Below are 48,983 nucleotides of genomic sequence, written 5' to 3' on the forward strand. Positions count from 1 at the left end.
CCGACCCCGCGAAACACTCGACTGGAACACACCAGCCCAACGCCTCGCACAACTCATCGTCCCCTAACGATTGCACTCACCCCTTGACCCCGCCAGATCCAACTGACGTATTCCTCTTGATCAGCGCGGGAAGCGGAACCCGGAGGGCTGATCCGGGTGAGGGGCGGGGCTGGGTGGGGGCGGGGCTGGGTGGGGGTGAAGTCGGGCAAGGGGTTCCGCAGCCGAACGGCAGGACCGCCCGGAACGGCAGGACCGTCCGGAACGGCAAGACCGCGCCGGGAAAGGCAGGACCGTCCGGAACGGCAAAACCGCCGGGAACGGCAGGACGCCCGCCTGCTCTGGTGAGTAGGCGGGCGTCCTGGCGGTTCGGATCAGGCGCCGCCGTTGGGCGCACCGTGGCAGCGCTTGTACTTGCGACCGGAGCCGCACGGGCAGGGCGCGTTGCGGGACGGCCCACCCTCGGCCGACCGGTCGACCGGACCGGTGTTACGCCGGGCGGTGCTGGCTGCGGCAGCCTGACCGGTCGCCCCGGCGGCGGCCGGGCGACGCGGCGTACCGGCGGCGGGTCGGGCCTGCGACGGAGCCTGCGGCTGCCCACCGCCGATGCCGAGTGCCGGTGCGGACGGCTCGGGCTCGGGCCGTTCCACGGCCACCGCGCCCGCGCCGGCCTCACCGTCGATGGTGGGGGCGGAGTATTGCAGGCCCTGCTGCTGGGGCGCGCGGTTGAGGCCCTTGGCCCGGATCTCGACCGGCTTGTCCAGCAGCTGCACCTCCTCGGCCTCCGGCTCCGGCTCCTGGACCTGCACCTCCAGGTTGTAGAGGAAGCCGACCGTCTCCTCCTTGATGCCTTCCATCATGGTGGCGAACATGTCGAAGCCCTCGCGCTGGTACTCGATGACCGGATCGCGCTGGGCGTACGCCCGGAGGCTGATGCCCTCCTGGAGGTAGTCCATCTCGTAGAGGTGCTCGCGCCACTTGCGGTCGATGACCTGGAGCAGCACCATCCGCTCGAGCTGGCGGGTGGCTTCCTCGCCGAGGCTCTCCTCACGCCGGTCGTACGCGGCGTTCGCGTCCTCCTTGAGCCGGGCCAGCAGGAAGTCCTGGTCCAGGCCGGAGCGGGAACCGACCTCCTCCTCCAGCTCGTCGACGGTGACGCCCACCGGGTAGAGCTGCTTGAGGCTCGCCCAGAGCTGGTCGAGGTCCCAGTCCTCGGCGTAGCCGTCGCTGGTGGCCCCCACCACGTACGCGCCGATGGTGTCGTCGATCATGTTGCGGACCTGGTCGGAGAGGTCCTCACCGTTGAGCACGCGCAGCCGCTCGGCGTAGATCACCTGGCGCTGCTTGTTGAGCACCTCGTCGTACTTCAGGACGTTCTTGCGGATCTCGGCGTTCTGACCCTCGATCTGGGCCTGGGCGTTCTTGATCTGCCGGGTGACCATCTTCGACTCGATGGGCACGTCCTCCGGGATGTTGAACCGCTCCATCACCGCCTCGACGGCACCGGCCCGGAACCGCTTCATCAGCTCGTCCTGGAGCGACAGGTAGAACCGGGACTCGCCCGGGTCACCCTGCCGGCCGGCCCGACCGCGCAGCTGGTTGTCGATCCGGCGGGACTCGTGCCGCTCGGTGCCGAGCACGTAGAGGCCACCGGCGGCGGCCACCTCCTCGGCCTCGGTCTCGCACGCCTGCTTCCAGGTGGGGAGGGCCTCCTCCATCGCCTTGGCGTACTCGTCCTCCTGCTCGACCGGGTCGAGGCCGCGCTGGCGCAGCTCGCTGGCGGCGAGGAACTCGGCGTTACCGCCGAGCAGGATGTCGGTGCCCCGGCCGGCCATGTTGGTCGCGACGGTGACCGCGCCCTTGCGGCCGGCCTGCGCGACGATCTCGGCCTCGCGGGCGTGGAACTTCGCGTTCAGCACCGAGTGCGGGATGCCCCGGCGGCGCAGCAGCGTGGAGAGGATCTCGGAGTTTTCCACCGAGACGGTGCCGACCAGCACCGGCTGACCGGCCTGGTGCCGCTCGGCGATGTCCTCGATGACCGCGTTGAACTTGGCCTTCTCGGTCTTGTAGATGACGTCGGCCTTGTCCATCCGGACCATCGGCCGGTGGGTGGGGATGGTCACCACGCCGACCTTGTAGACCTTGTTGAACTCGCCCGCCTCGGTCTGGGCGGTACCGGTCATGCCGGAGAGCTTCTCGTAGAGGCGGAAGTAGTTCTGGAGGGTGATGGTGGCCAGGGTCTGGTTCTCCTGCTTGATCTCCACCCCCTCCTTGGCCTCGATCGCCTGGTGCATGCCCTCGTTGTAGCGGCGGCCGTGCAGGATGCGCCCGGTGAACTCGTCGACGATCAGGACCTCGCCGTCGCTGACGATGTAGTCCTTGTCGCGCTTGTAGAGCTCCTTGGCCTTGATCGCGTTGTTGAGGTAGCCGACCAGCGGGGTGTTGACCGACTCGTAGAGGTTGTCGATGCCGAGCCGGTCCTCGACCTTGGCCACGCCGCGCTCGGTGACCGCGATGGTGCGCTTGGCGTAGTCGACCTCGTAGTCGCCCTCGCCGTCCTTGCCGGACTGGAGGCGGGCCACCACGCCGGCGAACTCGCCGTACCAGCGGGCGGAGTGCTCGGCCGGGCCGGAGATGATCAGCGGGGTCCGGGCCTCGTCGATCAGGATCGAGTCGACCTCGTCGACCACGGCGAAGTTGTGCCCGCGCTGGACCAGCTCATCGTGCGACCAGGCCATGTTGTCGCGCAGGTAGTCGAAGCCGAACTCGTTGTTGGTGCCGTAGGTGATGTCGCACTCGTAGGCGGCCTTGTGCTCGGCGGCCGGCCGGTTGGGCAGCACCACGCCGACGGTCAGGCCGAGGAACTCGTGCACCTGACCCATCCAGGCGGCGTCGCGCTGGGCCAGGTAGTCGTTGACGGTGACCACGTGCACGCCCTTGCCGGAGAGCGCGTTGAGGTAGACCGCCATGACCGAGGTCAGCGTCTTGCCCTCACCGGTCTTCATCTCGGCGATGTTGCCGAAGTGCAGTGCCGCGCCACCCATCACCTGGACGTCGTACGGCCGCTGGCCGAGCACCCGGGCAGCCGCCTCGCGCACCGTGGCGAACGCCTCGGGCAACAGGTCGTCGAGGGTCTCACCATCGGCGAGCCGCTCCCGGTACTGGTCGGTCAGTGACCTCAGCTCGTCGTCGGTGAGGTTGACGTAGTCGTCCTCGATCGAGTTGACGGCGGCGGCGATGGCCTTCAGCCGGCGCACCATACGGCCCTCGCCCGCGCGGAGGACCCTTTCCAGAATCGACACGGATCAACGCTCCCCTAGACAGTCTCGAACCATCGTAGGCGCTCCGTCGGCGCGATGGTCACTGGTGGCGGCGGTCCGACCCGACCAAACCGACATAATGCTCGGCTCGACCCGCCGCCCGGCGGTTATCCGGTTACGCCCACCGCGAACGATCCGGCACGATGACCCGCATGGAGCCTGTGGAGATCATCGAGGACGGCCTGCTGCTGCGTCCGTGGCTCGCCTCGGACGCGGAAGACGTGCACCGGGCTTGCCAGGACCCGGACATCCAGCGCTGGACCACCGTACCGCGTCCGTACCGGCCTGAACACGCCCATGGCTTCGTCACCGAGCTGAGCCCCCGCGCCTGGGCCGAGGGCAGCGGGGCACCGTTCGCGGTCTGCGACGCCGCCACCGGCGAGCTGCTCGGCTCCTGCGGCCTGGTCGCGATCGACCGGGAGGTCGAGACCGGTGAGATCGGCTACTGGACCGCCCCCTGGGCCCGGGGCCGGGGGGTCACCGTGCGGGCCACCCGGGCGGTCGCCCGCTGGGCCTTCGACGCTCTGGCGCTGCGTCGGCTGATCTGGCAGGCCGAGGTCGGCAACCACTTCTCCCGGCTGGTCGCGTTGCGGGCCGGCTTCCAGATCTCCGGTGAGCTGCGGCTCGCCCGACCCGCCGGGGACGGCCGGGGCGAGGGTTGGATCGGCTCGATGCTGCCCGGGGAGGTGCCCGCCGTCGGTGCGACCGGACCGGCCGGGCCGGGCACCCTGGAAGCCCGGCGGGCCGCCGTGTTCGGTCGGCCGCAGCCCGTCCTGTTCGCCACCGCCGGGGACACCGAGCTGCGGTTGCGACCGATGGAGGAACGCGACCTGGAGGGGGTCGTCGCCACCTGCCGGGACCCGGACACCGTCCGGTGGACCAGCGTGCCGCACCCCTACCAGCACACCGACGCCGAGGGCTACCTGACCTACGGCGGGCTGGCCTGGGCGCGGGGCAGCAGCGCGTGTTTCGTCCTGGCCGACCCGGACGACGCCTTCGCCGGCACCGCCGACCTGCGGTTGAACCCCGTCGACCCGCTCCGGGCCGAGGTCGGCTTCATGACCGCGCCGCAGGCCCGGGGCCGGGGCTGGATGCCGGCCGCGCTGGGCGCGCTCGCCGCCTGGGGCATCACCGGCCTCGACCTGGTCCGGATCGAGTGGAAGGCCCACGTCGGCAACAACGCCTCCCGGCGGGCCGCCGAGAAGGCCGGCTTCACCGTCGAGGGCACCCTGCGGGGCGGGGTGCCGCAGCGGGGGGACCGGGTCGACGCCTGGATCGGCGCGCTGCTCGCCGGGGACCTGACGTGAACCCACAGTCCAGCGACGCCGGGGACCTGACTCGACCCCGCAGACCAACGACGCCGGGGACCTGACGTGACCCCCACAGACCAACGACGCCGGGGACCTGACGTGGCCTGCAGTCCGACGACGCCGGCGGCGACCTGACGTGAACCCACGGACCATCGAGCCTGGCGAGGCCCTGACGTGACCCCGGAGGTCGTCGAGGCCGGACCGGTGCGGCTGCGACCGTTCCGGCCGGACGACGCCGAGGACCTCGCCGCCGGCCGCGACGATCCGGTGAACCTGCGGTTCAAGCCGGTGGGGATGCCGCATCCCTATACGGTCGCCGACGCGCACTGGTGGATCGCCGAGGGTGCCCCGGCGGCGTGGCGCAGCGGCGGCGCAGCGTACGTGATAGTCGATGCCGGGACCGACCGGCTGGTCGGCGGGGCCGGGCTCAGCCAGGTGGCGCCGGGCCGGGGGCAGGCGGAGCTGGGCTACTGGGTGGCACCGCGGGCCCGGCGGCGCGGGATCGCCACCGCCACCACCCGGGCCCTGGCGGCGGCCGCGTTCCAGGCCGGCCTGGCCCGGCTGGAGCTGCTGATCAGGGCCGAGAACCCGGCCAGCCAGCGGGTCGCGCTGGCCGCCGGCTTCCACCTGGAGGGGGTACGCCGGGCAGCCGGCCTGGACCGCGACGGCGACCGGTACGACCTGCTCGCCTGGGTACGCCTCGCCGACGACCCGCCCGGCCCGGTCCCGCGCCTGCTGCCGGACCTGCCCGACGGCCGGCTCACCGACGCGGTGGTGAGCCTGCGCCGGCTCGCCCCGGCCGACGCCGAGGTGCTGCACCGGCTGCACACCCGCCCCGAGGTGGTGGCGACCCGGGTCCGTCCGGTCCCACCGACCCGGGCGGACATCGACCGGCGCTGTGCCGTCGCCGAGAGCGACTGGCTGGCCGGCCGGGCGGCCGACTTCGCGCTGTGCGACGCGGTGACCGGCACGATGGTCGGCGGTTGCGCACTGATCCACGACGAGCCGGCCACCGGCCAGGCGATGATCGGCTACAGCCTGCTGCCCGAGGCGCGCGGCCGGGGACTGGCCACCCGTGCGGTCCGGCTGGTGGCCGGCTGGGCGTTCGGCACGGTGGGTCTGGCCCGCCTCTGGGCCGGCACCGCCCCGTGGAACACCGCCTCCCAGCGCGTCCTGACCCGGGCCGGCTTCCACCGGGAGGGCCTCATGCGTGCCCGCCTCCCCGCCCCGACCCCCGAAACCCCCCGCCCCGACACCCTCCTCTGGTCCCACCTCCCCACCGACCCCCCTCCCCCGTCCTCTTCCCCGCCCCCACCCCCACCCCCACCTCCCGGGTGATCAAGAGATTTACGTCAATTCGATCTTCGTAGCTGACGCAAACTTCTTGATCACCGCGAGCGGGCGGGGGGCGGAGTGGGGTGGGGTGGGGTGGGGGCGGGGGGATGGGTTTAGGTGTCTAGGGAGATGATGCCGTAGTCGTAGGCGTGGCGGCGGTAGACGACGCTGGGGCGGCCGGACTCCTTGTCGTGGAACAGGTAGAAGTCGTGACCGACGAGTTCCATCTGGAACAGGGCGTCGTCGACCGTCATCGGGTCGGCGGGGTGCACCTTGGCCCGGGCGATGTGCCAGGGCTGGTCGTCGTGCTCCTCCGGGCGCTCCTCGACGGCGGTCGCGGTGGCGGTGCCGCCGGCGGGGGCGGCGACGTCGTCCAGGCCGGCCACCGGCAGACCGGCGGTGGCGGCGGCGACGGAGATCGGCGCATGCCGGCCCCGGTGTACGCGGCGGCGGTCGGCCGCCCGACGCAGTCGGGTGTCCAGCTTGGCGATGGCCGCGTCCAGCGCGCTGTAGAAGTCGTTCGTGCAGGCCTCTGCCCTGATCACCGGCCCACGGGAGACACAGGTGATCTCCACTCGCTGGCAGGTGTCGGACTGCCGGGGATTGCGCTCGTGGAACAGCTCCACATCGACCCGGATGAGCTTGTGATCGTAGCGTTCGATTTTCGCGAGTTTCTCGGCTACGTGTACCCGGTAATGGTCCGGCACTTCGACGTTTCGACCCTTGACCACGATGTCCACGTGACCTCCCTTTTCCGGATGGTCGGCTGATCTTCGAATCCGGTCGAGCAACCTCGGGAGGGCCCCTGGGAGCGTCGACCGGTCAGGTACGGCTACGCCTCCTTCCACCGTCGGGGACGGGTGGGGAACCCTTCCTACCCCGACACGAAAACGCTAACTCCTGTTCGGCCGACAGTCACCCCCGGTTGTGGGAAACCCTCAGAGAATTAACAGCAACCAACACCATGGGGTGAAACGGAAACACGTTGCGTCACCAATGCCGCCGCTTTTGCGTTGCACCCAACACGGCCGCGCCATATGGCGTCATTCCCGCCGCACGCAAGGTCCGACTCAGCGCCGCCAGGGTGGCCCCGGTGGTGAGGATGTCGTCCAGCACCACCACCGTCCGGCCACCCGCACCACGCCCGGCCCACCCCGCCCGCAGCCGGAACGCCGACGCCGCCGCCTCGGCCCGCCCTGCCTGGTCCAGCTCCACCGAATCCGGCCGGGGCAGGGCCCGCACCGGCACCGCCGTCCGCACGTCCCAGCCGGCCCCCCGCAACCGGACCGCCGCGTGCCGGGCCAACCGGGTCAGGTGGTCGCCGTAGCGGGCCCGGGCCGCCGCCGCCCGGTCCGGCACCGGCACCAGCAGCACCGGCCGGGCCGGACCCACCGCCGCCGCCACCACCTCCGCCAGCAACCCGCCCAGCGGCCGGGCCAACCCGTGCCGACCCCGCTCCTTGTACGACAGCAGCACCTCCCGCAGCGGGCCCGCGTACGGGCCGAGGGCGTGGCAGGGCGGCAGGTCCGGCGGGGGCGGGGTGGGACGGGCCGGCACCGGCCGCAGCGCGGCGAGCTGGCGTACGCAGCGCGGGCAGCAGCCCCGCCGCAGGGTGTCGTCCCGCCGACCGCAGCCGGCACAACCGGTCGGGAAGACCAGATCGGTCAGGTCCGCCCAGAGTCCGCCGATGTCCCGCACGAGCGGCTCAGAACAGGAAGAACGGCGCGGTCGGACTGCCCGCCCGGCCACCGGCGGGCGGGGACGGCACGTCCAGCACCTGCTCGCCCCGGATCGTCTCCGCCGACGGCGATCGGTAGCGGTAGGCGACCCCGTTGGCCTCGTACATCATCATGAGGGTGGGCAGCACGTAGGTCGGGTTGCCCGGGTACACCGCGAGGTGGGTCACCCGGGCACCGACGTCGGTGACCAGCCCGGCCTGCAACACCCCGTCCACGCCCACCTCGTAGACCGCCGAACGGTTGGTGGACCCGGCCACGGCCAGGGTGTTCTCCTGCGCCCAGTCCACCGCCGACAGGTCGGTGAGTGTGGTGGCGACCTGTCGTACCGGGCCGAGGGAGACCACTCCGCCGTCGAGACTCGCCGTGCTGAGGTAGAGCCGCCCACCGACGATCAGTGCGATCCGGTGCCCGTCCAGGGCGGCGGCCACCGCGCTGACCTGACCCGTCGCGCCCACCGGCACCTGGACCATCCGGGCCCGGTCGTCGAACCGGTAGAGCCGCCCGTCGGCCACCACCAGCCCGTACGGCTGGGCCCCGCCGAGCGGGCGCAACCAGACCGGCCGGCCGAGCGCGGCGAAGGTCTGCGTCCCCGGGGTCATCACCTGCACCGGCGCGGCACCGGAACCGGCGACCAGCCGGTGCCGGCCGCCCGGGGCGGTGGTCACCAGGGCGGCGAGGGTCTTGTCCTCGACGGTCCGCCGCAGGGCCGCCGAGACGATGGTGTGGTTGTCCTCCACGCGGATCGGCACGGGGCCGATGGGCTCGGCCTCGAAGACGAGCGGATGGATCGCCCCGTCATAGACAGTGAACCGTTGCGGCGCCTCGGTGAGCGGATAGACCGGGTTGGCGAGCCGGTGGGCGGCCAGGTCGTCGATGGTCACCCGGGACTGGTTGCGGGTGGTGAGCTGGAGCGGGCCGTCCAGGTCGGACAGCGACCAGGCCAGCTGGATGCCGAGTTTCTCCAGTTTGCGACGGTCGTCCCCGGGCAGGTCGAGGTTGACTTCCCACCGGCCGTCGGTCTTGACCGCGTTGTTGATCAGGGCGGTCCGGTCCGGCAGGCCGCTCACCCCCTGGCGGAGCCAGTCCGACGGGCCCGCGATCAGCCACTTGACCGCCTCGCTGACCAGCCGCTCGTTGGGCACGGCGAGGGGCAGGTAACGCTGGTCGGCGACCAGCCGGGTGGCGTCGGAGTTCCAGAAGTAGACCGTACGGATCTGGTAGTACAGCCGCAGGCTCAACGTGTCCAGCAGCAGCACGCTCGGCGGATCGGTGACGTAGTAGCCGCCGTCCTGCGTGCTCTCCTGGCCCGGCTCGGCGGAGCCGCGCAGCGAGAACTGGTATTCGGTGTCCGTCACCACCGGCGGGCCGAGCACCCCGTTGGCCCGCAGCAGCCCCACCTGCTGCACCGGCACCCGGACGGTGAGCAGACCGTTGACGTTCTCGGTGATCACCGGCTTCTCGGTCAGCCGGACCACGTTGATCGCGACCTCACTGCCCTGTTTCTCCGCGAGCCGGTTGCGATCCTCGCGGGCGATGAACTGCTTGACCCGGGCGTACGCCCGCTCGGGCTCACCGGCCGCGGCGGCCAGGAAGTTGCGGACGAAGGTCTCCCGGTCGGCGCCGCTGGACGTGCGGGTGGGGGGTTCGCCCCGGCCGGAGCTGGACGCGCCCGCCGAGACGGCCGGCCCGGAGCCGTCCACCTGCACGTCGGTGCGGTCGGGGATGCCGCAGCCGGTGGCGAGCGCCAGCAGTACGACGCAGAGCAGCCCGGCCAGCGCCCGACGCCCCACGGCCGGGCCCGGGCCCGTGCGACGATTCACGGCCGGGCCCGGGCCCGTGCGACGACTCACGACCGGACCTCCGCCCGCTCGTCGGGCACGGCGGCCGGACCGGGGCCGATGGCCAGGACACCACCGTCAGCGGGCCCGATCGCCAACAGGTCGCCGTCTCGCGGGCCACCGAAGGGCAGGGTGGCGTCCGCCGGCACCAGCCGCAGCGGTGAGGTGGTGAGCCGGTCGCCGGAGCGGACCGGCAGGGTGAGTCGGAACTGGGCGCCCTGCCCCGGTGCCCCCCACGCCTCCAGCCAGCCGCCGTGCAGCCGGGCGTCCTCCAGGCTGATCGACAACCCCAGCCCGGTCCCGCCGGTCTGCCGGGCCCGGGACGGGTCGGCCCGCCAGAACCGGTTGAAGACCAGCTTCTCCTCGCCCGGCTTGAGCCCGACGCCGTGGTCGCGGACGGTGACCGCGACGGCGGTCTGGTCGACGCCCAGGGTGATCACCACCGGTTTGGCCTCGCCGTGCTCCACGGCGTTGCCGACCAGGTTGCGCAGCACCCGCTCGACGCGACGCGGGTCCACCTCGGCGATCACCGGGCTGGCCGGCACCGCCAGCTCGATGGTGACGCCGACCCGTTCGGCCAGCCCGGCGAGGCGGTCGGCGACCCGGTGCACCACCGGCACCAGGTCGGTCGGCTCGGAGTCGAGCATGGCGAAGCCGGCGTCGAAGCGGCTGATCTCCAGCAGGTCGGTGAGCAACTCCTCGAACCGGTCCAGCTCCGCCTGGAGCAGCTCGGCGCTGCGGGCCACCGCCGGGTCGAACTCGTCGCGCTCGGCGAAGATCAGGTCGGCGGCCATCCGGACGGTGGTCAGCGGGGTCCGCAGCTCGTGCGAGACGTCGGAGGTGAACCGGCGCTGGAGGCGGGACATCTCCTCCAGGCGGAGGATCTGCCGTTGCAGGTTGGTGGCCATCTGGTTGAACGAGGCGGCGAGCAGGGCGAGGTCGTCCTCGCCGTTGACCACCATCCGCTGGTCGAGCAGGCCCGCGGAGAGCCGCTGGGCGGTGCGCGCGGCGACCCGGACCGGGGTCACCACCAACCGGGTGACCAGGGCGGCGAGCAGGCCCAGCAGCAGCACCAGGGCCACCCCGGTGGCCAGGACGGTGGCCCGGGCGTCGGCGGCGGTGGCGTCCTGCCGGTTGAGCGGGACGAGGTAGTAGAGCTCCAGCTGGCCGAAGCGGGTGGGCACCGGTGAGCCGTAGACCAGGTATTTCGTCCGCTCCCCGGTGAGCTGGCCGGTGCGGATCTGGTGGGCCACCTTGCCGTCGGCGACGGCGGCCCGTAGCTCCCGGCTGACCAGCGGCCGGACGTCCATCGCCGGGGAGGTGCGGGTCTCGATGATGCCGGCGTAGTTGTCCGCGGTGATCGCCACCACCACCCCGCTGGTCTGCTGCGGGTCGCCCCCGGCCAGATAGTTGACCGTGCCCTCGACGGTGTCCTGGAGCTGCGCCTCCTGGGGCTGGCTGTAGAGGTTGAACTGCTTGGCCGAGTAGTCGCTGCCGTTGCGCAGCCGCAGCAGCACGTCGGTCTCGGCGTTCTCGAGCAGGATGTTGGTGATCTTGTCGGCGATCAGGTAGGCGAAGCCGCCGACCAGCAGGCTGGACACCACCAGCGTGATGGTCACCACCCGGACCTGCAACGACCGCCGCCAGGTCTGCCGCAGGCCGGCGGTCACCCGCAGGCAACGGCCCAGGAGGGCCCGCCACACCGCCCGCGCGGCGGGACGCCAGCCGGCGGTGTGCTCGGGGGTGGGGTCGGGGGCACTGGTCACGGTGCAGACCAGGCTATCCGGTACCCGCCTTGTATCCCACGCCCCGCACGGTCAGGATGATTTCCGGCCGCTCCGGGTCCGGCTCGATCTTGGCGCGCAACCGCTGCACGTGCACGTTGACCAGCCGGGTGTCCGCCGCGTGCCGGTAACCCCAGACCTGCTCCAGCAGGACCTCCCGGGTGAAGACCTGACGCGGCTTGCGGGCCAGCGCGACCAGCAGGTCGAACTCCAGCGGCGTCAGCTTCACCTCGTCGCCGTCCCGGCTGACGGTGTGCGCCGGCACGTCGATGGTGATCTGGTTGCCGGGCGGGCCGATGGTCAGCATCTCCGGGGCGACGTCCTCGCCCCGCCGCAGCCGGGCCCGCATCCGGGCCACCAGCTCCTTCGGCTTGAACGGCTTGACCACGTAGTCGTCGGCACCCGACTCCAGGCCGAGCACCACATCGACGGTGTCGCTCTTGGCGGTCAGCATGACGATCGGTACACCCGACTCGCCACGGATCGCCCGCGCCACGTCGATACCACTCATCCCGGGCAACATCAGGTCGAGCAGCACGATGTCGGGTCGACTGTCCCGGAACGCAGCCAACGCCCGTTCCCCGTCGGCGACGAAGGAAGGCAGGAAGCCCTCACTGCGCAGGACGATGCCGAGCATCTCGGCGAGCGCGGGGTCGTCGTCGACCACCAGCACCCGGGCTCTCATGGGGTTTATGTTTCCATCCCCGTTCAGTCGGTGGGATCGCGTCTGGATGGCACGGTACTGCCGGGAGAGGTGCCACCGCACGCCCCACGCGCGATATCTCCCCCGATGGCCGTATCGGTGGCCCGCACGGCGGATCCACCCGACCGGTCGGACCGTGTCACCATGATCCCCGGGCAGGTCGCCCCCCGCCAGCCACCATCCGCAGGAGTACGCGTGCCCGATGTCGGCCCGACCGCCGTGCTCCCCCGCCGTCCGCTCACCGTCGGTGAACTGCTCGACTCCGCCGTGCTGCTGCTGCGGGCCCAGGGGCGGGTGCTGGTCCCCCTGGGCGTCCTGCTCGCCGCCGGTGAACAGGTGCTGTTGTACCCGCTGCGCCGGCTTGCCGACGCCGTACCCCCGGTGTGGTGGAGCGAGAGCGGGTCGTTTCCGCTCTGGTGGCAACTGCTCGCGGTGGGCGCCGCCGGTGAGGCGGTGATCGTCCTGCTGCTCGGCAACCCGGCCGCGCGGGCCGCCGGCGCGGCCCTGCTCGGCCGCCGCACCGGCATGGGGGACCTGCTCCGCCCGGCCGGAGCCCACTGGGGGGTCACCCTGCTGCTCGCCCCGGCGGTCGGCCTGCTGATGCTGGTCGCGGCGCTGCTCGGCCCGGCCTGGCTCGTCGGCTGGGGACTGCTCGGCTCGGTCGCCGCAGCCGTGGTGGTGGACCGGGTGCCCGGACCGTCGGCGGTGCCCCGGTCGGTCCGCGTCGCGCTGCGCGGTCGGGCCGCCGCCGTCCGGCTGCTCGGCTACCTCGGCTGGTGGGTGCTGCGGGTCGGTCTCGCCCTCGGTCTCTTCTTCGGCGTCGAGTCGCTGCACCTGGTCGACCTGGCCGACCCCGACGTGCGGGTCGTCGCCGCGATGCTCGCCTGGGCGGCGGTGAACAGCGTCGCCTACCCCGCGCTGGCCTGTCTGGACGCGGTGAACCACCTGGACACCCGGATGCGCGCCGAAGGGCTGGACATCCGGCTCGCCCGTACCCCCGCGGGGTCCGTCGCGGCCGGCCTGCCGGCGGTCGATCGGTGAGCCGGTGGTGGACCGAGGCCGTCGCCGCGCTCGGCGACGTGCTGCCGCTGCCGCTGGCCGCACTGCTGCTGGTGCTGGTCGCCGGGCTGACCGCGCTCGCCTGGTACCACTTCCCGGCCTGGGTGCCCCGCCGACTGCCCCGCTGGCGGCTGCCCCGGCTCAGGCTACCCCGCCTCAGGCTGCCCCGCTGGCGGCGACGACAGCGGTCGGCCGACGACCCGCCCGGCGTCACCCTGCCCCGCCCCCGCACCGGAGACGACACCCCCGCCGCCGGCCCCGGGCGCTCCCTGGCCGACCGGCTGGCCGCCGAGGGCCGGTACGCCGAAGCCGTCCGGGAACGGCTGCGCGACATGATCCGCCGGCTGGTCGCCGTCGGTGCGGTCGCACCCCGACCCGGGATGACCGTCACCGAACTGACCGACGCGGCGGCCCACGCCCGTCCCCCGGTCGACCCGCCGTTACGCGCCGCCGGAGCAATCTTCGCCGAGCTGTGGTACGCCCAACGCCCCGCCGCCGCCGGACACGACCAGCGGATGCGGGAACTCGCCGACGAGCTGGACCGGGCCCTCACCCACCCACAGCCGGACGGGGGGCCCCGGTGACCCGCCCCGCCACACCGACGGTCGACAGCCCGCCACCGGCCCCCGTCCGCCCGCCACCGGCCGGGCCGGGCCGGCGGCGCCGCCGACACCGGGTGATCGTGCCGCTGGCGTTGGCCGCCGTGCTGCTCGCCGGCACCGTCGGTGCCCACGCGCTGGACCAGCCCGACCCGACCGACCCCGGTTTCCTCTCCCCGGTCGCCACCGACGACGACGGTGGCCGCCGCCTCGCCGACGCGCTGCGCGCCCGGGGCGTCACCGTGGACCGGGAGACCGACCTGCTGCCCGCCCTGCTCGGCCTCGACCGTGGCCCGGCCACCCTCTTCGTGCCGGCGGCGGAACTGCTGCACCCCGACACCCTCGACACGCTGGGTGAGCTGCCGGCCGGCCGGCGACTGGTCCTCGTCGACCCGTCCCGCCGGGTGCTCGAATCCGCCGGCCTGCCGGTGGTGCCGACCGACCGCCGGTGGGCCGCCCGGGCCGTCGGACCCGACACCGACGGTCGGCCCTGTCCACTACCCGAGGCGAGCCGGGCCGGGGTGGCCGCCGCCCTACTCCAGCGGTACGCCGCCGCGCCCGGCACCGCAGCCACCCTCGACCGCTGCTACGGCGACGGCCTGGTCCGGCTGCCCGGCCGGGCCGAGGTGGTGGTGATCGGTGCCAGCGACCCGTTCCGCAACGACCGGATCGCCGAACACGGCAACGAGACGCTCGGCACCGGCCTGCTCGGGGTCCACGGTCGGGTGGTCTGGTTGGACCTGGACGGGCCGGCACCGGCCCCCACGGTCGGCCGTCCCGACGGCACCGGCGAGCCCGCCTGGTCACCTGCCCCCGGCGGGTCCACCGGTTACGGCGACGGCACCGGCGAGCAGGGCCCGGGTGGCCCCGGACCCGCCACCGGCGGAGGCGACGGACGGGGTGACGCCCCCGACTCGGCCGGTCCGCCACCACCTGACGACCACCCGCTGCTGGACGCCTTCCCGCCCTGGTTCTGGGCGCTACTGCTCCAACTCGCCCTGGCCGCCCTGCTGACCGTGCTGTGGCGGGCCCGCCGGCTCGGCCCGCCGGTCACCGAGCCGCTGCCGGTCGAGGTCCGCGCCGCCGAGACCGCCCTCGGCCGGGCCCGGCTCTACCAACGGGCCCGCGCCCGGGGCCCGGCCGCCGAAACCCTACGAGCCGCCACCCGGGAACGGTTGCGCGGCCGGCTCCACCTACCCGCGAGCACCACCCACGCGGAGTTGGCCGCCCGGGTGGCCGGGCAGACCGGCGACACCCCCGAGCAGCTCCGCGAACTGCTGAGCGGCGCGGCACCGGAGACCGACGCCGAACTGCTGGAGCTGGCCCGGTCGCTGGACCGGCTGACCCGTACCGTGGCGGCAGCGCCCGGCCGTCCGACCGAAGGAGACCCCCGGTGACCCGACCCGCCACCACCGCCGAGCCCACGGCCGGCCCGGACGACGCCCGGGCCGCCCTGCACCGGCTGCGCACCGAGGTGGCCAAGGCGGTCGTCGGCCAGGACGCCGTGGTCACCGGCCTGGTCATCGCCCTGCTCTGCCGGGGGCACGTCCTGCTCGAAGGCGTGCCCGGGGTGGCCAAGACGCTGCTGATCCGCACCGTCGCCACCGCCCTCGACCTGGACTCCAAGCGGGTCCAGTTCACCCCCGACCTGATGCCCGGTGACGTCACCGGTTCGCTGATCTTCGACCCGCGTACCGCCGCGTTCACCTTCCGGGAGGGGCCGGTCTTCACCAACCTGCTGCTCGCCGACGAGATCAACCGGACGCCGCCGAAGACCCAGTCGGCGCTGCTGGAGGTGATGGAGGAGCGCCAGGTGTCCGTCGAGGGCGCCCGCCGGCCGCTGCCCGAACCGTTCATCGTGGCCGCCACCCAGAACCCCGTCGAGTACGAGGGCACCTACCCGTTGCCCGAGGCGCAGCTCGACCGGTTCCTGCTCAAGCTGACCGTGCCGCTGCCCAACCGGGACGAGGAGCTGGGGGTGCTGCGCGCCCACCACGCCGGCTTCGACCCCCGTGACCTCGGCGCGGCCGGCGTACGCCCGGTGGCCGGCGTCGCCGACCTGGCCGCCGCCCGGGAGGCCGTGGGCCGGGTGCACGTGGCCGAGCCGGTGCTCGGTTACATCGTGGACCTGTGCCGGGCCACCCGGACCGCCCCGGCGTTGGAGCTGGGCGCGTCGCCCCGGGGCGCCACCGGCCTGCTCAGCACCGCGAAGGCGTGGGCGTGGCTGGCCGGCCGGGACCACGTCACCCCCGACGACGTGAAGGCCACCGCCCGCCCCACGTTGCGGCACCGGCTGCGGTTGCGCCCCGAGGTGGAGTTGGAGGGGGTCGGGGTCGACATGGTGCTGGACACGGTGCTGGCCACCGTGCCGACCCCGCGATGACCTGGCGGGCGGCCGTGCTGCTGCTGGTGGGGGTGCCCACCCTGGCGTTCTGGCCGGACCCGGTGCGCGGGGTGGCCGTGATGACCGGCGCGGTGCTGCTGCTGACCGCCGTGGACTGGGCGCTCGCCGCGCCGCTGCACACGATCACCGTCGACCGTGAGGGTGACCGGGCCGTCCGGCTGGGCCGGTCCGCGACGGTCACCCTGCGCCTGACCAACACCTCCGGCCGTACGCTGCGTGCCCAGGTGCGCGACGGGTGGGTGCCGTCGGCGGGGGCCCGTCCGGACGTACCGCCGGGCCGGGTGTCCCGGGTCGGACCGGGCGGGGTACTGGTGCTGCCCAACCGGCTCACCCCCACCCGGCGCGGCGACCGGCCGGCGGTGACGGTGACGGTGCGCTCGCTCGGGCCGCTCGGGTTGGCGTTGCGGCAGCGGGCGGGCCGACCGGCCACCCCCGGCTGGACGCTGCGGGTGCTGCCCCGGTTCGACTCCCGTCGGCACCTGCCGGAGAAGCTGTCCCGGCTGCGGGTCATCGACGGCACCCAGGTCGCCCGGGGGCGGGGCCAGGGCACCGAGTTCGACACCCTGCGCGAGTACGTGGTCGGCGACGACGTCCGGTCGATCGACTGGCGGGCCAGCGCCCGCCGCGCGGACGTACTGGTCCGCACCTGGCGTCCGGAGCGCGACCGCCGACTGGTGTGTGTGCTGGACACCGGCCGCACCTCGGCGGTACGCGTCAGGGACGAGCCCCGGCTGGACACCGCCATCGACGCCGCGCTGCTGCTGACCGCGTTGGCCTCCCGGGCCGGCGACCGGGTCGACCTGCTCGCCGCCGACGCGCAGATCCGGACCACGGTCACCGGTGGCAGCCAGCCGGCCCTGCTCCACCGGTTGGTGAACGCGCTCGCACCGTTGCACCCGGCGCTGGTGGAAACCGACTTCGACCTGATCGTCGCGGAGATCCTGCGCCGGCACCGGCGGCGCAGCCTGGTGGTGCTCCTCACCGCCCTGGAGGCGGGCGCGCTCGCCGAGGGGCTGCTGCCGGTGCTGCCCCGGCTGGCCGCCCGGCACCGGGTGATCGTGGCGGCCGCGCACGACCCGGTGCTCACCGCGTTGACCACCCTCCCGCCGGTCCGCACCGGGGACGCCTACGCCGCCGCGGCCGGCTGGCGGGCGCTCGCCGAGCGGGACCGGGTCCGCGCCGCCCTCGGCCGGTACGGGGTGACCGTGGTGGACGCCCCGGCGGACCGCCTCGCCCCCGCCCTGGCCGACACCTACCTGCGCCTCAAGGCCCTCGGCCAGCTCTGACCTGGGTCCGGTCCGTTCACGGCACGGGTCGGTGCGGGCGGTGGGTGGGGTGCCAGGCGCGGGCCGGGTCCGTGGAGGGCCACAGTTCGGCCAGCCACGGGTCGGCACGCTCGGCCGGTACGCGCTCGACGGCGACCGCCCGGCGACCGAGCAGCACCACGTACGCCAGGAAGCCCAGCCACACCGTCGCACCGACGCCGACCCGCAGCGACACCGGCACCGGCGACGGGGTGACGAACGCCTCCAACAGTGCGGAGACCGCGAAGAGCCCGACCAGACCCACCGCGACCAGGATCGCCGAGCGGCCCGCCTCGGCCACCGCCCGCCCCCGGCCCAGGTGCTCCGGTGGCGAGATCCACGCCCAGGCGGTCCGCAGCCCCACCCCGGCCGCGACGAAGACCCCGGTCAGCTCCAACAGCCCGTGCGGGGTGATCAGGCCGAAGAACACGTCGGCCCGGCCGTAGGAGACCATCACCCCACCCACCACCCCGACGTTCAGCGCGTTCTGCCACAGCAGGTAGAACACCGGCACGACGAGCACCCCCGAGGCGAGACACTGGGCGGCGATCCAGGCGTTGTGGGTCCACAGGTGGAAGGCGAACGTGGGCGCGGAGAACTCGGTGTAGTAGCCGGCGAAGCCGGAGTCGACCAGGTCGGCGGCGGCGTCGGGGCCGATGAACGCGGCGGCGGTGCCCGGGTTGCCCGCGACGTACCAGATGAGGAAGCCGCTGAGCAGGCTGAACCCGGTGGCCACCGCACACCACCACGGCCAGGCCCGGTAGACCGCGCCGGGGAACCCGACGACCAGGAACCGCCCCAACGCCCCCCAGGACGGCCGTCGGCGACCGGTGATCCGGGCCCGCGCCCGCAGCACCAGTTGGGACAACCGGCTGACCAGGGCCGGATCGGGTGCCCGGCTGCGCAGCGCCGACAGGTGGGTGGCGGTGCGCTGGTAGAGGACGATCATCTCGTCGATCTCGTCGACGTCGAGTCGACGCCGGTCGCAGAACAGCTCCAGCCGCCGCCACTCGTGGCTGTGCTCGGCGACGTACGCGTCGAGATCCACTGGTCCTCCCCCGTCCCGCGCCCATAGTGTTCACTGTCCGGGTGAGAGCGCAACCACCGGTGCCGACCCGCGTCGGCCCGGCGGACACCCCGACCCGCGTCGGCCCGGCGGACACCCCGGCCCGCGTCGGCCCGGCGGACACCCCGGCCGGCGGACGCTGGGCGGACGCCGGGCTGATCAGCGGCGAGGCCGTCGAGCTGGACGTGCGGGCGGCCCGGCTCGGCTCCCGGGTCCTGGCGCTCCTGATCGACGTCGTCGGTCAACTGCTCTGCGCGGCGCTGCTGGCGTTGACGCTGACCCCGGTGGTGCTGATCCTGCTGCCCGACCCGGTGGTGGACCGGGCCTTCACCGGAGCGTTGGAGACGCTCGGCCTGGTGCTGGTGCTGGTCGGCTATCCGGTCGCCTGGGAACGCCTCAACCACGGCCGGACGCCCGGCAAGCTCGCGGTGGGCCTGCGGGTGGTCAGCGCCGACGGCGGCCCGGTGGAGCTGCGCCAGTCGCTGACCCGGGCGCTGGTGGGGGTGGCCGTGGAGTGGCCGGGGCTGGTGCTGCCGCTGCTGAGTTGGGTGGCCGGCGTCACCGTGATGCTGACCGATCCACGCGGGCGACGGCTGGGCGACCTGGTCGCCGGCACCATGGTGGTGCACACCCGCACGACGCAGGGCTGGCGACCGGCCCCACGGATCATTCCGCCGCTGGCCGGCTGGGCCGCCACCCTGGACCTGACCAGGCTCGACGACGCGCTGGCCCTGGCGGTCCGGCAGTACCTGACCCGGGCCGGGCAGATCGTCGAGCCGTACCGGTCGAGGTTGGCCCGGGAATTGTGGTGCGAGGTGGCGGCGGTGACCGCCCCGAAGTCACCGCCCGGCGTACCGGAGCCGTTGCTGCTGGCGGCGGTGCTGGCGGAACGGAACCGGCGCGGCACGCTGCGGCTGCGCCGCAACCGGGCGCTCACCGCCACCCTCTGGCCCGACCTGCACCCGACCACCCCCGCCGCCGTCGAACCGCCGGCCCCCGCCGTCGAACCGCCGGCCCCGGGCCCCGCCCCGGCCCCGGCCGGGGTGCGCCCGGCTGTGCCGGTACTGCGGTCGGCGTCGCCGGAGGATTCCGGGTCGCCGCTCAGCTGAACAGGGCGCGACCCCACCAGTCGGCGGCGTCCCGGACCCCGGCCGGGCAGGCGAACAGGCCGCTGGAGACGTGCCGCAGGTATTCGTTCATCGCGTCGTTGCGGGCCAGCTGGGTCTGGATCGGCACGAACTGCCGGCGCGGGTCCCGCTGGTAGGCCATGAAGAACAGCCCGGCGTCGAGCCGGCCCAGCCCGTCCGAGCCGTCGACGTAGTTGTAGCCCCGGCGCAGCAGCCGGGCACCGTTGTTCAGGGTGGGGTGGGCGAGGCGCACGTGCGAGTCGACGGCGATCACCGGCTGACCGTCGTCGCCCTTCGCGGCGAAGTCCGGCTCGTCGAACTCGTCGCGGCGGCCCAGCGGCGCACCGCTGCCCTTGGTCCGGCCGACGATCTGCTCCTGCTCGGTCAACGAACTGCGGTCCCAGGTCTCGATCTGCATCCGGATCTTGCGGGTGACCAGGTAGGACCCGCCGGTCATCCAGTCCGCGCCGTCCTCCGGCTGGGCCCAGAGCTGCTCACGCAGCAGCCCGGCGTCCTCGGCCTTGAGGTTGGCGGTGCCGTCCTTGAAGCCGAAAAGGTTACGCGGGGTCGCCTGGTCCCGCGACGTCGACGAGGTACGCCCGAAGCCGAGCTGCGACCAGCGGACGCTGACCACACCCATCCCGATCCGGGCCAGGTTACGGATGGCGTGCACCGCCACCTGCGGGTCGTTGGCGCACGCCTGCACGCACAGGTCGCCACCGGAGATCTCCGGGCGCAACGCGTCCCCGGCGAAGTGCGGCAGGTCGGCCAGCGCGGCGGGGCGGCGGCCGGCGAGGCCGAACCGGTCCCGGCCCTGCGCGTCGCGGAACAGGGTCGCGCCGAAGCCGACGGTCAGGGTGAGCTGCGACGGGGGCAGGCCCAGCGCCTCGCCGGTGTCGTCCGGCGGGGCCTCCGGCACGCCACCGACGGCACCGATCACCCCGGCGTCCTTTCCGCCGGCCATCCGGGCGGCGGCGGCCGTCCACTCCTGGAGCATCGCGACCAGCCGGTCCCGGTCCTTGGTGATCACGTCGAAGGCGACGAAGTGCAGCCGGTCCTGGGCCGGGGTGGTGATCCCGGCCTGGTGTTCACCGTGGAACGGCACCGCCCCGGCGGCCCCGTCGTAGGCGGCGGCCCGGTCGCCGTCGCGGGTCAACGCGCCCGCTCCGGCGGCCACCCCCGCCACCCCGGCGACCCCGACCCCGGCCAGGGTGATCGCCCGCCGTCGGGTCAACCGGCGGCGGCCCCGGCCGGTGGTGCTGCTCTGCTCGCTCATCGACTCTCCTGGGAGGGACCGGCCGTACGACGGCCGTGCTGACCCGTCGTCACCGGGCGACGGCGGCGGCGACCTTGCTGACCGGCTCGGCGAGGGCGTTGATGCTGTCCGACAGCTCCTTGAGGTCGGTCTTGCTCAGCTGGGTGTGCAGCTTCCAGCCGTCGCCGTCGCGGTGCTTGCCGAGCGCCGCCTCCACGTTGGCGAACTCCTTGTCGAGCTGGGCGACCAGCTCGGGGGCGCGCTGCTCCAGCGCGGGTCGCAGCGCGGCGACGGCGGCCTTGGAGCCCTCCAGGTTGGCGTTGAAGTCCCAGAGGTCGGTGTGCGAGTACCGCTCCTCCTCGCCGGTGATCTTGCCGCTGGCCACCTCGTCGAGCAGGGCCTTGGCCCCGTTGGCGAGCTGGAGCGGGGTGAGCTTCTCGGCGTTGGCCCGGGCCACGATCTCCTTGACGTCGACCAGTAGCCGGTCGGCGATCGGGCCGTCCTTGCTGATGTCGCCGGTGGTCCAGAGGTCCTTCTCGATCCGGTGGAAGCCGGTGAACTCCATGCCCTCCTCGATGACCTCCTCCCGACCGTCGATCTTGGGGTCGAGGTCGCCGAAGCTCTCCGCGACCGGCTCGATCCGCTCCCAGTAGGTGCGGGCCACCGGGTACAGCGCCTTGGCCTTCGGCACGTCGCCGGCCTTGACCGCGCCGACGAACTCCTCGGTCTTGGTGAGCAGGGCGGCGGTCTGGCTGGTCACGTACCGCTGGTAGCTGGCGGTGGCCTGGGTCAGCGCGGCGTCCGGGGCCACGGTCGCGGCGGTGCCGCTGACCTTCAGCGCGCCCCGGATGCCCCGGCCGCTCATCCCCGGCTTGCAGGCCGTCTCGTACGTGCCGGCGGGCAGTTCCACCCGCAACTCGCGGCTCAGCCCCGGGGCGATGTTCTCCACCTCGCCCATCACCCGGTCACCGGCGGCGTAGACGTAGAACTCGTTGACCTTACTGCCGGAGTTGGTCACGGTGAAGGTCGCCTGACCGGCGTCCAACTCGGTGACGTCGACCTCGCACACGCTGTCGGTGGCCTTGACCTTGACCGTGTTGGCGGCCGCGCCATCCTGCTGCTCGTCCTTGCCGCCGCAGGCGGTGACACCGGTGACGGCAAGCGCGCCGACGGCAGCGAGCGCCAGGAAACGGGTGGTACGCATCGTTTGCTTGTCTCCTCGGGAAGGTTCAGGCTCGCCGCGACACGGCCGGCTGGGTGGTGGGGTTACCGTCGCCGGTGGGGGCGGGGTCGCCGGCCGGTGCGGGCTTCGCGGGGGCCGCCGGCCGCCGCAGGAACAACACCAGCACCGGTACGGCGTAGGCGACCCAGGCGACCATCTCCAGCACGCTCGGCGCGGCGGTGATGTTGAACATGCCGGCGAGCAGTGCGGCGTACCAGGTGTTGGGGTCGAGCACGCCGGTGATGTCGAACGCCAGGTCGTTGAGGCCGGGGAGCACCCCGGCCTCCTGGAAGTCGTGCACGCCGTACTTGAGGATGCCGGCGGCGACCAGGATCAGCAGCGCGCCGGTCCAGGTGAAGAACGTCGACAGGTTGATCCGCAGGGCGCTGCGGTAGAGCAGGACGCCGATCCCGACGGCGGTGACGATGCCGCCGATCAGCGCCAGCAGCGGCCCGGAGCCGGTGCCGCCGGTCGCGCTCTGCGCCGCCGAGTAGAAGATCAGGGCGGTTTCCAGGCCCTCCCGGACCACCGCGAGGAACGCCATCCCGGCCACCGCGAACGAGCCGACGGCCAACGCCTCGCTCAGTCTGCCGCGCAGCTCACCGGCGATCGTCCGGGCGGCCCGACGCATCCAGAAGATCATCCAGGTGACGAAGACGACGGCGGCGACCGAGGTGACCGCCTCGAACAGTTCCCGGTCCTCGGAGCGGGCCAGCAGTGAGGTCGAGGTGTACTCGATGAGCCAACCGAACAGCACCGACAGGGCCACGGCGAGCCCGACGCCGGCCCACACCTGGGGCAGCCGGTCGCGGCGCTGCGACTTGACCAGGAAGGCGACCAGGATGCTGACGACCAGCGTCGCCTCCAGGCCCTCCCGCAGGCCGATCAGGTACGTGGCGAACATCGGTACTCCGTGTCGTGGTCAGGCATGCCTCAGTTTACTTAGGGCAGCCATACCTTCCTCCTGATCCGGGGTCCCGTCAAGTCGTTCATGACAGGGTTCACCCTGGCCGGGATGGTCGGGCGGACCCGCTGGCCGGGGGGTGCCAGCCAACGCCCGACGTGGCAAAATCCGACGTACCCCAGGACAGGACGGCCCGTGCCCGACACGCCCCGCACCCCCACCCTCCGCCCCGCGTACGCCCCGCCACCGGCCAGTTCCGCCCCCGGCGCGCTTCGCCACCGCCGGCCGGGACGGCACCGGTGAAGGGCTTCGGCCCGTGGCTGGGCGTGCTCGCGCTGGTGATCGTCCTCAACGCACTCCGGCTGCGCCCGCTGGCCCTGGTCGTCTCCCTCGCCTGGCTCGCCTGGTGCGTGTGGACCTGGGTCCGTCCGGCCCGCCGCGACAAGATCCGCTCTGCCGGGCGACGGTAGCGGCATCCACCGGCCACGACCCCGCCGGACCGCCCCACCGCCCCACGAGACCCCCGGACGCGTGCAGGGCCGGCCGCTCGGCGGCCGGCCCTGCACGGGTGTGCTCAGTAGCGGTAGTGCTCGGGCTTGAACGGGCCCTCCGGAGAGACGCCGAGGTAGGCGGCCTGCTCCTTCGTCAGCTCGGTCAGCCGGGCACCGAGCGCGCCCAGGTGCAGCCGGGCGACCTTCTCGTCCAGGTGCTTGGGGAGCACGTAGACGCCGATCGGGTACTCGTCGGTCTTGGTGAACAGCTCGATCTGGGCGATCGTCTGGTTGGCGAACGAGTTCGACATCACGAAGCTCGGGTGACCGGTGGCGTTGCCCAGGTTCAGCAGGCGGCCCTCGGAGAGCACGATGATGGCGTGGCCGTCGTCGAAGCGCCACACGTCGACCTGCGGCTTGATGTTCTCCCGGGTGACGTCGGAGCGCTTCATCAGGCCGGCCATGTCGATCTCGTTGTCGAAGTGGCCGATGTTGCCGACGATGGCCTGGTGCTTCATCCGGGCCATGTGCTCGTTGGTGATGACGTCGAAGCAGCCGGTCGCGGTGATGAAGATGTCGGCCTGCTCGACCACGTCCTCCAGGGTGGCGACCTGGTAGCCGTCCATCGCCGCCTGGAGGGCGCAGATCGGGTCGACCTCGGTCACCACGACCCGGGCGCCCTGGCCGCGCAGCGACTCGGCGCAGCCCTTGCCCACGTCGCCGTAGCCGAGCACGACGGCCATCTTGCCGCCGATCAGCACGTCGGTGGCCCGGTTGATGCCGTCGATCAGGGAGTGCCGGCAGCCGTACTTGTTGTCGAACTTGCTCTTGGTCACCGAGTCGTTGACGTTGATGGCCGGGAAGAGCAGGGTGCCGGCCCGGTGCATCTCGTAGAGCCGGTGCACGCCGGTGGTGGTCTCCTCGGTGACGCCCTTGATGCCGGCGGCGATCCGGGTCCAGCGCTGGTTGTCCTCGCCGAGGCTGCGGTGCAGCACCTGGAGGATGACCGCGTACTCCTCGGAGTCGGCGGACTCGACCGGCGGGACGACCCCGGCCTTCTCGAACTCGACGCCCTTGTGGACCAGCAGGGTGGCGTCACCACCGTCGTCGAGGATCATGTTCGGGCCCTGCCCGTCCGGCCAGGCGAGCACCTGCTCGGTGCACCACCAGTACTCCTCCAGGCTCTCGCCCTTCCAGGCGTAGACCGGGACGCCCGCCGGGGCCTCCGGGGTGCCCTCGGGGCCCACCACGATCGCCGCGGCGGCGTGGTCCTGGGTGGAGAAGATGTTGCAGGACGCCCACCGGACCTGCGCGCCGAGGGCGACCAGCGTCTCGATCAGGACGGCGGTCTGGATGGTCATGTGCAGCGAACCGGTGATCCGGGCGCCGGCGAGCGGCTGGGCGTCGGCGAATTCACGGCGGATCGCCATCAGGCCGGGCATCTCGTGCTCGGCGAGGCGGATCTCCTTGCGCCCGAACTCGGCGAGCGACAGATCCGCCACCTTGTAGTCGCCCTCGGCGAGGGTGGCCGGCCGGGCGTCGCTGGATGACGCCGGGAGGGTGCTGGTCATGAAGGCTCCTGTCGAACGATGGCTGCGCGACCATCCACCTTACGCTCGCCTTCTCGCGGCGCACGGTGGGCCGCCTCGGGACAGCACACGGGGCGGTCGGCACCGGACGAAACCTCCGCCCACCTGCCGGCCGCCCCGTGCATCCCCCCGGTTTGGTTTCCCCCGCGCGCCACCGGACCTTCGTCGCGACAACGCTGCGTACACATATAGTTACACTGCGCCACGGCATAGTCAAGCAATTCGGGAAAGTCGGACTTGCGGCGTGCCGCGTTTGCCGCCAACTCTGCTGCGGAAAAGGGGTGAGATCGTTCAGATGCCGCAACTGGCGACGAACGCCGCGCCCGTACCGGAGACGACAAGTGCCGTCGCGGCGGCCGTGCCCACGGCGGCCTGCCCCGGACCGAGCATCACCGCGCCGACCCCGTCGTCCACCGCGACCTTGCCGCTGTGGCAGAACACCACCCGGGGGCCGGGCAACGGCAGCCGGACCTCCGGCCCGGACGCCTCCACCGTCACCCGGTGCAACGCGAAATCGTCCACCGGCACCGGCCACCGGACCACCCCGGACGCCACCGGACGGGCGGCGATCACCGGATCGTCCAGCACCTCGAAGCACAGCACCCGCAGCAACTCGTCGACGTCCACGTGCTTGGGGGTCAGCCCGCCGCGCAACACGTTGTCACTGGCCGCCATGATCTCCACACCGCAACCCCGCAGGTAGGCGTGCAGGTTGCCGGCCGGCATCCAGATCGCCTCCCCCGGCGTCAGCCGGACGTGGTGCAGCAGCAACGCCACCAGCACCCCCGGGTCGGCCGGGTAGCGGTCGGCCAACTCCCGGGCCAGGTCCGCGTCCGGCCCGGTCACGTCCGCCGTGCGCACCGCCCCGATCAGCCGGGCACGGTCCGCGTCCGGCCAGGTCAGCAGCGTCCGTACGGCCTCGCGCAGCCCCGCCGGACCGGCCCGCAACGCGGCCACCACCGGCGACAGCTCCGGTACGCCGAACCCGGCCAACGCCGTCGCCGACACCTCCGGGTCACGGAACCCGCAGAGCGCGTCGAACGGCGTCAACGCGACCAGCAACTCCGGCTTGTGGTAGGGATCGACGTAGTTACGCGGCCGCCCACCCCGACCCGCCCCGGCGACAGTTCCGGCGTGGCCCGCCCCGGCGGCGGTTCCGGCGTGGCCCGCCTCGGCAGCGGTTCCGGGCCGGCCCACACCGGTGCCACTGCCCACCCCTGCCCGCCCGGCTTCCGCCTGCCCGGCCTCCGGCTGTCCTGCTTCCGCCTGCCCGGCCGGTGACCCGGCGCGAGCCTGCCCGGCCGGTGACCCGGCGCGAGGCTGCCCGGCCTCCGGCCGCCCTGCTTCCGCCTGCCCGGCGCAAGCCTGCTCGGCCGCGTACCCGGCGCGGGCCTGCTCGGCGTCCGGGTGGGCCTGGAGACTCAACGGGGCCTCCGCCGCGAGCACCTTCAGCAGGAACGGCAGCCGGGTGCCGAACCGGCCGACCACCTGGTCGCCGAGCCAGTGATCCGGCTCGGCGACCAGCAGATCGGTCAGGCTCATCCGCTCGCCGCCCCGGTCGACCGTGGCCGGGCCACCCGGGTGGGCGCCCAGCCACAACTCCGCCTCCGGGCCGGCGCTGGGCACCGGTCGCCCCTGCAACTCGGCGATCGCCGAGCGGGACCCCCAGGCGTAGTCGCGGATCGACCCGTAGAGCAGCTCCACGCTCAGCCCCCGGCCCGCCCGGCCACCTCACCCGACTCGCTCGGCGACGGCACGACGGCGGTCGGCGCGGCCGTGCCGGTGCCGGCCCGCTCGGCGGCCACGCTGTAGATGTCCGGTTCCAGGTAGATGACCCGGGCGATCGGCACGGCCGTACGGATCCGCGCCTCGACCGCGTTGATCCCCCGGGCGAGTTCCTCGGCGCTCTCCCAGGCCGGCACGCCGATCTTCGCGGCCACCATCAGCTCCTCCGGACCGAGGTAGAGCGTCTTCATGTGGATGATCCGCTCGACCTCGGGGCCGGCGGTGACCGCCCGCTCGATGGTCGCCAGGTCGGCCGGGTCGGCACCCTCACCGAGCAGCAGGCTCTTGGTCTCGATCGCCAGCACGATCGCGATGATCACCAGCAGTACGCCGATCATCGCGGTGCCCGCGGCGTCCCACATGCCGTTGCCGGTGATCAGCGTCAACCCCACACCGAACAGCGCGAGCACCAGACCGACCAGCGCGCCGAAGTCCTCCAGCAGCACCACCGGCAGCTCCGGCGCCTTGGCCCGACGGATGAAGTTCACCCAGGACTGGCTGCCCCGGGTGTGGTTCGACTCCTTGATCGCGGTACGGAAGGAGAAGCCCTCCATCACGATGGCCGCCAGCAGCACCGTCACCGGCACCCACTGCCACGCGGTGATCGGGTGCGGGTCGGCCGCCTTGTGCCACGCCTCGTAGAGCGCGAAGAGGCCACCGAGGCTGAACAGCACGATCGACACGATGAACGCGTAGATGTAGCGCTCCCGGCCGTACCCGAAGGGGTGCTCCGGGGTGGCCGCCCGTTTGGCCCGCTTACCACCCAGCAGCAGCAGCGCCTGGTTGCCCGAGTCCGCCACCGAGTGGATCGACTCGGCCAGCATCGACGACGAGCTGGTCAGCAGGAACGCGATGAACTTGGTGATCGCGATGCCGACGTTAGCCAGCAGGGCGGCGATGATCGCCTTGGTCCCACCGTTCGCGCTCACGCTGTCGCTCCGCTCCGCGACGCGGCGACGTGAGACGCCGCGCTACCCGGTCCGACGGCCCGCTCGCCCACAGCGCGGTCCCTGCATGCGTTCACTGGTTCGACAGCTCCTTCATCTCGGTGACGGCCGGTACGGCCATCGGGTCCAGCCCATGGGCCAGGGCCAGATAGATCGACGCGAAGTCGGGCACCGCGACGAGGGAGGCGAGCCGTTCCAGCGCGGAACCACCCTCGGCGGTGACCACGTCACAACGCACGCCCCGCCGCTCGGCGAGGGTCTGCACCGCGTCGGCGCGGCGCTCCTCGACGGCGAGCGGTTCGTCGGTGTCGTCGTCGGCGTTGAGCCCGCCGTCACGCAGCAGCACCAGCCGCAACCGGGTCGGGTCGGGCTCGGCCTCGTCCGCGTCGGCGAAGATGTCCCGGGTCGACTCCACCAGGCCCCCGAAGACGCCGTCGAGCAGGCCGACCCGGCCCCGGCCGGCCTCACCCAGCGCCCCGGCGACCACCGGGTAACGGGCGTTGGCCGACAGCGTGTCGCCGAACCGGCGGGCCGCCACGGTCGCCAGCGGGGACGACCCCCAGACGATCGGAATCGACCCGGCCAGCCCGAGGGCCAGCGACTTCGCCGGGTTGACGAAGGACTCGGCGGTCGACCGGCACCGGTCGGCGTCGGCGTCCAGCCGGGCCGCCGTCTCGGCCAGATCCGCCTCGTTGACCTTCACCAGGCCGAGCGTACGGGCGGCGAGCAGAACCGGCACGGTGAGCGCCCAGAGGCTGGCGCGGGCCGGGGCCCGGCGGGGCACCGGGATGAACGGGGCACGGGCCCGCTCGGCCACCGACTGCAACTGCGAGTCGGGGGCGCCGACCGCGACCAACCGGGCACCCCGGCGGTGTGCGGCCTCGGCGGCACCCAGCGCCTCCGGGCTGCGACCCGACGCGCTGACCGCGATCACCACGTCGGCCGCGCCGACCCAGCCGGGCACCCCGGCGCTGCGGTGCGGGATGACGGGCACCGGGCAGCGCGGCCCGGCGACCGTGGCGAGCACGTCCCCCGTACGCCCGGCGGTGCCGATGCCCGCGATGACGACCGCCCGGGGGCGGCCCTCGTCCTCCAGCAGCGCCAGGTTGGCCTCGGCGGCCAGCGCGGCGGACTCCCGCACCTGGGCCCCGGCGGAGGCGGTGAAGCGCAACATTCCACCCGGATCGTGGCTGGCGACCGCCTCCGGGTCGTCCAGCATCGATTCGTCGGCCACCCGCCGGCCACTCACGCCGGCCGTCCCCTCCATCACCGCTGCGCCTCCGGCCCACCGCGTGCCTCGTCCAGCAGCAGCACCGGCACGTCGTCGCGCACCTCGAAGATGCGACCGCACTGCGTGCAGGTGAGGGTCCGGGCCTGAGCGTCGTAGTCCAGCGGTGCGTGGTGTGTGTCCGGGCAGGCGAGGATTTCGAGCAACTGCGGGTCCAGGGCCACGGCGCGGCTCCTTCCACGTGTGTGGTCTGTGCCGGTCGACGGTGCCGACCGGCGCGAGGGATCTTATCGGCGAACCCGCTCCAGCACCTCGTCACGCAGCGAGGTCATCCGCTCCTGGGTCGGGCCCTCCACGTTGAGCCGCAGCAGCGGCTCGGTGTTGGACGCGCGCAGGTTGAACCACGCGCCGTCGGGGAACCGCAGGGTGAGCCCGTCCAACTCGTCCGCCTCCGCCTGCGGGTAGGCGGCCCGCACCTCGGCCACCCGGGCGGCCTGGTCGGTCACCGTGGAGTTGATCTCGCCGGAGGCGACGTACCGTTCGTAGACGCTGGCCAGCAGGGACAGCGGCTGGGACTGCTCGCCCAATGCGGCCAGGGTGTGCATGGCCGCGAGCATCCCGGTGTCGGCGAACCAGAAGTCCCGGAAGTAGTAGTGCGCCGAGTGCTCGCCCCCGAAGATCGCGTTGGTGCGTGCCATCTCGGCCTTGATGAAGGAGTGGCCGACCCGGGCCACCACCGGCACCCCCCCGTGTTCCTGGATGATCTCCGGGACCGCGCGGGAGGTGATCAGGTTGTGGATCACCGTGGAGCCGGGGTGTTTGGCCAGCTCGCGGGCGGCGACCAGGGCGGTGATCGCCGAGGGGGAGACCGGTTCGCCCCGCTCGTCGATGACGAAGCAGCGGTCGGCGTCACCGTCGAAGGCCAGGCCCAGGTCGGCGGAGTGGGTCACCACCGCCCGCTGCAGGTCGACAAGGTTCTTCGGGTCGAGCGGGTTGGCCTCGTGGTTGGGGAAGGTGCCGTCCAGCTCGAAGTAGAGCGGGACGATCTCCAACGGCAGGGCCGGCAGCGCCGCGTCGCCGAGCACACTCGGCACCGTGTAGCCACCCATCCCGTTGCCCGCGTCCACCACCACCTTGAGCGGGCGGATGGTCGACAGGTCCACCAACTTGCGCAGGTGGGCCGCGTAGTCGGGGAGCAGGTCACGCCGGTCGACGGGGGCCGTCGGCGCGGCGGTGGGGCGGGTGCCGGAGTCCAGCAGCGCCTGGGCCCGGACCCGGATGTCGGCCAGGCCGCTGTCCTGGCCGATCGGGCGGGCACCGGAGCGGCACATCTTGATGCCGTTGTACTGCGCCGGGTTGTGGCTGGCGGTGAACATCGCCCCGGGCAGGCCCAGCGCGCCCGAGGCGTAGTAGAGCATGTCGGTGGAGGCCAGCCCCAGCTCGATCACGGCCCGCCCCTCGGCCCGGACCCCGGTGGCGAAGGCGGCGGCCAGCCCCGGGCCGGTGGCCCGCATGTCGTGCGCGACCAGCACGGCGTCGCCCGGCTCACCGGAGGAGTTGAGCACCTGGGTGAGGGCGGACCCCAGCGCCTCGGCCGCCCGCTCGTCCCACTGGTCGGGCACCGTCCCACGGACGTCGTACGCCTTCACGATCTGGGACAGGTCAGACACCGGTTTCAGCTCCTCGACAGGGGTCGTCAACGACCCTGAGCGTATCGGAGCGGTGGCGTCCGTCCCGTGCTAGCCGGGGAGCTGGGGCATGATCGTTGTCGACCCACCGCCGGTGGTGGGCGTCGGAGCGGACCGCCCCTGGTCGGGCGGGACGGAGACGGGCCGCGCCGGGGCCGGCGGAACAGCGGCCGACGGGGCCGGCGGGGCGGCAGCCGACGGGGCTGCGGTGGAGCCGTCCGGAGCCGGCGGCACGGGGACACCCGGAGCCGGAGCAGGCGGGGCTGAGGCGGGCGCAGCCGGAACAGCCGAAGCCGAGACCGACGGAGCCGGAACAGGCGGGGCCGAGACGGGCGGGGCCGGGACGGCCTGGGCAGGCGGAGCGGCGGCCGGCGGGACGGGGACGGCCCGGGCCGACACCGGTGGGGCAGCCGAGGGTGGGGCGGAAGCGGGGTGGTCCGGGGCGGAGGCCGGGCGGGCACCGTACACCCCGCCGGCCGGGCGCGGGGCGGGGGCGGGGGCGGGTGTCACCGCCGGGTAGGTGCCGGGTGCCCCGTACAGGCTGCCGGGGCGGGCCGGCGCGGACGGCTGGGGCTGGGGCTGCGGCTGCCCGTACACCTGGCCACCGGCGGGCGGCTGCTGGCCCCCGTACACCTGGCCGGCGGGTGGCGGGGGCGGACCCGGCACCGCGACCCCGGAGCGGTAGGTGGTCGGACCCGGGTTGCGGGGCTGCGGGACGGCCGGGAAGTCAGCCGGGGCGGCGGCCGGGGCGTGGTCGGCATCAGCCGCCCTGGCGCGGGCCCGATCGGCCCGGGACCGGAAGATCAACAGGGCGATGAGCCCGGCACCCAGGACCACCAGGGCGATACCGGCGTACATGATCATGGATCCTCCGGAGGTCTCTGCGGCGGCGGCCCGGCCGGCGGGCGAGGCGGCGAGCACGGCCTGGGTGGCCACCGGCTCCGTCGCGGGCACGGGGGTGGACGCGACGGGGGTGGGCGTGGGCTTCCTGGTCGGGGTGGGACTCGGGGTCGGGGTGCCGGCAGCCCTCCCGCCGACCCTGGACGTGTCGGTGCCCCGGCCGATCAGCCGGCCGACCGCCGTGGTCGCCTCACCGACCACGGCCAACCGACCCGCCGGTGCCCCGGCCAGGAACGCCACCCGGTAGCGGACGGTGCTGCTCTTCCCCCTGCACAACGGTGGAGCCGCCGACGAGGTACGGGAGACCCGTACCACGCCACCGTCTCCGGAAACGGGCACGCTGGACCAGCGGCCGCCGGTCTGCACCTCTACCCGCACCTGGTCCGCGCCAACCCCGATGAGGCTCAGCCCCAGCGCGGTACGCAGCGACACGCATCCGGCGCTACGTTTACGCACCTCGATCGAGACCGCGCCCGGGGAACCACCGGCGGAGAAGGCACCCGAGGCCCGGACCCGCACCCGGTCCGAGTCCGCATACGCGGGGAGCGCGCCGACCGCCACCAGGCCACCGAGCAGCGCACCGACGGCCACCACCCGCGTCGCCTGCCGACACACGGACATCTCCCCTCCCCTCCCGCCCCGGCGGGGCCGCGGGTCAGGTTACAACCCGGTCAGCGACCCACCCGGTGACAGAGCGTCCCGCATGTGGGCCGTATTACTCGTTCCCCGGGCGGGCGGCACCGGACCCTTCGGCGGCAGAGCTCAGGATGGGCGGTTCGGTGCCGGCCGCCCACCCCGCCGACGCACGGCTGCCGTTCGGCGACCCGCCACCCGTGCCGGCCGACGCCGTGGCCGCCGGCTCGACACCGGCCGGCTCCCTGCCCACGAACTCCTCGCCGACCAGCCCCGTCGCGGCAGCGAGGGTGTCACGGCAGAGCCGGTCGGCGGTCCGGGTGGTCTCCGGCAGCCGGTACCGGGGAGTCAACGCGAGCACCTGGTCGACCGCGTTGTCCAGGCTCATCCGGTGCCCGACGCTGACGAACACCGGCTTCACCCCGTCCCGGGTACGCAGCACCCGGCCGACGACCGCACCGGCATCGACCAGCGGGGCGGCGTCCCCCCGGCGCGGACCCGGCCCGGTCCACCCGCCCACCAGCGGGGTCTTACCCACCCCGATCGCCGGCAGCCCGGTCACCACGCCCAGATGACAGGCCAACCCGAAGCGACGCGGGTGGGCCAACCCGTGCCCGTCACAGACCAGCAGCTCCGGGCGGGTCGTCAGCCCGTCCAGGGCGGCCAGCAACGCCGGCAGCTCCCGGAAGGCGAACAGCCCCGGCACGTACCCGAAGGCGGGCCGGCCGACGTGGACCGCCCGGTCCACCACCTCCAGGGTCGTGGCGTCGAGCACGGTCACGGCTGCGGCGAGCAGGTCACCACTCTCGGCGTACGCCACGTCCAGGCCGGCCACCGTCGCAGGCCGGCGCGGACCCGGCCCGACCAGGTCCGCGTGGGGCCGCAACCGGTCCTGTACGGCCACCGCCTCGGCGACCGTCAGCTCGGTGCCGCGGTGCTGCTCGGGCCGCCGAGCCGACTCAGCCCGGCTCACCGTCGCGCCCGCCCTCTTCCTTCTTGTTGCCGAAGGCCCCGAAGGCGATCGCGAACATGGTGCCGATGGAGATCCCGAACACCACACCGACGGCGTCCTCGAACATGCTCCACCCGATGACGATGCCGATGAGCAGGCCCGACACCCAGGCGGTGAGCTGGCGCTTGTTGGCGGAGGGGTACATCACCTCATCTTATTCAGGCGATCCAGAGCACCCTTTCACGGCAGATATGCACGGATGATCATCAGCTCTCTGCAAGATCTCCTGTCGCCAGGCGCGGGTCGGCACCCGCCGCACCAGCACGCTCGAGTTGCTCCTCGAACATGACAAACGTCCTCCGACGGATGCCCTGCACCAGGGCGATCTCTCGCGGGGTGGGATACCGACCCTCGCGTGCTTGCATGTCGGTGATCGCGTCGACCGTCTCGTAGAGCGCGTAAACCGGTCCCGAGCCCTTCAGATGGCGGGCGCGCTCCTGCTCAGTCAGTTGGATGAACTCGTCACGCGACAGCACGTCGATGTTGTCATCGGCACCGAAGAGGATCTTGTCAATGAGGCCGTTCGCCGGCGACCAACTCCCGCTGTCAGCGGCCAGCCGCCATGCAGCTACGCCTCCCTCCGGACTCTCCACGAGTTTGACCGGAGAGTCGTAGTAGCTGACGAACACCGGGAGCTTGAGGCCAGGCGACTGTTCCACTGATTCAATCTTCCCTTCCAGCATCTGTCGCCGCCCGGAACGCCTCCTGCGCGCGCTGAAGTAGTCCGTGGCGGATCACTCTCTCCCTCAGAGTCAGCGGGCGTCCGTCAGCCTCCGCCATCGCCTCGATATCACGTCTGACCTCGTAGAGTGCATGTTCCCACTCGGCCACACCATCTACTGCAGCCAAGTGGAAGCGCAACTCAGCAATGTGGCCGTTGGACATCCGCAAGCTCAACAAGATGTCTCGGTAGCCGCTGAGCTGAGGCCGCATGAAACGGTCCTTGATGTTGAGCACCACGATGCTGGGCCTACCGGCCAGATCTTCCAAGGCTTGGTAGACATCATCGAGATGCCGAAACTCGATCTTCGCAGCTGCGAGGTCCTTCAGCTTCGAGGCGTCGTTCTCGTACTCGACAAGTTTGTCCAGGACCCGCTGGTTGCCCTTCGGCGCCTTCCGCCAGCCAGCTCGGCCACGACCTTCCGCCAGATCAGAGGCCAGCAGGTTGAGTTCCTGCTGGGCCTCTTCAGCATCTGCGTACAGACGGGCGAGGAAGCCGGTGCGATACTCCTCATCATCCCGCCGCGACAGCTCAAATCCCGGCTGGTAGGCGGGCTGCCGAAAGGCTGACATCCGACGAGACAACGCGATCTGAGCCCCGGTCAACCTGGTGGGGGCCGGTCTTGGTCCGTCCGAGGGCAGCGAATCGACGCCTCGATCAGCGACATCCCCGACCACCGCCGTCAGTACCGCCAGAGCCTGCGGACGAGCGGCGAGGTGGTGCAGCGTCAGGGGTCTTGCCGTCAGCGAATCGGCCAGTTCGGGCGTCGCCAGGATCATGCGGGCGAGGTCCGGGCGATGCGTCAACTGCCGCAAGAGAGTTTCGGCGAGGGCATGTTGCTCGCCAGGCGGGTCACGCCAGGTCTCGTCGAGCATCCGTACGACCCTCGGGTCGCGCAGCAGCCGCGCCACATCCGCCGCTCCGGGGGCGTCCAACTGCGGGACGAGGCGTCGGAGCACCGAGGCGTCGGCGTGTGCGGAGATCTCCGCAGGAGTCAGGCCGGCGCGGAGAACGCCGTCGAGATCCATGCCACCCGCCAGCAGCTCCCGCACCCGGGAGGCGGTGCCCTGCGGCGGAGACTGATCCGACGCGTGCTGCGGTGCCTCGCCAGGTGGCGTGCCCGGTTCCGGCTGCCGATCGGGGTCCCGGCTCGCCGGTCCCGCCCGCTCCGCGGATCCGGGCCCGTCGAGCAGGTGCAGGCGGTTGAGGTACGGGTCGCCGTACCCCTGCTCGTCGTCGGGTGCCGGCGGGTGCTCGGGCAGGTCGGGCAGGGCGCTGAACCGCCCCCGCGCCAACCCGGCCAACGGCATCGGGTGGCCGTCTCCGCCGAGGATCAGCGCGTCGATACCGACGACGTTGTCGGGGTGCCGCCGGCCGGCGTGGGCGTAGAGGGGGCGCTCGTGGACCGTTCCCGCCTGCGGGTCGAGATAGAGCACCGTCCCGTTCTGGTTGAGCGCCACCCAGGCGTGCGAGCCGCCGTTCTCCCACTCGGTGATCAGGAAGGCGTAGCTGCCGTGACCTCCCAGGACCAGTTGGTCGTGCAGGTTGCGGTAGCCCCGTTCGACGGACTGGCGCAGGTCTGCCGGCCCCGGCGGGACACCGTCGGCTACGGCGAACAGTTTCTGGAACCGTCCGCCGGTGACCTCCTCGACCCGGCCGGGTCCGCCGGCCTCACCGTTGACCGGACGCCGGATGTCGCCTTGCAGGTAGCCGTCGAAGGTACGGGGCGCGGCCACCCTGGGTCGACCGTGCACCCACGTCTCGAACAGGGACAGGGTGCAGTCCAGGCAGTTGATGCCCCGGGTCGGGTCGGCCTGCGGGCCACCGTCGTTGGCCAGCGCGAACCACCCGCCCTGCCGGGGATCGGGGGTACGCACCACACTGCCGTCCGGCTGCCGGGGCATCTGCCGTTCGAGGTCGGTCTGGTGCAGGGCCAGCGGTGGCCGCAACCCACCGAACTGCCCGTACCGGCGGGAACGGTCGATGGGCGGCGGATCGTCGTCGCCGGTGAGCGCCGACCTGTCGCCCGTCTCGACCCCACCGGCGGCCAACTCGGCCACGTCGTCGTTGATGCGGGAGAAGTCAGCAGGATCTCCGATGACGACATCCGTGGGAAAGACCCGGCCGTCGATGATCTCCGAGGCCAGATCCAACTCTCGATAGCTGTCCGCCTGCTCGGTACTCGCGATCTGCTGATACCAGTTGGCCAGTTCGAGACGGCCTTCGCGCTGTAGGTGGTTCGCCCGGCGAGCAGCACGCTGTGCCCTCGCTTCGTGCTCGCGGGCAACCTCTCGCCGGAAGCCGGCGTCATCCCTACGTCGCCGATCCTCGAACCAGTGTCGCTGTGCCTCGAAGTAACCCTGATAGCGGCGACGGTCGAGCGCCTCCCGTTCGGCTGCCCATTTCGCGGCGTACCACCGGGGAGTTCTCGGGCGCGGTGGCTCGTCGTCCGGATCTGGTGTCGGAGGGGTCGGGTCGGGGGCCGGCGGGTCCACGGGCCCGGGGGCCAGCGCCTCCAGGAGCGGGAAACGTCTGTCGCCCTGCCGCCGGCCATCGCGGTCGGCTACGCCGGGCGGCCTCTCCCGGGCAGCCTGCGCAGTGTCCGGTGTGCTGCCGTGGATCGGGAGCCCCGGCGTCGGTGCCGGCCCCACCGACCCACCGGGTGCCGGCCCCGGCGGAACGCCGGCCGTGGAAGCGCCCGACGTCGTGCGTCCAGGAGAGGGGTCTGCGGTAGGTGACGCCGTAGCGGTTGCCGTCGGTGCTCCGCCCGCTGTCGTCACGCTCGCGGGTGGGTTGCCCTGCCCGGAGTCGGGCCCGGGTGGTGCGGTGACCGCCGCGTTCGTCGGCACCACCTCAGCGGCTCGACCTGCCGTCAGCGGAGAGGTCACCTGATCGGCGGCGACCGAGGACAGGGTGGGGCTGGACGGCGTCGACTCGGCCACGATCGACGCCGGAGCCGCGCCCGTGACGTGGTCGACCCCGGGTGCCGGTGGGGCCGGGGGCGTCACCGCGTCCGCTCCCGCCGGCCCGTCCACCGGCCCGACGGCAGCGGCGGCCCGGCCGGGATCGGGCGGCACCTGCGGATCGCGGGGCGACGGCGTCTCGGCGGCAGTGCCTGAGCCGTCACCGGCCACGACGGTGGGGCCGAAGGACGTCGCCGGTCCCGGCACGGAAGCGTCAGCGGCCGACCGCCCAGGAGCATCGCCGGCCGGGGACGCCTGCTCAGCGCCGGCCGGCACCGGCGACGGTGGGACGGGGAAGGCCGCCGACACCTGGGTGGCGTCGGCCAACGAGTGCAGCCGGCCGTCGAGGCGGGCGTGCAGTGCGGCGTCCGCCTGCGCGGTCGCCGAACTGCCGACCCCGGAGACGGCCGCCCGGGCCGCGTCCTCCGGCGACAACGCTCCCTGGCCGGTGGCCAGCCCCGCCGCGCCCTCCGCGAGCACCTCACCGGTCATCTCCCGGCCCAGGTGCTCACCGACCCGGGCACCCCGCCCGGTGGCGTGCCGCCCCAGCCCGGCCAGTGGTGCGACCGCACCACCGGCCAGCCCACCGAGCGCCGACGCACCGAGATCGGCGAGGTCGAGGCCGTGCCGGCGACCGGTGGAGTTCTGGTACGCCTGCGTCGCGAGGTTGACGCCGCCCTCCTGTCCCGCCTCGAACAGGCCCCCTTTGACCGCCCGTTTGCCGAGCCCACGCATCCCGTCCCGGGCCACTTCTTTGGCGGCCCGTTCGCCCGCCTCCTTGAGGCCCTGTCGGAGCGCCTTCTTGGCCAGTTGCGCCATCAGCCGGCGGAAAATCTGCTGGATGACCAGCCGACTGGCGGTGACCGCCGCGCCGGCCGCCGGTGAGGCGGCCCCGGCGGTGAGTGCGGCGGCGACGGCGAGCGCGAGCAGCTCCACGACCAGGATGCCGAGTTCGATCCACACCTCGAGCTTGGCGGCCTCGATGTCGCAGCCGCACTCCTCGACCAGGCGGCCCAGGTCGGTACTGACCGCGAGCAGCACCGTCAACGGGGCATCGTCGCCGTCGGCGAGCCGTCGCCAGGCAGCCTCGAACGCCTCCGGGACCGCGCCGGCTGCGCCGTATCCGCCGCGCACCTCGGTGGCGGCGGCGATCGCGTCGGCACGGGGGCCGGCCAGCGCGCCCGCCACGGCGTACCACTGGTCGGCGAGATCCCAGACGGCGCGTTCGTTTCCCTCCGGCCACTCCACGCCGACCACCCAGTCGAGCGCCTCGTAGGCCCAGCCCGGCAGGTCCCAGGGGCTGTAGTCGAGGGGGTGCGGGATCGGGCTCGGCAGCACGGTCACGGCTTCCCCCGCAGGTCAGTGCCGACGGTCACGAGGGTCGGTCACCCGGTCGAAGCGCCGGCCGCTGGCCGCGTCGGTCCGTAGGTTGGCGTCGACCGAGGTGACCACGTCGGTGCCGAGCCCCTCCAACGATCGGCCGAGCCCGGCCCAGGCACGCAGCAGGGTCTCCTCGTGGGACCGGTAGCTCTTCTCGAAGGCCGCGCCGATGTCGTCCCGGCCCCATGGGCGGGGTGCGCTGGCCGCCGTGATCTCCGCACCGAGGGTGACGCGGCGGGCCGACACCGACTCACCGGCCAGGTGCAGGTCGGTGCCACCCCGCCGGGCCCGGGCCGGATCGAGCCAGAGTTGCCCCTCACCCATGCCGTTCGTCCTCCCGCCGGAGCACCGCGTCGGCCCGCCCGAACAGTGCGCCGAAGTCGCCCGTACGCAGGAACTCCACCGACCCCGAGCCGGCCGGCAGATGGGCGGCGACCAACTCCTGGGTGGCCGTGGCCGCCCGGGCGCAGGCCCGGTGCACCGTCATGGTGATCTTGCGACTGAGCGCGTGGTGATCGCGGTCGTGGTAGACCTCGCCGGTGAGCTCCACCGAGATCAGCTCGCCACGGGCACCCACCGTGGCGATGACCTGGCCGTCGTCCGACCGCTCCGTGACCCGCAGTGCGGCCAGTTCGGACCCCAGTTCGTCCACACCGGACCGCAACCGCCGGTATTGGCCGTACACCTCGTCGAACCGCGCCCGGAGCGCCTGGTTCGCGTCGCGGTCCACCCTCTCGGCCAAGGCCACCCTCCCCCGGTCACCGTCAGTCAGGCGAACCATACCGGGTGCCACGATTCCGTGGGGTCCGGTAGTTTCGGGCCGTGATCGATCGCCAACAGGCCGAGCAACTCGCCGACGTGTGGGCCCGGCGGGACTCGCAGCGTCTGGGCCACGAGTGCCGGGCCACCCTGGACGAGTTCGACCTGGGCTACGTGATCAGGTCGACCGTCGACCGCGCGGTCGACACGGACCCCGGCGACCTGCCGACCACCGTCGTCGACAAGGAGACCGGCGAGGTCACCACCTGGCCCCGGGTGCCGGCGGCCGTGGTGCAGCAGATGTACCGCCGCAGCCGCCCCACCGGCACCCCCGCCCCGCGCACCGTCGACCCGGCCAGCCTGCTGCTCCGCGAGATCCGTCGGCTGCCGACGCCCGGCACCGTGGCGCACCTGACCGTCGAGGGCCGCACCTACCTCGGTCACGGCGTCAAGGGCGACGTGGCGGTGCGGCACCACCCACTGGTCCGGGCCTACCTGGACGAGCTGCCCCCGGGGCACCTGGTGCGCGGCGGCGACCGGCACGCCGAGATGGTCGTCGTGTCGGACGTCCTGCACGAGTACGACCACCGTCGCGCCGCCGCCGGCCAGCCCCCGCTGACCATGCGCGAGGCGGAGTCGCTGCTGCTGGCGACCGGGATGGACGTGTTCCTGGCCCGCGAGCCGGGTGATCCGCAGGCCGGCCCGGCGGAACGCCCGTGCGACTCCTGCCTCAACTTCCTGGTGCACTTCGCGGTCCTCGGCTGGTCCGAACTCGCGTTCACCCGGCAGTGGCAGCCGGACAGGCAGGCCGCGCCGGAGCCGGGGCGGTTCGCGCCGGAGGTGGCCGACGCGCTGGTGAGCGCCGGCTGGCGTCCGGGGTTCGGTGACGATGGCCTTGCCGAGGAGGCGATGGCGGAAACGAGGGAGATCTCCCCCCGACATCCTGATCTCACGTCCGCGCTGAACGCCCTCACCAGGTTTCCGGGGCTTGCCTCCGGTCGGCGCGGTCCGGGGCGGCAGGTGTGGATCTCGCGGTTCTCCATCGACCCCGTGCACGCCGCCTACACCGCCGCCACCCTGGCGGACTTCGGTGCCGTGCTCGGCGTACGGCTCTTCCCGATCGGCGCTGGGCATCCGGACGCGATCCTGGCGGTGGACGAGCACGGCCGGGTCTTCGCGCTGGACCAGGCGGGCGAGTGGTTCCTCGGCGACGACGTCGATGCGGCGCTGACCACCCTGCTCCTGGGTCTCGCCCCGACCCGGGTCCGGGACGACGGCAGCTGGTGAGAGGGGTGTGCCGGGGTTACAGCGGCATCCCGGTCAGCACCAGCACCCTCGGCTCGGTGTAGTCGTCCATCGCCGACCGCACGCCCTCCCGGCCGACGCCGCTGCCCTTGACGCCCCCGTACGGCATCTGGTCGGCCCGGTACGACGGCACGTCGCCGACGATCACCCCGCCCACCTCCAGCACCCGTGCGGCGGTGAACGCCACGTCGAGCCGGTGGGTGAACACGCCGGCCTGCAGCCCGTACGCCGAGTCGTTGACGGCGGCGAACGCGGCGTCGTCGCTGTCCACCGACGCCACCACCAGCACCGGCCCGAAGACCTCCTCGGCACAGACCTTGGCCGACGCCGGCACCCCGGTCAGCACGGTGGGCGGATAGCTGGCGCCGTCGCGGCGGCCCCCGGTCTCGACGGTGGCCCCGGCGGCGACGGCCTCGTCGACCCACGCCTCGACCCGTTGCGCGGCCTCGACGGAGACCAGCGGTCCGACGTCGGTCGACTCGGCGGTGGGGTCACCGGTGCGCAGTGCCCGCACGGCGGCGACCAGCCGGGGCAGGAAGGCGTCGTGGTGGCGTTCGTGCACGAGGACCCGCTGCACGGCGATGCAGGACTGCCCGGCCTGGTAGTTGCCGAAGGTGGCGATCCGCCGGGCGGCGAAGTCCAGGTCCGCGTCGGACGACCAGTCGGCGCAGATGACCGCCGCCGCGTTGCCGCCGAGTTCCAGGGTGACGTGCTTGTCCGGCACCTGACGGCGGATCTGCGCGCCGACCGGCCCGGAGCCGGTGAACGACACCACCGGCAGCCGGGGGTCGTCGACCAGGTCGGCGGTGCGGTCGTTGGGCAACGGCAGCACCGAGAACATCCCGGCCGGCAGGTCGGCACCGGCGAGGATCTCGCCGAGCAGCAGCGCGGACAGCGGTGTCGCCGGGGCGGGCTTCACGATGATCGGCGCACCGACCGCGAGGGCCGGGGCGACCTTGTGCGCCACCAGGTTGAGCGGGAAGTTGAACGGGGTGATGCCCAGCACCGGCCCCCGGGGCACCCGCCTGACCAGGGCGATCCGGCCGGTAGCGGTGGGGTCGGTGTCGAGGCGCTGCATCTCGCCGGAGAACCGTCGGGCCTCCTCGGCCGCCCAGCGGAACGTCGACACCGCCCGGCCCACCTCGGCCCGCGCCCAGGTGACGGGCTTGCCGTTCTCGGCGGTGATCAGGCCGGCCACCTCGGCCGCCCGCGCGGCGAGTTCCCGGGACACGTGGTCGAGGGCCGCCGCCCGCACGTGCGCGGGCAGGGCCGCGGCCTCCGTAGCCACCCGGGCCGCCGCCGCGACGGCGGTTTCGACCTGGTCGGGCGTGGCCCAGCTGGTACGCCCCACCGCCCGACCGTCGTACGGGTGGGTGACGGTCACCTCGTCGTCGCCGTGGACGGCACGACCGGCGACCCAGAACGCTCTCGGCTCCACGTCGGCAGCGTAGACGACGGGCAGTCACACGGAAACAGTCGCTCAAGCCCTTGTCTGCCGCGAATTCGGTAGCCAAGATGGCAGTCAGATTGCGATTACCTCCGCTGACTCCGACTCCCAGCCACCCCTGGAGAGACCTCACCATGAGCGACCAGCAGCAGTTGCGCAACTTCGTCGACGGCGCGTACGTCGACCCGGTGGACGGCGGTCACGCCGATCTGATCGACCCCTGCACCGGTGACGTCTTCGCCCAGGCTCCCGTCTCCGGCGCGGCGGACGTGGACGCGGCGATGCGGGCCGCCGCCACCGCCTTCGAGAGCTGGCGGGAGACCACCCCGGCGGAGCGGCAGCGGGCGATGCTGAAGCTCGCCGACGCGGTGGAGTCGCGGGCCGCCGAGCTGGTCGACGCGGAGGTGCGCAACACCGGCAAGCCGCGGCAGCTCACCGCCGAGGAGGAGTTGCCGCCGGCGGTGGACCAGTTCCGGTTCTTCGCCGGGGCGGCCCGCATGTTGGAGGGCCGTTCGGCCGGGGAGTACCTGGCCGGGCACACCTCGTACGTGCGGCGGGAGCCGATCGGGGTCTGTGCGCAGGTCACTCCGTGGAACTACCCGCTGATGATGGCGGTGTGGAAGATCGCCCCGGCGTTGGCGGCCGGCAACACGGTGGTGTTGAAGCCGTCGGACACCACGCCGGTGTCGACGCTGCTGCTGGCCGAGATCGCCGCCGAGTTCTTCCCGCCGGGGGTGTTCAACGTGGTCTGTGGCGACCGGGACACCGGTCGTACCCTGGTGGCGCATCCGACGCCGCAGCTGGTGTCGATCACCGGCTCGACCCGGGCGGGCATGGAGGTAGCCTCCGCCGCCGCGCCGGACCTCAAGCGGACCCACCTGGAGCTGGGCGGCAAGGCCCCGGTGGTGGTCTTCGACGATGCGGACGTGGCGGCGGCGGCCGAGGCGATCGCGATGGGCGGCTACTTCAACGCCGGCCAGGACTGCACTGCGGCGACCCGGGTGCTGGCCGGCCCCGGCGTGCACGACGACTTCGTGGCGGCCCTCACCGAGCAGGCCCGCAACACGCGCACCGGTGCCCCGGACGACGCCGACGTGCTCTACGGCCCGCTGAACAACGCCAACCAGCTCGCCCGGGTCAGCGGCTTCGTCGACCGGCTCCCCGATCATGCCGACCTGCACACCGGTGGCGCGCGGGTGGGCGGGCGCGGCTACTTCTACTCTCCCACCGTGGTCTCCGGGGTACGCCAGGCCGACGAGATCATCCAGCAGGAGGTGTTCGGCCCGGTCATCACCGTGCAGCGGTTCACCGACGAGGACGAGGCGGTGCGCTGGGCCAACGGCGTCGACTACGGCCTGTCCGCCTCGATCTGGACGCGTGACCACGGGCGGGCGATGCGGATGACCCGCCGGCTCGACTTCGGCTGCGTCTGGGTGAACACCCACATCCCGTTCGTGTCGGAGATGCCGCACGGCGGTTTCAAGCACTCCGGGCACGGCAAGGACCTGTCGGTCTACAGCCTGGAGGACTACACCCGGATCAAGCACGTCATGCACCACTTCGGCGGCTGATCCCCATGCATTCCAGTGCGGAGCTGCACCGGCGGCGGGGTGCCGCCGTGGCCCGGGGGGTCGGCAGCGTCATCGACTCCTACGTGGACACCGCCAGCGGCGGCACGATCGTCGATGTCGAGGGGCGGGAGTGGATCGACTTCGCCGCCGGCATCGCGGTCACCAGCGTCGGCAATTCGGCCCCGCGCGTCGTGGAGGCGGTACGCGCCCAGGTCGAACGGTTCACCCACACCTGCTTTATGGTCGCGCCGTACGAGTCGTACGTGGCGGTCTGCGAGCAGCTCAACGCGTTGACCCCGGGCACCTTCGAGAAGCGGTCGGCGCTGTTCAACTCGGGTGCCGAGGCGGTGGAGAACGCGGTGAAGATCGCCCGGCACGCCACCGGACGGCAGGCGGTGGTGGTCTTCGAGCACGCCTACCACGGCCGGACCAACCTGACCATGGCGTTGACCGCGAAGAACATGCCGTACAAGCACCGGTTCGGGCCGTTCGCCGGGGAGATCCACCGGGTGCCGATGTCGTACCCGCTGCGCGACGGCGGGTTGTCCGGGGCGCAGGCGGCGGCGCGGGCGCTGGAGCTGGTGGACAAGCAGGTCGGGGCGGAGAACGTGGCCGCGCTGCTGATCGAGCCGATCCAGGGGGAGGGCGGTTTCGTCGTACCGGCGACGGGTTTCCTGCCGGCGCTGCGGGAGTGGGCGACGGCGGCCGGGGTGGTGTTCGTCGCCGACGAGATCCAGACCGGCTTCTGCCGTACCGGCGACTGGTTCGCCTGCGACCACGAGGGCGTGGTGCCGGACCTGGTCACCCTGGCCAAGGGCATCGCCGGCGGGTTGCCGTTGGCGGCGGTGACCGGCCGGGCGGAGCTGATGGACGCGGTGCACGTCGGCGGTCTCGGCGGCACCTACGGCGGCAACCCGATCGCCTGCGCGGCTGCCCTGGCCAGCGTCGAGACGATGCGGGAGCTGGACCTGGCCGCCGCCGCCCGGCGGATCGGGTCGGTGCTCGCCGACCGCTTGCGGGCGATCGCCGCCCGCGACCCCCGGATCGCCGAGGTACGCGGCCGGGGCGCGATGCTGGCGGTGGAGCTGGTCCGGCCGGGCACCCTGGTCCCGGACCCGGCCGCCGCCAGTGCCGTCTCGGCGGCCTGTCACGCCGCCGGCCTGCTCACCCTGACCTGCGGCACCTACGGCAACGTGCTGCGGTTCCTGCCGCCGCTGGTGATCTCCGACGACGAGCTGGCCCGTGGGTTGGACATCCTGGACGCCGCCTTCGGCTGACCGTCCACGGCTGTCAGCGCACCAGCTCCACCAGGTTGCGCCGGATCACGTTCTTGCCGGGCTCCCGGAGCAGCTCCATCGCGGCGGCGTTGAGCAGCACGCAACTGCCCGACGGCCCGCTCACCGACACCGTCGCCACCTTCCCGTTGTCCAGGTTCGTCACCCGCAACCGTGTCCCCACCGGAAACCGGTCACTCGTCGCGGCCGGTGTGCCGGCCTCGGCGGAGAAGGTCACCGAGCCGGCACACGCGCTGGGCCGGGCAGCCACGCCGGTCGCCGACGGGGTCGGCCGCTGGGAGGCCGGCGGCTGGGCGGCGCCGGGCCGGGTCTCGCCAGGTGCCGGGGCGGCCGGCGCGTCGACGCCGACCCGCTCGACCACGTTGCGTCGGATCACGTTCTTGCCGGGCTCCCGGACCAGCTCCATCGCGGCGGCGTTGAGCAGCACACAACTACCCGACGGCCCGCTCACCGACACCGTCGCCACCTTCCCGTTGTCCAGGTTCGTCACCCGCAACCGTGTCCCCACCGGAAACCGGTCACTTGTCGCGGCGGGCGCACCGGCCTCGGCGGAGAAGGTGACCGAGCCGGAGCAGAGGCTCGGCCGGGCGGACGTGGTGTCGGCGAACCCGAACCCGGTCCCCACCGCGACCACCGCCGTGGCGACCACCGCCACCCCCGCCGCCAGTACGTGCTTGCGCTGCACCTTCACCACGTCTCCCGTCGTCGCCGTTGCCTGCATCGGCTGATACGGCCCGGGAGCGCTCCCCGTTCAGTTCCACTGTCAGGAAAGTTTCGGACACCCACGTCAGCGGGCGTCGAGGAGGGGTTGGGTGGGGTCCCAGGGGCTGCCGCCGGCGGCGTCGCGTCGGCGTCGGGCGATGGCGGACAGCGCCTCCAGGACCACCCGGTTGCCCAGGTAGGCGGTGATGTCGGCGTGGTCGTAGGGCGGCGCGACCTCCACCACGTCGACGCCGACGACGGGTAGTTCGTAGCAGACCCGGCGGACGGCGTCGAGGAGTTGCCGGGAGGTGAGCCCACCCGGCTCGGGGGTGCCGGTGCCGGGGGCCATCCCGGGGTCGACCACGTCCACGTCGACGGAGAGGAACACCCCGCCGCACCCGTCGGTCGCGATCCCGAACGCCTCGGACAGGCAGGCGTCCAGCCCCCGGGCGACCAGTTCGGTCATCTCGTACGAGCGCATCCGTTGGGCGGCCATCCAGGCCAGGGTGTCCGGGCCGGGCCAGTAGCCGCGCAGCCCGAGCTGGAGGAACCGGTCGCCGCGTACCGCACCGGACTCGATCAGCCGGCGCATCGGCTGGCCGTGCCCGTGCAGGGAACCGAACTCGATGTCACCGGTGTCGGCGTGCGCGTCGAAGTGCACCAGGGAGACCCGGCCGAACCCGTGCCGGCGGGCCACCCCGGTGGCGTCGGGCAGGGCGATGGAGTGGTCGCCGCCGAGCACCACCGGGATCGCTCCGGCGCTGGCCACCGCGTACACGGCCGATTCCAGCGCGGCCAGGGAGCGTTCGATGTCCCCGGCGAACATCTCCACGTCCCCGGCGTCGTAGACGCACAGGTCACGCAGCGGGTCGACCCGCAGCGCCAGTGACGGGCGGGAGCCGTCGGGCGGCAGGTAGCAGGCCTGCCGGATGGCGGACGGGCCGAACCGGGTGCCCGGCCGGTGCGAGGTGCCGCCGTCGAAGGGTGCCCCGATGATCACCACGTCGGCGTCGGTGTAGGTCACCGGCTCGGTGACCGTGCAGGGCGGCACCCCGAGGAGGGTCACGTCGGGGCCGTACATCGGGCCGTAGCGGGTCATCGTTCCTCCATCGCCCACGGGGAGCCGTAGTCGGTGAGCAGGTCGAGGAACGGGCGCGGGGGCAGCGCCTCCGGGCCGAGCACCCCGACACCGGACCAGCCGCCGGTGGCGAGCAGCTCCAGCGCCACCACCGGGTTGACCGCCGTCTGCCAGACCACCGCCTGGTGGCCGTACTCCCGCATGGACCACTCGTTGTCGACCACGTGGTAGAGGTAGACCCGGCGGGGCCGGCCGTCGGTCCCGGTGCCGGTGACGTACGTGCCGGCGCAGGTCTTGCCGCGCATCCGGTCGCCGAGGGTGGCCGGGTCGGGCAGGCTGGCGGCGACCACGTCGCGGGGTGAGACCTGCATGCCGCGCACCGACACCGGGGTGGTGGAGTCGAGACCGACCTTGTGCAGGGCCCTCAGCACTTCGATGAACTCGTCGCCGAGGCCGTACTTGAAGGTGACCCGCCTGGCCTTGACCCAGCGTGGGATCAGCAGCACCTCCTCATGTTCGACGTTGACGCATTCGACCGGGCCGATGCCGGCCGGGAAGTCGAAGACCTCCGGTTCGCTGAACGGTTCGGTGGTGTACCAGCCCCGGTCCTTCTCCCAGATGACCGGCGGGTTGAGGCATTCCTCGATGGTGGTCCAGATGGAGAACGAGGGGGCGAAGTCGTAGCCGTCGACGGTGAGGTTCGCGCCGTCGCGGATGCCGATCTCGTCGATGTCGGTGAACAGTTCGTCGGCGGCGTACCGGGCGAACACGTCGGACAGGCCCGGTTCGATGCCGATGCCGCACAGCGCCAGCCGACCGGCGTCCGCCCAGGTCGCGGCGGCGGCGAACTGCTCGTCACCGAGCTTCACCCCGGTCTGGGTGTAGGGCCGCGCCGGGTGCGGGTGCGACAGTGACATCGCCATGTCCAGGTAGTCGGCCCCGGCAGCGAACGCCCCCTCGAAGATCGGCATGACGAAGCGCGGGTCGACGGCGTTGAGCACGTGGGTGATCCGGTGTTCCCGGCAGAGCGCGGCGACGGCGTCCGCCGAGGAGGCGTCGAGCCGTACGGCGACGAACCGGTCGCCGTACCCGGCGACGGCCCGCTCGGCCCGGGTCAGGTCGTAGTCGGCGACGACGACGGTGGCGAAGAAGGAACGGCGGGCGGCGATGGCGACGGCGGCGGAGCCGACCCCGCCGGCGCCGACGAGCAGGATACGCATCAGGAATCGATCCCCAAACCAAGACGATCGGGCGTACGGAGCCAGTGCTGGTGCCGGTCGTCGTGCGCGTACGCGTCGGCGCGGGCCGGCGACCAGCGGGTGAGGTGGATGTCGGCGGCCGGACGGGGAGAGTCGGGGCGGTGGTACGCATACCGGCCGGGCGTCACCTCGGCGAACGCCCGGTCGGTATGCGGAAGGATCACGACGGGTCTGCCGCCCGTCGGCCGGGCCCGTCAGCGACCGGGAGCGCCGAGCCTGCCGCCCCTCGGCCGGTCACATCGGCGACCGGGAGCGCCGAGCCTGCCGCCCGTCGGCCGGGCGCGTGAGCGACCGGGAGCTCGGCCCGTCGGGACCGTCGACCGCGCAGCATGCTCAGCCCGACGAGCAGCAGGGCGATGCCGAACATCGCCGTGCCGATCACGTTGACCTGTGGGGGGATGCCCCGCTGGGCGGCACCCCAGACGTACATGGGGAAGGTGACGGTGGTGCCGGCGTTGAAGTTCGTCACGATGAAGTCGTCGAAGCTCAGCGAGAAGGCGAGCAGGGCGGCGGCGACGATGCCGGGCAGCACCAACGGCAGGGTGATCCGCCGGAACGTCTGCCACTCGCTGGCGTAGAGGTCCATCGCGGCCTCCTCCAGCCGCCGGTCCATCCCGGCGAGCCGGGCCTTGACCGTCACCACCACGAACGACACGCAGAACATCACGTGCGCGATGACGACGGTCCAGAAACCCTGCGGCACCCCGGCGGAGACGAACAGGGCGAGCAGCGAGGTGCCGAGCACCAGCTCCGGCGTCGCCATCGGCAGGAAGATCAGCAGGTTGATCCCGCCGCGCCCCCGGAACCGGTGCCGGACCAGGGCGAACGCCATCAGCGTGCCGATCACCGTGGACCCGACGGTGGCGAGGAACCCGATCTGCACGCTGCGGACGACCGCGTCGCACATCTCGGGGGTGGCGCAGGGCTGTCGCCAGTTGTCCAGGGTGAACTCGTTGAAGTCGTACGACAGCCGGCTGGAGGGGCGGTTGAGGGAGAGGCCGGCGACCACGGCGATCGGCAGGAACAGGTAGCCGAGCACCAGCAGCGCGACGATCATCACCCACCGGTCGGCCAACCACCGCGACACCCTCACCGGAATCCACCTCCGTTCGCGACTGCGGGGCTCCGCTGCGCTGCACTCCTCGCGCTCACAGGGCCACCCTTCCGCTCGCGACTGCGGGGCTCCGCTGCGCTGCACTCCTCGCGCTCACAGGGCCACCCTTCCGCTCGCGACTGCGGGGCTCCGCTGCGCTGCACTCCTCGG

Annotated in this window: 40 protein-coding genes and 1 pseudogene; 12 read left to right on the plus strand and 29 right to left on the minus strand. The window is 72.9% G+C overall.

Annotated features, from left to right (window positions below; genetic code table 11):
• Window positions 1–371 precede the first annotated feature (371 nt).
• Window positions 372–3,299: a preprotein translocase subunit SecA gene (secA, locus tag AB0B63_RS27505; protein WP_357023844.1), complete on the minus strand. Its 2,928-nt coding sequence runs from the start codon at window positions 3,297–3,299 to the stop codon at window positions 372–374.
• Window positions 3,300–3,469: 170 nt separating this feature from the next.
• Here secA and AB0B63_RS27510 point away from each other — a divergent pair, with 170 nt between their 5' ends.
• Window positions 3,470–4,624 carry a GNAT family N-acetyltransferase gene (locus AB0B63_RS27510; RefSeq protein ID WP_357023847.1) on the plus strand — a complete coding sequence of 385 codons (1,155 nt, stop codon included), beginning with the start codon at window positions 3,470–3,472 and terminating at the stop codon, window positions 4,622–4,624.
• 177 nt (window positions 4,625–4,801) lie between these two features.
• Window positions 4,802–5,965, plus strand: coding sequence for a GNAT family N-acetyltransferase (locus tag AB0B63_RS27515; protein WP_357023850.1), 1,164 nt, complete (start codon window positions 4,802–4,804; stop codon window positions 5,963–5,965).
• Window positions 5,966–6,075: 110 nt separating this feature from the next.
• Here the strand turns inward: AB0B63_RS27515 and raiA are convergent, their stop codons facing one another.
• The 5 genes from raiA to mtrA form a co-directional block, all read right to left on the minus strand.
• Window positions 6,076–6,702, minus strand: a complete 627-nt coding sequence (gene raiA, locus AB0B63_RS27520) for a ribosome-associated translation inhibitor RaiA (RefSeq protein ID WP_208570338.1) — start codon at window positions 6,700–6,702, stop codon at window positions 6,076–6,078.
• Window positions 6,703–6,952: 250 nt separating this feature from the next.
• Complete coding sequence (locus AB0B63_RS27525) at window positions 6,953–7,660, minus strand: ComF family protein (RefSeq protein ID WP_357023854.1); 708 nt, start codon at window positions 7,658–7,660, stop codon at window positions 6,953–6,955.
• Between the two features lie 7 nt (window positions 7,661–7,667).
• Window positions 7,668–9,521, minus strand: coding sequence for an LpqB family beta-propeller domain-containing protein (locus tag AB0B63_RS27530; protein ID WP_357023857.1), 1,854 nt, complete (start codon window positions 9,519–9,521; stop codon window positions 7,668–7,670).
• A 26-nt stretch (window positions 9,522–9,547) separates the two neighbouring features.
• A complete protein-coding gene (gene mtrB, locus AB0B63_RS27535) occupies window positions 9,548–11,242 on the minus strand; it encodes an MtrAB system histidine kinase MtrB (protein ID WP_357023969.1) in 1,695 nt (564 codons plus the stop codon).
• A gap of 76 nt (window positions 11,243–11,318) precedes the next feature.
• A complete protein-coding gene (gene mtrA, locus AB0B63_RS27540) occupies window positions 11,319–12,008 on the minus strand; it encodes an MtrAB system response regulator MtrA (RefSeq protein ID WP_208570335.1) in 690 nt (229 codons plus the stop codon).
• Window positions 12,009–12,221: 213 nt separating this feature from the next.
• Between mtrA and AB0B63_RS27545 the strand changes: the two genes are divergently transcribed.
• The 5 genes from AB0B63_RS27545 (at window position 12,222) to AB0B63_RS27565 (ending at window position 17,374) form a co-directional block, all read left to right on the plus strand.
• A complete protein-coding gene (locus AB0B63_RS27545; RefSeq protein ID WP_357023861.1) occupies window positions 12,222–13,067 on the plus strand; it encodes a hypothetical protein in 846 nt (281 codons plus the stop codon).
• On the plus strand, window positions 13,064–13,669 hold the full coding sequence (locus AB0B63_RS27550; RefSeq protein ID WP_357023864.1) for a DUF4129 domain-containing protein: 606 nt from the start codon (window positions 13,064–13,066) through the stop codon (window positions 13,667–13,669). Before AB0B63_RS27545 ends, AB0B63_RS27550 begins: the two co-directional genes overlap by 4 nt.
• A gap of 92 nt (window positions 13,670–13,761) precedes the next feature.
• Window positions 13,762–15,081, plus strand: coding sequence for a DUF4350 domain-containing protein (locus AB0B63_RS27555; protein WP_357023867.1), 1,320 nt, complete (start codon window positions 13,762–13,764; stop codon window positions 15,079–15,081).
• Window positions 15,078–16,067 carry a MoxR family ATPase gene (locus AB0B63_RS27560; protein ID WP_208570332.1) on the plus strand — a complete coding sequence of 330 codons (990 nt, stop codon included), beginning with the start codon at window positions 15,078–15,080 and terminating at the stop codon, window positions 16,065–16,067. Before AB0B63_RS27555 ends, AB0B63_RS27560 begins: the two co-directional genes overlap by 4 nt.
• Complete coding sequence (locus tag AB0B63_RS27565; RefSeq protein WP_357023870.1) at window positions 16,064–17,374, plus strand: DUF58 domain-containing protein; 1,311 nt, start codon at window positions 16,064–16,066, stop codon at window positions 17,372–17,374. The genes AB0B63_RS27560 and AB0B63_RS27565 overlap by 4 nt, the downstream gene beginning before the upstream one ends.
• Window positions 17,375–17,390: 16 nt before the next feature.
• On the opposite strand, the gene AB0B63_RS27570 is transcribed toward AB0B63_RS27565, so the two are convergent.
• Entirely contained in the window at window positions 17,391–18,440 is a 1,050-nt protein-coding gene (locus AB0B63_RS27570) for a stage II sporulation protein M (RefSeq protein ID WP_357023873.1), read from the minus strand.
• 41 nt (window positions 18,441–18,481) lie between these two features.
• On the opposite strand from AB0B63_RS27570, the gene AB0B63_RS27575 reads away from it, so the two are divergent.
• On the plus strand, window positions 18,482–19,567 hold the full coding sequence (locus AB0B63_RS27575) for an RDD family protein (RefSeq protein WP_357023876.1): 1,086 nt from the start codon (window positions 18,482–18,484) through the stop codon (window positions 19,565–19,567).
• On the opposite strand, the gene efeB is transcribed toward AB0B63_RS27575, so the two are convergent.
• The 3 genes from efeB to efeU are packed head-to-tail and all read right to left on the minus strand — an operon-like array spanning window position 19,560 to window position 22,966.
• A complete protein-coding gene (gene efeB / locus AB0B63_RS27580; protein WP_357023879.1) occupies window positions 19,560–20,861 on the minus strand; it encodes an iron uptake transporter deferrochelatase/peroxidase subunit in 1,302 nt (433 codons plus the stop codon). The two genes, AB0B63_RS27575 and efeB, sit on opposite strands and share 8 nt — an antisense overlap.
• 49 nt (window positions 20,862–20,910) lie before the next feature.
• Window positions 20,911–22,044, minus strand: a complete 1,134-nt coding sequence (gene efeO, locus AB0B63_RS27585) for an iron uptake system protein EfeO (RefSeq protein ID WP_208570328.1) — start codon at window positions 22,042–22,044, stop codon at window positions 20,911–20,913.
• 25 nt (window positions 22,045–22,069) lie between these two features.
• A complete protein-coding gene (gene efeU, locus AB0B63_RS27590) occupies window positions 22,070–22,966 on the minus strand; it encodes an iron uptake transporter permease EfeU (protein WP_244253421.1) in 897 nt (298 codons plus the stop codon).
• A gap of 299 nt (window positions 22,967–23,265) precedes the next feature.
• On the opposite strand from efeU, the gene AB0B63_RS27595 reads away from it, so the two are divergent.
• Window positions 23,266–23,436, plus strand: coding sequence for a hypothetical protein (locus tag AB0B63_RS27595; protein ID WP_208570327.1), 171 nt, complete (start codon window positions 23,266–23,268; stop codon window positions 23,434–23,436).
• A 104-nt stretch (window positions 23,437–23,540) separates the two neighbouring features.
• Here AB0B63_RS27595 and ahcY read toward each other — a convergent pair whose 3' ends face one another.
• From ahcY to AB0B63_RS27660, 13 genes and pseudogenes are all read right to left on the minus strand, one after another.
• Window positions 23,541–25,028 carry an adenosylhomocysteinase gene (gene ahcY, locus AB0B63_RS27600; RefSeq protein WP_208570326.1) on the minus strand — a complete coding sequence of 496 codons (1,488 nt, stop codon included), beginning with the start codon at window positions 25,026–25,028 and terminating at the stop codon, window positions 23,541–23,543.
• A gap of 309 nt (window positions 25,029–25,337) precedes the next feature.
• Window positions 25,338–26,750 (minus strand): mannose-6-phosphate isomerase, class I, encoded by a 1,413-nt coding sequence (gene manA, locus AB0B63_RS27605; RefSeq protein ID WP_357023884.1) that lies wholly within the window; start codon window positions 26,748–26,750, stop codon window positions 25,338–25,340.
• A 2-nt stretch (window positions 26,751–26,752) separates the two neighbouring features.
• Complete coding sequence (locus tag AB0B63_RS27610) at window positions 26,753–27,760, minus strand: cation diffusion facilitator family transporter (protein WP_219467397.1); 1,008 nt, start codon at window positions 27,758–27,760, stop codon at window positions 26,753–26,755.
• Window positions 27,761–27,851: 91 nt separating this feature from the next.
• Window positions 27,852–29,048, minus strand: a complete 1,197-nt coding sequence (locus AB0B63_RS27615) for an SIS domain-containing protein (protein WP_208570323.1) — start codon at window positions 29,046–29,048, stop codon at window positions 27,852–27,854.
• On the minus strand, window positions 29,045–29,230 hold the full coding sequence (locus AB0B63_RS27620; RefSeq protein WP_357023889.1) for a Trm112 family protein: 186 nt from the start codon (window positions 29,228–29,230) through the stop codon (window positions 29,045–29,047). The genes AB0B63_RS27615 and AB0B63_RS27620 overlap by 4 nt, the downstream gene beginning before the upstream one ends.
• 63 nt (window positions 29,231–29,293) lie before the next feature.
• Entirely contained in the window at window positions 29,294–30,676 is a 1,383-nt protein-coding gene (locus tag AB0B63_RS27625) for a phosphomannomutase/phosphoglucomutase (protein WP_208570322.1), read from the minus strand.
• Window positions 30,677–30,745: 69 nt separating this feature from the next.
• A complete protein-coding gene (locus AB0B63_RS27630) occupies window positions 30,746–32,215 on the minus strand; it encodes a hypothetical protein (protein WP_357023893.1) in 1,470 nt (489 codons plus the stop codon).
• A gap of 298 nt (window positions 32,216–32,513) precedes the next feature.
• Window positions 32,514–33,149, minus strand: a pseudogene (locus AB0B63_RS27635) (endonuclease V); the annotation flags it as partial.
• Window positions 33,150–33,186: 37 nt separating this feature from the next.
• The gene (locus tag AB0B63_RS27640; protein ID WP_357023896.1) at window positions 33,187–33,384 is read right to left on the minus strand and encodes a hypothetical protein; all 198 of its coding nucleotides are present in this window, start codon (window positions 33,382–33,384) and stop codon (window positions 33,187–33,189) included.
• Between the two features lie 61 nt (window positions 33,385–33,445).
• A complete protein-coding gene (locus AB0B63_RS27645) occupies window positions 33,446–33,922 on the minus strand; it encodes a hypothetical protein (protein WP_357023899.1) in 477 nt (158 codons plus the stop codon).
• On the minus strand, window positions 33,903–38,267 hold the full coding sequence (locus tag AB0B63_RS27650) for a toxin glutamine deamidase domain-containing protein (RefSeq protein ID WP_357023902.1): 4,365 nt from the start codon (window positions 38,265–38,267) through the stop codon (window positions 33,903–33,905). Before AB0B63_RS27650 ends, AB0B63_RS27645 begins: the two co-directional genes overlap by 20 nt.
• A 15-nt stretch (window positions 38,268–38,282) precedes the next feature.
• A complete protein-coding gene (locus AB0B63_RS27655; RefSeq protein ID WP_357023905.1) occupies window positions 38,283–38,627 on the minus strand; it encodes a hypothetical protein in 345 nt (114 codons plus the stop codon).
• The gene (locus tag AB0B63_RS27660) at window positions 38,620–39,051 is read right to left on the minus strand and encodes a YbaB/EbfC family nucleoid-associated protein (RefSeq protein WP_307799855.1); all 432 of its coding nucleotides are present in this window, start codon (window positions 39,049–39,051) and stop codon (window positions 38,620–38,622) included. The genes AB0B63_RS27655 and AB0B63_RS27660 overlap by 8 nt, the downstream gene beginning before the upstream one ends.
• 74 nt (window positions 39,052–39,125) lie before the next feature.
• Here AB0B63_RS27660 and AB0B63_RS27665 point away from each other — a divergent pair, with 74 nt between their 5' ends.
• Complete coding sequence (locus tag AB0B63_RS27665; RefSeq protein ID WP_357023909.1) at window positions 39,126–40,349, plus strand: SUKH-3 domain-containing protein; 1,224 nt, start codon at window positions 39,126–39,128, stop codon at window positions 40,347–40,349.
• Between the two features lie 16 nt (window positions 40,350–40,365).
• Here the strand turns inward: AB0B63_RS27665 and AB0B63_RS27670 are convergent, their stop codons facing one another.
• On the minus strand, window positions 40,366–41,805 hold the full coding sequence (locus AB0B63_RS27670; RefSeq protein WP_357023912.1) for an aldehyde dehydrogenase family protein: 1,440 nt from the start codon (window positions 41,803–41,805) through the stop codon (window positions 40,366–40,368).
• A 143-nt stretch (window positions 41,806–41,948) separates the two neighbouring features.
• Between AB0B63_RS27670 and AB0B63_RS27675 the strand changes: the two genes are divergently transcribed.
• Complete coding sequence (locus AB0B63_RS27675; RefSeq protein WP_357023916.1) at window positions 41,949–43,385, plus strand: gamma-aminobutyraldehyde dehydrogenase; 1,437 nt, start codon at window positions 41,949–41,951, stop codon at window positions 43,383–43,385.
• Between the two features lie 5 nt (window positions 43,386–43,390).
• The gene (gene gabT / locus AB0B63_RS27680) at window positions 43,391–44,662 is read left to right on the plus strand and encodes a 4-aminobutyrate--2-oxoglutarate transaminase (RefSeq protein ID WP_357023919.1); all 1,272 of its coding nucleotides are present in this window, start codon (window positions 43,391–43,393) and stop codon (window positions 44,660–44,662) included.
• A 13-nt stretch (window positions 44,663–44,675) separates the two neighbouring features.
• On the opposite strand, the gene AB0B63_RS27685 is transcribed toward gabT, so the two are convergent.
• From AB0B63_RS27685 to AB0B63_RS27705, 5 genes are all read right to left on the minus strand, one after another.
• Window positions 44,676–45,371, minus strand: a complete 696-nt coding sequence (locus AB0B63_RS27685) for a hypothetical protein (protein ID WP_357023922.1) — start codon at window positions 45,369–45,371, stop codon at window positions 44,676–44,678.
• A 96-nt stretch (window positions 45,372–45,467) separates the two neighbouring features.
• A complete protein-coding gene (gene speB / locus AB0B63_RS27690; RefSeq protein WP_357023925.1) occupies window positions 45,468–46,481 on the minus strand; it encodes an agmatinase in 1,014 nt (337 codons plus the stop codon).
• Window positions 46,478–47,680, minus strand: a complete 1,203-nt coding sequence (locus tag AB0B63_RS27695) for a saccharopine dehydrogenase C-terminal domain-containing protein (protein WP_208570308.1) — start codon at window positions 47,678–47,680, stop codon at window positions 46,478–46,480. Before AB0B63_RS27695 ends, speB begins: the two co-directional genes overlap by 4 nt.
• Window positions 47,680–47,883, minus strand: a complete 204-nt coding sequence (locus tag AB0B63_RS27700) for a hypothetical protein (protein ID WP_208570354.1) — start codon at window positions 47,881–47,883, stop codon at window positions 47,680–47,682. Before AB0B63_RS27700 ends, AB0B63_RS27695 begins: the two co-directional genes overlap by 1 nt.
• Window positions 47,880–48,812, minus strand: coding sequence for an ABC transporter permease (locus AB0B63_RS27705; protein ID WP_307799850.1), 933 nt, complete (start codon window positions 48,810–48,812; stop codon window positions 47,880–47,882). The genes AB0B63_RS27700 and AB0B63_RS27705 overlap by 4 nt, the downstream gene beginning before the upstream one ends.
• Window positions 48,813–48,983 lie beyond the last annotated feature (171 nt).

It is taken from the genome of Micromonospora sp. NPDC049081, from assembly GCF_040648835.1.
GTDB classification, from domain to species: domain Bacteria; phylum Actinomycetota; class Actinomycetes; order Mycobacteriales; family Micromonosporaceae; genus Micromonospora; species Micromonospora antibiotica.

What these genes read in the sequence shown, in the direction of transcription:
- AB0B63_RS27655 (WP_357023905.1), bottom strand. Translation starts at nt 38,627, where the DNA reads ATGGGTGAGGGGCAACTCTGGCTCGATCCGGCCCGGGCCCGGCGGGGT.
- efeB (WP_357023879.1), bottom strand. Translation starts at nt 20,861, where the DNA reads ATGAGCGAGCAGAGCAGCACCACCGGCCGGGGCCGCCGCCGGTTGACC.
- mtrA (WP_208570335.1), bottom strand. Translation starts at nt 12,008, where the DNA reads ATGAGAGCCCGGGTGCTGGTGGTCGACGACGACCCCGCGCTCGCCGAG.
- efeO (WP_208570328.1), bottom strand. Translation starts at nt 22,044, where the DNA reads ATGCGTACCACCCGTTTCCTGGCGCTCGCTGCCGTCGGCGCGCTTGCC.
- speB (WP_357023925.1), bottom strand. Translation starts at nt 46,481, where the DNA reads ATGACCCGCTACGGCCCGATGTACGGCCCCGACGTGACCCTCCTCGGG.
- AB0B63_RS27640 (WP_357023896.1), bottom strand. Translation starts at nt 33,384, where the DNA reads ATGTACCCCTCCGCCAACAAGCGCCAGCTCACCGCCTGGGTGTCGGGC.
- AB0B63_RS27645 (WP_357023899.1), bottom strand. Translation starts at nt 33,922, where the DNA reads ATGCTGGAAGGGAAGATTGAATCAGTGGAACAGTCGCCTGGCCTCAAG.
- AB0B63_RS27510 (WP_357023847.1), top strand. Translation starts at nt 3,470, where the DNA reads ATGGAGCCTGTGGAGATCATCGAGGACGGCCTGCTGCTGCGTCCGTGG.
- AB0B63_RS27630 (WP_357023893.1), bottom strand. Translation starts at nt 32,215, where the DNA reads ATGTCCGTGTGTCGGCAGGCGACGCGGGTGGTGGCCGTCGGTGCGCTG.
- efeU (WP_244253421.1), bottom strand. Translation starts at nt 22,966, where the DNA reads ATGTTCGCCACGTACCTGATCGGCCTGCGGGAGGGCCTGGAGGCGACG.
- AB0B63_RS27695 (WP_208570308.1), bottom strand. Translation starts at nt 47,680, where the DNA reads ATGCGTATCCTGCTCGTCGGCGCCGGCGGGGTCGGCTCCGCCGCCGTC.
- gabT (WP_357023919.1), top strand. Translation starts at nt 43,391, where the DNA reads ATGCATTCCAGTGCGGAGCTGCACCGGCGGCGGGGTGCCGCCGTGGCC.
- AB0B63_RS27565 (WP_357023870.1), top strand. Translation starts at nt 16,064, where the DNA reads ATGACCTGGCGGGCGGCCGTGCTGCTGCTGGTGGGGGTGCCCACCCTG.
- ahcY (WP_208570326.1), bottom strand. Translation starts at nt 25,028, where the DNA reads ATGACCAGCACCCTCCCGGCGTCATCCAGCGACGCCCGGCCGGCCACC.
- AB0B63_RS27675 (WP_357023916.1), top strand. Translation starts at nt 41,949, where the DNA reads ATGAGCGACCAGCAGCAGTTGCGCAACTTCGTCGACGGCGCGTACGTC.